This window comes from Desulfobaculum senezii, from assembly GCF_054657395.1.
Genome location: NZ_BAAHYU010000002.1, coordinates 874,773 through 931,247 on the forward strand (window position 1 = coordinate 874,773; position 56,475 = coordinate 931,247).

Below are 56,475 nucleotides of genomic sequence, written 5' to 3' on the forward strand. Positions count from 1 at the left end.
GTGGTGCCAACGCGCGGCGATGTGCTGGCGGACGGCATCACCCTGCGCCAGCTTGCCCCGGCGTGGTGGCGGGCGCAAGTTGTCTACGTGCCGCAGGAGCCAACCTTCGTCAGCGGCACCCTGCGCGAGAATATCACCCTCATGCGCCCGGACATGGACGACGAGGCCGTGGCGGAGGTGGTGCGGCTGTGCGGGCTGACGGCGCTTGTGGCGGACCTGCCGCAGGGGCTCCAGACGCCGCTGACGCAGGCGGGGCGCACGCTGTCCTATGGCATTCGCCGCCGCGTGGCCCTTGCCCGCGCGGTGACCACGCAGGGGCGGCTGGTTGTGATGGACGACCCCTTTGAAGGGCTGGACGAGGACGGCGTGGGCGTGGTGTCGGCAGTGCTGCGCGACTGCGCGAGGCAGGGGCGGACCATCGTTGTCTGCGCGGACGCGCCGGACGTCCTGACGGACGCGCATGTTCGGCTGGACCTTGGGCGCAAGCCGGAACCGGAAATTGTGTGGGCCGCCTCACCCGGGCGGCAACGCAGGAAGGAGCAGAGCGCATGACACAGACGCCAGTACAGCCGGAACACGGCGCCGACAGTGCGGCGCGGCGCAGTGAACGGGCGGCCCGGAGCTTTCTGTGGCTGTGTGTTGTGGGCGCGGCGGTGTTTGTGCTCTGGGCGGCCATCTTTCGGCTGGACATTGTGAGCATGGCGCAGGGCGAGGTTATCCCCAGCACCAAGGTCAAAAGCGTGCAGCACCTGGAAGGCGGCATTATCCGCGAGATTTTGGCGCGCGAGGGCGACGCCGTGGAGCAGGGTCAGCCCCTTGTCATTTTGGAGGAGACGTCCACCGGCGCCAGCGTGGAGGAAATAGCCATCCGGACGACCTCTCTGACGGCGGAGGTCGCGCGCCTTGATGCGCAGGCGCGCATGCTGGACGCCCCGGCCTTTCCTGATGGCTTTGCCACAGCGCATCCCAAGCTCGCGCGGCAGGCGACCACGCTTTTTGAAGCCAGCCGCCGGCGCCTTGAAAGCGAACTGACCGAACAGCGTGAAAACATCATCCAGCGCGAGCAGGACGTGAAGGAAATCCGCGCCCGCCTCAGGAACAACCGCCAGAGCCTCACCCTTGTGCGTGAGCAGGTAGCGCTGTCCGAAGAGCTGCTGCGCGATAATCTGACCACCCGGTATAAACATTTGGCCTACCTGCGCGAGCAGTCGGAGCTTGTCAGCCGCATAGAGCAGGACCGCGCGGCCCTGCCGCGTGCGCAGTCGTCCCTTGCCGAGGCGCGTGAACGGCTGGTGCGCCTTGAGCGCGCCTACCGCGAGGAGGCACAGCAGGACTTGCGTAAGGCCCGGCAGGAGCTGGAGGAGTTCTCCCAGCGGCTCAAGAAATTCCGCGACAGTCTGCGGCGGACGGTTATCCGCTCCCCCGTGGAGGGCGTGGTGAAAACCCTGCACGTGGTGACGCGCGGCGGCGTGGTGCGTCCGGGCATGACCCTTGTGGACATTGTGCCCTCAAGCGACAGGCTGGTGGTGGAGGCGCATTTGCCCATTTCGGACATTGGCTACGTGCAGGAGGGGCAGAGCGCCATTGTACGCCTTGCCTCGGCGGATGCGGCGCGCTTTGGCAAGCTGGATGGGCGCGTGGTGCATGTGAGCCCGGACACCTTTACCACGCCGGAGGGGCAGACTTTCTATTCTGTGCGTATTGAGACCGAGGGCGACGGCTTTTCCCACGGCGACTTTCAGTACCGCCTCATCCCGGGGATGCTGGTCATGGCGTATATCCATACCGGTCAGCGCACTGTGCTGGAATACCTGACGGACCCCTTCCTTGGCGCCATGGGGCAGGCCATGCAGGAGCGATGACTATGCGCGTGCTGCTGGTGCATCCCAATTTCCCTGCGCAGTTTCGGCACGTGGCGCGCGCCCTTGGCGCGGATAGTGCGACGACGGTGGTCTTTGCCACCACCAACCCGCGCCCGGACTGGACCATCCCCGGCGTGAAGAAAGCGGTGTTCTCTCCGCTCAAGGCCGAGGCGGAAGCAAAGGATGGCGACGCCCATCAGCAGGCCCTGCGGCGGCTGGTGACGCCGTTTCGCGACGCCGCCGCGCAGGGCGAGGCCATGTACCGGCTGGCCCACAGGATGAAGCGCTCCGGCTTTACGCCCGACGTCATCTACGCCAGCTCTGGCTGGGGGCCGAGCCTCTACCTCAAGGACGTGTGGCCCGAGACGCCCCTCATGTGCTATTTCGAGTGGTTTTATGATCCCTTTGGCGAGGACGCATGCTTTGGCCGAAAGCCTCCGCCTAAGAAGGGGCTGGCCCCGCCGCAAACGCTGCGCTCGCGCAATGCGGCAATATTTAATGACCTGTGGGCCTGCGAGCAGGGCCTCTCGCCTACGTTGTGGCAGCGTTCCCAGTTTCCCGGCGAATACCATCATAAAATGGCCGTCCTGCACGACGGCGTAAATACCAACCTCTTCCGTCCACGGCCGGGGACGCCCATGCAGTTGAAAAACTGCGACCTGTCCGGCGTGCGGGAGGTCATTACCTTTGCCGGACGCGGCATGGAACCGTACCGGGGCTTTCCGCAGTTTCTCACCGCGCTGGAAATGGTCCTGCGCCGTCGGCCCGGGGCGCACGCCGTCATCGCCGGGTCGGAACGGGTGTGCTACGGCACCCCGCACCCCAGCGGCAAAAGCTATAAGGCCATCATGCTGGAGGAATTGGACCTGCCGCAGGACCGCGTCCACTTTGTGGGGGCACTGCCCTACGGCGAGTACCGGCGGATGCTGGCGGCATCCTCGGTACATGTGTACCTGACGCGGCCCTTTGTGCTGTCGTGGTCGGCTATTGAGGCCATGGCCAGCGGCTGCTGTCTTGTCGTTTCGGATACGTCCCCCGTACGCGAGGCCATGCGTGATGGCGAGAGCGCGCATTTTGTGAATTTGACGGACCCGAAGGATATTGCCGCGGGCATTGAACGGGTGCTGGACGATGCGCCCTATGCGGAGCGCCTCCGGCGCGGCGCGCGCGAGACAGCAGTCAGCCGCTACAGCTTGGAGCATTTGCTCCCCATGCACTTGCGCCTCATCGGCAACACCGCGAACCGCGGCAAGGTGGTACATGGCGCACTGGACAGCCCGGACCGCCCTGAAACTGCGCCCCCGGAGCGGGCAGAGGGGCCGGTGGCGAAGGGCGGCGGATGATGGCCTCCGGCGCCTAATCGAGAATAACGGTGCTGACGTCCACAGCGTATTTTCGGATGCGGTTGTGCACCGTGCCCCGGCTGACGCCCAAGAGGCGCGCGGCGGCGGCCTTGTTGCCGCCTGTGGCGCGCAGGGCGGACACCAATTGCGCGCGTGGGCCTGCGGGGTGGTGCGGGGCCCCCTCGTGTGGTGCGGCGGGGCGAAGCGGCGGGGCGCTTTGGGCGTGCTCTGCGTCGTTATGAGGCTGGGGCGTGGTGGCATCCGCTGGCGGCGGGCATGCCGCGTCTGCGCCCATGAGGGAGGGCGGCAGGTGTTCCGGCAGGATGGGGCCGGCGTCTGCGATGACGCAGGCGTATTCGAGGGCGCTTTTTAGCTCGCGCACGTTGCCCGGCCAGCGGTGGGCCATGAGGCGGCGCATGGTCTCGGGCGCAATGCCCGCAATGTCCGCGCCGGAGCGCTGGCTGATGTCGTGCAGGAAAAAGTCCGCCAGCAGGGGGATGTCCTCGGCGCGTTCGCGCAGGGGCGGAATATGGATGGGGATGACGTTGATGCGGTAGTAGAAGTCGCGCCGGAAGCGGCCCTCCTGCGTCAGGCGCTCCAGATTGCGGTTGGTGGCGGTGATAATGCGGGCGTCTACGGTGATGGGGCGGTTGTCGCCAACGCGCTCGATGCGTTTGCTTTCCAGAACGCGCAGCAGCTTGACCTGTATGGACAGCGGCACGTCGCCGATTTCGTCCAAGAAGATATCCCCGCCGCGTGCGGCCTCAAAGCGCCCTTCGCGGTGGCGGATGGCTCCGGTGAACGCGCCCTTCACATGCCCAAAGAGTTCGCTTTCAAGGATGCTCTCGTTAAGGGCGGCGCAGTTGCACTGGATGAACGGCCCGTTACTGCGCGGGCCAAGGGCGTGGATGGCGTAGGCGGCCAGCTCTTTGCCGGTGCCGGATTCGCCGGAGATGATGACCGGCGCGTCCGAGGCTGCGGCCCGCTCAAGGATGCCGTAGAGCCGCTGCATGGCCGGAGCATGCCCCACCATGCCGTGAAAGCCTGTGTCGAACAGGCGGGTGAGCTCGTCGATGCGGCGCTTTTGGGCGTCCAGTTCGGAGATGTCCGTCAGGGTTTCCACCGCGGCAATGACGTTGTCGCCGTCCATGAGCAGGCGGGCGTTTTTAATGACGGGGACGGAGGCGCCGTCCTTGCGGATAATGCGGCAGCGCTTGCGCGGTTCGCGCCGGGTGTCGAAGAGCGCGCACCAGTGCTCGCGCCCCTTCTGGCGGGAAATGGCGCAGACGTCGCACTGGAGCATGGTGCAGGGCTGGCCTGTGAGTTCCTCGCGGCTGTAGCCCGTCATGGCGGCCATGGCGTCGTTGACCATGCGGATGCGCCCGTTGGGACCGATAATCATCAGCCCCTCGGCCATGGTCTCAAGAATATCTTCCAGCGAGTTCTTGATGGGGTCGATGTGCATTTCTTGGACACCTTTTGAACGCATGTTTGAACAGGTGTAAAAAATGTGTACCACGGTCTGGACGCTGTCACAAGGGAGCCATGCGGCGGGAGTCCGCACGGGGCGGGGATTCATCATCAGTGGTCCCCGGGGCTTGCGTTTCGGCACATACCCTGCAAAAATCAGGACAATAAGAAAAGTCTCAAGATTACAGATGAGGTTGAACACAACGTGAACAGGCGTACCTTTTTCAAGACCTTGGCCGCAGGTGGCGCAGGGCTGATGGCGGCGGAAGCCGCCGCTCCCCGCCCCGCCGCAGCCGCAGAGCGTCGACCGGAACTCGCCACCGTGCTGGACCTGACGCAGTGCATCGGGTGCGGCGCATGTGTGGAGGCCTGCCGCGACGCCAATGCCGCCAAGAAGCCCGAGCCGCAAAAGCCCTTTCCCACGATGTACCCCGCCCGCGTCAAGGCCGAGGACTGGTCGGACAGGCGCGACGTGGACGACAGGCTGACCCCATACAACTGGCTGTACATCCAGACGGCGCAGGTGGAGGTGGACGGCGAGGAGCAGGAAATCTTCATCCCGCGTCGCTGTCTGCACTGCGTGAATCCGCCCTGTGCCAATCTGTGCCCGTGGGGCGCGGCCCTGAAGCAGGAAAACGGCATTGTCCGCATCAACGACGACATCTGCCTTGGCGGTTCCAAGTGCAAGGCCGTGTGTCCGTGGCATATCCCCCAGCGCCAGACCGGCGTTGGACTGTATCTGGACCTGATGCCTGCCTTTGCGGGCAACGGCGTCATGTACAAGTGCGACAGGTGCTACGACCGTGTGGCGGACGGCGGCGTGCCCGCGTGTATTGAGGTATGTCCCATGCAGGTGCAGACCATTGGGCCGCGCGATGATATGCTGGCCCTTGCCCACGCCCGCGCCGAGGAAATCGGCGGGTATATTTATGGCGAGCATGAAAACGGCGGGACCAATACCTTTTATGTGTCGCCCGTCCCCTTTGAGGCGCTGGCCGAAGCGGTGGAGACCGGGCCGGGCCGCCCGCACCTTGGCCCCGCGCAGGATGTGATGGCCAAGGATGAGGCCCTTGCCCGCGCCGTTGTGGTGTCGCCGCTGGTGGGCATTGCCGCTGGCGTGCTGACCTTTGCCGCTGCCATGAAGAAGGGGGATTTGTAATGCTCAGGACTCCACGCTGGACAGTGCGGCTCTACATCCTGTGTTGCGCGGCCCTTGCCGTGACCGGGCTGGCGCAGATGCCCATCTTTAAGCGCTATTACATTGCGGACATCCCCGGCCTTGGCTGGACGGCGGACTTCGCCCTGACCCACGCCATGCATTATGCCTTTGCCGCCGTGCTGTTGGTGCTCATTTTTATGCACCTGACGCGCTACGCCCTTGCCCGGCGCTGGCGGCTGACGTGGACCGGCGTGGTGCGCGCCGCGTTTTTGCTGACCCTCGTGGGCACGGGGTTTGTGCGGGTTTTTAAGAATATGCCGGATGTGTTCTTTTCGCCCACCACGGTGATGCTGGTGGACTGGACGCACCTTGGCGCGGCCATGGGGCTGGGCCTTGGGGCATTGGCCGCGCGCCTTGCCGGGCGGCAGCCCTATGTCCGCCCGCGCAGCAGCGCGCTTTAGGGAGCGAAGTTTCCGACGAAATCCAACAAACCCGGCATGTTAAAATCCCTACTGTCTGTAGGGAAAAAGGTTGGAAAAATCTATCGAAAGGGGTATGTTCCCGGCAAACGGAAAGGCTGTTTTCATACGGATGACAGCCGAGTCCACAGAACAGATTTGGCCGGGAGCATAGAGGATGAAACTCTCCACACGGAGTCGTTACGGAACCAGAATGTTGATCGATATTGCCCAGAACAGCAACGGCAAGCCCGTGTCCGTGAGTGACATGTCCAAACGGCTTGGAGTGTCTGTGAAGTATCTGGAGCAGCTTATCCGTCCGCTGAAGAGCGCCGGATATTTGGACAGCGTGCGCGGCCCCAAGGGCGGGCACAGGCTGACCAAGTCGCCGGACGAGATTACCGTCGGCGAGGTGGTGCGCCTTTTGGAAGGCGGCATCAATCTGACCGACTGCGTGGGGGACGCAGCCAAGTGCGAACGTGCAGGAACCTGCAACGTCCGCGCAGTGTGGGTGGAGGCGACCAGCGCCATGAATTCCATCCTCGACTCCATTAAGCTGTCCCAGATAAGCCACGCCGAAGGCATCAACTGTTGTTCCTGACGGGGGTGTGACGCGCGCCCCCATATGCAGACGAGGTGATCCGGACGGACCGGGAGATGGTTCCGGTCCGCCGGGATGACGAGAGATGCAACCTATGGGGGTGACGCATGAGGCATTCTGCTCTTGCACGCGGCGGCGTGCTCATCCTGTTGGCGCTGATGGTGGCGGGGCTTTCTGCCCCGGCGCAGGCGGCAGTGTCGCCGGCGCCAGCGCCGGGCCGGACCATGGCCCGCAAGGCCACACAAACGCCGGAGCTGTGGATTACCGCGGACCACTCCAAGCATGAGGTCCTGAAGCAGGACTTTCAAAAGCCGGAGGAAGTGACCGCGGCGTGTCTGACCTGCCATACCGAAGCGGCGGTGCAATTCCACAAGACCATCCACTGGACGTGGCTGGACCCGCTGGAAGACCCCGCGCTGAAGGTTGGCAAGGGCGGACTTGTCATCAACAACTTTTGAATGAACATCCAAAGCAACGAGGCTCGTTGCACTTCCTGTCATGCCGGTTACGGGTGGAAGGACAAGTCCTTTGACTTTTCCGACCCCGTTAAGGTCGATTGCCTCGTCTGCCACGAGCAGACAGGCACCTACAAAAAATTCCCCACCATGGCGGGCTATCCTGTGGAGAAGCCCAAAAAGTTCGCGGGCAAGAAGCAGTTCTATCCGCCGGACTACAAGGCCGTTTCGCAAAGCGTTGGCCGTCCGGGCCGCAAAAACTGTGGCACCTGCCACTTTTACGGTGGCGGCGGCGATGGGGTGAAGCACGGCGATTTGGATTCCTCCCTCTTTACACCCACCAAGAATCTGGACGTGCACATGGGTGTGGACGGCCAGAACTTCACCTGTGTGCGCTGTCACACTACCACGCTTCACGACATTGCCGGGCGCATCTATTCCAACCCGGCGGCCACCGAGCGCAAAAGCCTGCTGGAAGACGACCTGCTGCCCAAGATTATGTGCGAGTCGTGCCATAGCGCCACGCCGCACAAGGCCGGGCACAAGGCCAACGATCATACGGACAAGGTGGCGTGTCAGTCCTGCCATATCCCGGCCTTTGCGCGGGAGAATCCCACCAAGATGTCGTGGGATTGGTCCACGGCGGGCAAGATGAAGGACGGCAAGCCCTATACGGAAAAAGGGCCGCTCGGAAAGGCCTCGTACGTCACCAAGAAGGGTAGCTTTGTGTGGGGCACCAATGTGGTGCCGGAATACTACTGGTACAACGGCGTTATTGAATCCCTGCGCGTGACGGATACCATCGACCCCAGCGGCGTGGTGAAGCTGTCATGGCCTGAGGGAGACAAAGACGACCCGCGCTCGCGCATCATGCCCTTTAAGGTCCACCGCGGAAAGACGCCCTATGACAAGGGGCACAACACCATGGTGGTACCGCATCTGTTCGGAAAGGACGACACCGCCTACTGGAAGCACTTTGACTGGGCCAAGGCCATTCAGGCGGGCATGGACTACGTGGGGCTGGACTACTCCGGCGAGTACGGCTTTGTGGACACCGAATGGGTGTTCCCCACCACGCACATGGTGGCGCCCAAAGAGCAGTCGCTGGCCTGTAGCGAGTGCCATTCGCGCCAGGGGCGTCTGGCCAATCTGGTCGGATTCTATATGCCGGGACGCGACCATAATCAGGCCGTGGACTGGATAGGCTGGGCCGCAGCACTTGCAAGCCTTGTGGGTGTCGGCATCCATGGCTTCATCAGGCTTGTCTCCCGCAAGCGGTGGGCAAACGGCGAGCCGAAGGAGTAGCGCCATGAAAGGAATGGACAAGATATACCTCTACACCCGCTTCGAGCGGTTTTGGCACTGGGCGCAGGGCGCGCTCATCATCCTGCTTGGCGTGACGGGCTTTGAACTGCACGGCTCGTACACGCTGTTTGGCTTTGAAAAGGCGCACGACATCCACGTGCTGAGCGCGTGGAGTTGGGTGGTGCTGTGGGCGTTTATTGTGTTTTGGGTCATCACCACGGGTGAGTGGCGGCAGTACGTGCCCACCACGAAAAAGGTGCTGGAAGTGGCGCACTTTTACGCCATAGGCATCTTCCGCGGCGAGGCGCATCCCGTCCCCAAGACCATCCGCGCCAAGCATAACCCCCTGCAGCGCATCACCTACCTGTCCCTGTCCGCGTTGCTCTTGCCGGTGCAGATGGCCTCTGGTCTGCTGTACCTCTTTTACAACGACTGGGCGGCCATTGGCATGCAGGGCGTGCTGACCCTTGAGGCGGTGGCGCTGGTGCACACCGTGCTTGCCTTTGCCTTGCTCGTATTCCTCATCGTGCATGTGTACATGACCACCACGGGACACACCGTATGGGCGCACATCACGGCCATGTTCACGGGCTGGGAGGAGATAGAGGACACCTCCGCCATTCAGGACTGGGAGCGAAAGACCGAACGGTTCTAGGTCCGTACCAGAACACGGGCTTCATAAGAGGGCGGCCCCTGCTTTTGGGGGCCGTCTTTTTTTTATTTTTGCATAAAAAAGACGCATAACCCTGTGGCACGAGTGGCGATTCCCCTGCTTGAGCATGCAATCACAAGCTCTGGGGTGGTGCCAGGGGCGGCAGTTTTGGTGGATATTGCGTATGCAATGTGGTGTGAATTCAGCATGTTGTATGCGCGTGCGCATGCCAAAAAGGCGAAGTCGAAGAATTTTTGCAAATGTCGCGCCGGGGTTGCTGTCTGAAGCTATTTGCGGTAGGAAGGGCCTCCCTCGCCGCAGAACGCCATCGCAAGCTGACCTTTCGGTCATGGCTCAGACAATCATCCCATCCCAATGGACGCGCGTGCTGCATCGAGTCTCGTATTTCCCTAAAAAGGTAAGGTATTATGGAGTGTTTTAAGGCCCTTGGCCTTTCGGATTGTATTTGTGACGCCCTTGCGCGCAAAGGTTTCAGCGAACCGACCCCCATTCAGGAGGCGGTTATCCCCAGATTGCTCAGCGGTGAGCGTGACGTTGTCGGTCAGGCAGCGACCGGCACGGGTAAGACTGCGGCGTTCGGTCTTCCCATTCTTGAGTCCATTGAGGCGGGCGCAGGTCATGTTCAGGCTTTGGTTCTGGCACCGACCCGTGAACTCGCTGTCCAGGTGGCGGATGAAATCGAGTCGTTCAAGGGAAACAAGCGTATCAACGTTTTGCCCATTTACGGCGGACAGGCATTTGGCCCGCAGTTCCAGGGTCTGCGCCGCGGCGCTGACATTGTTGTCGGCACGCCCGGACGCGTTCTGGACCATATCGAGCGCGGCAGCCTCGACCTGTCCAACATCTCTTTCCTCGTCCTTGATGAAGCTGACGAGATGCTCAACATGGGCTTCATCGACGACATCGAAGCCGTCATGGCCGCCGCGTCCGAGGACAGAAGAACTCTGCTGTTCTCCGCGACCATGCCGCAGGACATCCTGCGCATTGCCAAGCGGTACATGAATGACTTCGAGAACGTGGCCGTCAAGCGCGAACAGCGCGACGTGCCGCTGACCGAACAGATCTTCCACGAAGTGGCGGAGTCTGACCGTTTTGAAGCCCTGTGCCGCGTCATCGACGCCAACGACGGCTTCTACGGTTTGGTCTTTTGCCGCACCCGTGCGGACGTGGACAACGTGGCCGCACGTTTGCAGGAGCGCAACTACGCCGCCGAAGGTCTGCATGGCGATGCGTCGCAGGCCCAGCGCGAAAAGGTGCTCAACAAGTTCCGCAAGCAGACCGTGACCGTGCTGGTCGCCACCGACGTGGCCGCCCGCGGTATCGACGTGCAGGAGCTGACTCACGTGGTGAACTACGCCATCCCGCAGGATCCCGAGACCTACGTGCACCGTATTGGTCGTACGGGCCGCGCCGGGCGTACCGGTCACGCTGTGACCATCATCAACCCCAATGAGTTCCGCAAGATGCGCTTTATCACCCGTAACGCCCCGGGCGAGATTAAAAAGCAGAGCCTGCCCCGCGTGGAGGAAGTTATCTCCGCCCGCAAGCTCCGCCTGAAGTCCGGCGTTATGGCTGCCATGCAGCAGGAAGGTCTGGAGCCTTTCGAAGCCTTCGCGCAGGAACTGCTGGAGATCGACGACGATCCCAAGAAGGCTTTGGCCGCTGTTTTGAAGATGGCTTACCGCGACGACCTCGACGCGTCCCGCTATCGTCAAATTGACGATGCACCGCAGCGCTCCATGGCTGGCGGCGGCAACGGCCGCGCCGAAATGTTCTGCGCCAGCGGCCGCGCCGACGGCATGTCCCCGCGTGAGCTGGTGGACGTCGTCTCCCGCGAGGCCGGCATCAGCGGACGCCTTATTCAGGGCGTACGCATCATGGCCCGCCACGCCGTGTTCCAGGTTCCTGAGAAGGAAGCCGAGAACATCGAGCGGACCTTCCGCAAGCTCGCCGCAGGCGCTCCGCCGCTGGTGCGCCGCTCCCGTCAGGGTCGCGGCGGCGGTGGCCGCAGTGGCCCCCGCGGTGGCTTCAAGCCCCGTGGCAACGGCGGCGGTCCCCGCGGTGGCAATGGCGGCAAGCGCCGCTATGACAACCGCGGCAACGGCAATGACCGCGACCGTGGTGGAAGCCGTTCCTACGGCTCCCACAACTAGCCGGCACTGCCAGCGCGCTGAATAACAGCATGTAAAAGGGCGCTCCCCATACGGGGAGCGCCCTTCTTCTTTGTGGAGCAGGGCGCCTGCCTTCCGAGTACGGCCCCCACCTTTTTTCGGGCTGGCATCCAGCCCGAAACCTCGGGATTCTTAAGGGGGCGCACCCCTTAAGTCGCCGAAGGCAACCTCTTGAACCCTGCGTAACGACCACGTCGTCTCGGCCGCACTTTTTATGCTCCGCAGGCTTAAGGATTTCATCCTTAAGAATCCTCTTCATACGCCACATTTGCCCCGACCGACGCGGCTGCAATCATGGCCTTTCGTTAGCCTTGAGCGGGGCGGGACACAGTCCATGGGTGCGGTAGCGCCGAGGCCCTTTTTCCGGGCTGGCTTCCCGCCCGAAACCTCGGGATTCTTAAGGGGCCGCCCCCCTTAAGTCGCCGAAGGCAACGTCTTGAACCCCGCGTAACGACCATGTCGTCTTGGCCGCACTCTTTATGCTCCGCAGGCTTAAGGATTTCATCCTTAAGAATCCTCTTCATACGCCACATTTGCCCCGACCGACGCGGCTGCAATCATGGCCTTACGCCAGCCTTGAGCGGGGCGGTGTACAGTCCATGGGTGCGGTAGCGCCGAGGCCCTTTTTCGGGCTGGCTTCCCGCCCGAAACCTCGGGATTCTTAAGGGGTCGCCCCCCTTAAGTCGCCGAAGGCAACCTCTTGAACCCTGCGTAACGACCACGTCGTCTCGGCCCCCCCTTCCCCGCGTCGGTGGTTTGGGCGCAGTGGCGCGGGTTAGGCGGCTTGTTTGCGGCGTTTCATCCTTTGGGACACATCATCTACCAGGGAGCAGAGCACCGGCACCACCACCAGGGTGAGCATGGTGGCAAACAGCAGGCCGAAGATGACGGCCACGGCCATTGGTCCCCACCACTGGGACGACTCGCTGCCGATTTCCCACGAGAAGTTGAGGAAGTCGAAGCTGACGCCTGTTGCCATGGGAATCAGGCCAAGGATGGTGGTGATGGCCGTCAGCAGCACTGGGCGGAAGCGCGTTTTGCCTGCCTCCAGCAGGGCCTCATGCGCGGAGCGGCCCTCGGCCTTGCACTGCAGGTAGTAGTCGATGAGCACGATGGCGTTGTTCACCACCACGCCCGCCAGCGAAATAACGCCGACGCCCGTCATGATGACGCTGAAGGGCATGCCCGTGACTAAGAGGCCCACAAACACGCCAATGAATGACAACACCACCGACGTCAGGATGATGAGCGGCATGGCGAGCGAGTCAAACTGCGTGACCAGCACAAGGAAGATGAGGAACAGCGCGGCGGTGAATGCCTTGCTGAGGAAGGCCGTCGCCTTGGCCTGTTCTTCCTGCTCGCCCGTAAAGGAGTAGGCGTAGCCGCGTGGCCATGGGAAGTCCGCAAGGCGGGCCTCGATGTCGCGGATGATTTCACCGGCCAGACGTCCGGCCACGTCGGCGGAGACGGTGACCACGCGTTGCTGGTCGATATGCTGAATGCCGCCAAGGCCGCTGGTGAGCGACACAGTCGCCACACTGGTCAGCGGGATGGGCGCGCCATCCGGGCCGGAGACGGTGAGGCGGCGGATGCTTTCGATGCTGGTGCGGTCCCTGTCCGGGAGTTTGGCGACGATGTCGTATTCGTCCTTGCCCTCGCGGTAGGTGCCGACCTTCATGCCGCCGATGGCGGCCTTGACCGTATTGGCAATGGTGGCTGTGGACAGCCCCATAACGGCGGCCTTTTCCTTGTCCACATCCACGCGGATTTCCGGCTTGCCTTCCACAAAGTTGTCCTTGAGGTCCACAAGGCCGGGGATGTCCTCGATGCGCTCTTCAATGGCGGTAACAATGCGTCCAAGCTCGTGGATGTCGTCGCCGCGTATTTCCATATTGATGGGCGAGCCGGTGGGCGGGCCGCTTTCTTCCTTCTCCACGCGGACCTCTGCGCCGGTAATGGCGCGTTGCAGGCGCTCGCGCAGGGCGTTGACGTCTGCGATGGACGAGCGGGAGCGCTCGTGGAAGTCCTTGAACTCCATGGTTACGGTGCTCACATGCGTGCCCGAACCGTCCGAGGACGACGGGTCCGCGCCCGATGTGCCAACCTCCGTGATGGTGTGCGTGACGTTGTCGCACGTGCCTACGATGGCCTCCACCTGCTTCACAATGATGTCCGAGGCGTCAAGGTTCGTCCCAACGGGCGCCTTCACCGTGACATAGGCGCGCTTCGGGTCGGAGTCCGGCATAAATTCAATGCCCTTGCCAAACATGCCAAAGGCTATGGCGGAGGACACAAGCGCCGCAACGGCAATGCTCATAATCACCAGCCGGTGGCTTAGGCTCCACGTCAGCACGCGGGCATAACGCGCCTGAGCGCACCCCAGAAGGCGTTCCACGCGTGTGGGCGGGGCGGTGCTGGGGCGGATGGTCTGAAAGCGCGCAGAGAGCACGGGATTGACCACCAGCGCCACAAACAGCGACCCGGACAGCGCCATGATGACCGTGATGGGCAAAAAGCTCATGAACTCGCCCATAATGCCGGGCCAGAAGATCATGGGCACAAACGCGCCCACCGTGGTCAGGGTGGAGGCGATAACCGGCCACGCCACCTCGTTGGTGGCGGACAGGGCGGCCTGCTGGCGCGTTGAACCGTCCTGCATATGGCGGTAGATGTTCTCCACCACCACGATGCCGTTATCCACCAGCATGCCCAGCGCCAAAATGAGCGAGAAGAGCACCACCATATTCAGCGTGATGCCCGCCGCCTGCAGCAAAATGAACGCAATGAGCATAGACAGCGGAATGGACAGCGCCACAAACAGCGCGGACCGCCCGCCGATGAAGACGAGCACCACGGCCAGCACCAGCACAAGGCCGGAGATGATGTTGTTTTCAAGGTCCGTCACCATCAGCCGGATGTCCTTGGACTGGTCCGAGGTGATATCAATGCGCAGGGACGGCGGCGCTTCGGCGCGCAGTTCGTCCACAATGCGCTTCACTCTGTCCGTGATGTCGATGACGTTTTCGCCGCTGCGTTTTTTGATGGCGATGGTGACGCTTGGTTCCTCGTCAAAGCGGCTGCGGGATGTTTCGTCCTTGGCGGCGTCCTTGATGGCGGCCACGTCGCGCAGGTACACGGGCTTGCCGTTGCGCACAAAGGCGACGATGTTGTTGATTTCCGCAGGGTTGTCGAAGTCCTCGGGCACGCGCACCAGGTACTTGGACGAGCCAATGTCCATGGAGCCGCCGGGCATGTTGACGTTGGCGTTTTCGATGGACCCCACCAGTTCGGAGAAGGGCATGTTGTAGAACGCCACGCGGTCAAGGTCGAACAGCACGTGGATTTCGCGCTCCAGACCGCCGATGAGTTCTGCGTCCAGCACGCCGGGGACGGCTTCAAACTTGTCCTCCATGTCGTCGGCGAAACTCTTGAGGCGCTTGAGGGAGAAGGGACCGGACAGCACCACGTTCATGATGGGGCGGTCCGAGAAGTTCATCTCCATCAACACCGGATCGTCCGGCAGGTCCGACGGCAGGTCGGGCTTGGCTTGGTCCACCTTGTCGCGGACCTTTTGCATGGCGTCGTCGATGTCCACTTCCGGTAGGAATTTGATGGAAATGACCGACTGCCCGTCGATGGATGTGGATTTGATTTCCTCAACGTCCTTGAGGCCCCGCAGCTTGCGTTCCAGCGGGATGGTGACCAACTCCTCCATATCCTCCGGTGCCACGCCCTCATAGGCGGTGGAGACGAAGATGTAGGGAATGGTGATGTCCGGGCTGGATTCCAGCGGCAGGGATACATAGGCCGTAGCCCCCGCCGTGACGATGAACAGCAGCAGGACCAGCACTGCGGATTGGCGTTTGAGCGCCGCGGTATTTATGATCATTGCACGTTGACCCGTGTTCCTTCCTCAACCTGTGCGTGCCCGCTGACAATAAGGCGGTCGCCTTCGCTCAGGCCGTCCAGAATCTGGATGCTGGTTCCGTTGACGACGCCTGTCGTCACCGTGCGGGCGCGGGCCATGCCGCCGTCCTCCACGAACACGACGCGCTCGCCGTTCTTGTCCTGAATAACGGCAAGGGGCACCGTGATGGCGTTCTCGATGATGCGGCGCGTCAGCGTTACGCGGGCCATCATGCCCGGGCGGATTGCGCCGTCGGCGTTATCCACCACCACGCGCACGCGGAAGGTGCGGGTGGCCTCGTCGGCCTTGCTCGCCACAAAGTCCACCGCGCCGTCCCATGTCCGGTCCGGCCATGCATCAATGCGCACAGCGGCCTTATCGCCGGGACGCAGGTAGCGCACGTCCATTTCCGGGGCGTTTACGATAATGCGGATGGTGGAGCTGTCCACAAGGTCCGCCACCGGGTCACCCTCATGAATGTATTCCCCGGGGTCCACGTAGACTTCATCCACCACCCCGGACAGCGGCGCTTCCACGACGCCCTTGGCGTAGTCCGACTCGGCCTCGCGGACATTGGCGCGGGCCAGCGTCAGCTCCGTTGTGGCGCCGTCCAGTTCCTCGCGGGAGAGGACGTTTGCCTCAAACAGTTCGCGGCGGCGCGTTTCCTTGGCCTCGGCAAGGCGCAGGTTCGCCTTGGCGCGCTCCAGCGCGGCGCCAAGCGCCACAGCGTCAATACGCGCAATAGGCTGGCCCGACTGTACCGACTCGCCCCTGCGGACGCCGCGCCACTCCACCATGCCCGCGCGCTCAGCGGCAACGCGGACATCAGCGATGGGCTCGGTTTGTCCCGGCAGGGTAATGGCGTCGCGCAGGGCCGTGGGGGCAACCGTGTGGACCCGGATATTCACGCCCACCTTTTCCGGCGGCGCAGTCTGGTCCTGCGCGGTAGATTCGGCGCTGCCGCACCCGCCAAGGGCAACAAGCCCAAGGCACAAGCACGCAAGGCCGAGTAGTCTCAGCGGCATTGGTTCAACTCCTTAATGGCCCGGATTCCTCCGAGCGAAAATGCAATAATGTGATCCGCCAATTGGGCGAGATTGTCTTCCTCTGCAAGGGCAACCACTTCCTCCGGGATGTGGGCGATGCCCAGAAAATACTGGATACACTGCCCGACAATGCTGTCCGCCGTAAAGTGGACAACACGCTCGGGCGCATCCCCCAAAAGCTCCGCGACAATGGCGCGGAAGTACCGCTCCTCCTCGCACCACTCCTCAACACGAAGCGTTGCGCCGGAGCTTGGTTCCGCCAGCTCCATCAGCACGATGCGCGTGCGCCGGATCCACATTTCGCGGTCCTCCAGCGCGCCGCAAAAGATGCGCCGCAGCATCGCATTGATGAAAAAGCGGAGCCGCGCCTCGGCAGGCTCGCGCTCAACCGCCGGCGTGCGGTACGGGTACGACCTGTTCAGGTTTTCAATCCACCCGCGGAGCACCTGCGTGTAGAGCGAGCGCTTGTCTCTAAAGTGGTAGTTCACCGCCGCAGGATTGGCGCCCGCGCGTGAACAAATATCCCGTATCGTCGCCTTTCGAAATCCCTTTTGCGTAAATACGTCAGAGGCGGCGGCCAAGATTCTTGCCTTGGTCCCGCCGTCCGTCTCCACAACCTGTCCCATGTCCCTCACCCTCTCCTCATCTCTTTGTCTCTCTCAAATGCTGTTTCAAACAGTGTTTGAAATTGGCGTTGGCGTCAAGTGAGAAGTGGGGGATGGGGCGGGTCGTAATGCAGGAGACAAGAAGATGCCTCCGGCGGCTCAAGGGTATGATACCCTTGAGAATCCCCAGAATTTTTCGGATGGAAGCCGCCCGAAAAATAGGGGTGGGTTTTAGCGGAGTGTTGTGGCAGTAGCCCGCGTTGATGGGGCGGCAATGCGGGGGCGTGATAGAGGCCGCGTGGGCAGTGCGGAGCGTGGCGTATGAAGAGGATTCTTAAGGATGAAATCCTTAAAGCCTGCGGAGCATAAAAAGTGCGGCCAAGACGACGTGGTCGTAACGCAGGAGGCAAGAAGATGCCTCCGGCGGCTCAAGGGGATGAGGCAGATTGTAATCCAAAACTGAACACTTGGCAGGAACCCGCCTTCTCAGACTTGAACAAATAAAAAAGCCCATGCTAGCTGCTGGTTACCAGACCAAAACTCCACAAGGGAGCGCAACTGCATGGGCAAAAAGCACCTTACATTAGAGAAGCGCGAAATACTAGCCCGGTTACTTTCTGAGGGCATGAGCATCCGAAACATCGCTCACATTCTTGGCTTTAGCCCCTCAGCGATTAGTCAGGAAGTACGGAGAAACAGCTTGAAGGATGGGCGATATGTTCCAAAGTCGGCACAGGAAAAAGCGCGAATACGTAGGCTTCGAGCCAACAGAGAACGCCAGCCTGTAGATACGGCTTTGTATGCGTATATTAAGGAAAAGCTCAGTTTCTACTGGTCTCCAGAACAGATCGTTGGCCGTTTGAGAAAAGATTTCCCGACTGCTCATCGAATGCGAATCAGCTTCAAAACGATCTACAACAAAATTTGTCCAGCAAAGGGTGCGCCTCGAACAGATTTTGTCCACTACAAGCAATACCTCCGGCGGAAACATGCACGCACAAGAAGCTTTAGACATGGCAAGAGCCGCAGCGCTGCAGAAGTGAATCGCACCTTGCCATCCATTGAACAGCGTCCATCAATAGTCGATGAAAGAGCTCGGTTCGGCGACTGGGAAGGCGATCTTATATCAGGAAAAAGAGGAACAGGGTTCATTGCAACGTTTGTAGAACGTCTAACCGGCCTTACTTTAGCGTATCGATGCAAGGACAAGTCTAAGGCTACAGTATCCCATGCTATGGAATGCTTTATGAAAGATGTTCCATGTGGCTTGAGAAAAACGATGACGCTCGACAGAGGTACGGAGTTCTTTGGCTATGAAGGCCTAGAGTTGAAATACAAGACTAAATTTTATTTCTGTCACCCGCAGTGCCCCCAAGAACGTGGCCTGAATGAGAATACAAACGGGTTACTTCGGCAGTTCTTCCCTCGCAAGATGGATTTCAGAAAAATAAGCGAATTTGAATTAAAACATAAACTCCGGCTGCTTGCAGGTAGGCCGCGCAAGAAGTTTGGGTATAGCTCGACTATTGAAAAACTGCAGCAGCTTGGGCTTGAGGGCTGTGTTCAGTTTTGAATTGCAATTCACCTGATACCCTTGAGAATCCCCAGAATTTTTCGGACGGAAGCCGCCCGAAAAATAGGGGTGAGTTTTAGCGGAGTGTTGTGGCAGTAGCCCGCGTTGGTTGGGCGGCAATGCGGGGGCGTGATAGAGGCCGCGTGGGCAGTGCGGAGCGTGGCGTATGAAGAGGATTCTTAAGGATGAAATCCTTAAGCCTGCGGAGCATAAAAAGGAGGGCGGAACCTCCCCCTTAACTCAGTTCTGGCAAGGCTTCCGGCGTACAGCAGGAGGCGCAGGCGAAGCAGTGGGTGCCGGTGACGATACGGCGGTGCTCCATAGCGTCTGGGTCAAAGAGCTTGATATGGGCGCCTTCGCCGTGGTTGCTGGGCAGGTTGAGGGCTTGGTTGTAGTCGCAGTCGTAGAGGGTGCCGTCCCAGCCGATGTTGATTTGGTGGCGGCACATGAGCGCGGGGATATTGGAGCCGTTGCACGAGGCCTCGCGCAGTTGCATGTATTCCTCTTCCATGTCGTGAACGCGCAGAAGCTCTAAATACCGCGCAAGGGAGACGTTGGTGGAGGTGATAAGGCGGTTGAAGGTGATGCCGTGGCGCTCGCTGAGTTCGTCGCGGTAGGCGTTTTCCATGCGCTGCTGGGCTTCGGTGACGAAGGGGCCGAGGGGCTGGTTAAAGATGAGGTCCAGTTGCAGGTGCTCGTCTGTGCCGTAGCCCAGTTGGTTCAGGCGGCGCAGCACGTCGAGGCTGCTTTTGAACATGCCGTTGCCGTTGGTCTGACAGGCGTTTTCGTCGAGGTAGCAGGGCATGGACGCCACAAGGTGCACCCGGTGCAGCGCAAAGAAGTCCGGCAGTTCGTCCAGTCCTTCCACCGTCATAGCCGTAAGGTTGGTGCGTACCTGCACGGTGTGCGACTGCCGCAAAAGGCGGATAAACCGCTTAAGGTGCGGGTTGAGCTCCGGTGCGCCGCCCGTGATGTCCACCAGCGCGGGGTGCACCTTGTCCGCCGCGTCGAGGATTGCTTCCTGCACACTCCATCCCATGATCTCCCGCCTGTCGGGCGAGCAGTCCAGCTCGCAGTGCCGACAGGCCAGATTACAGCGAAGGCCAACGTTCACTTGAAAGACGGAAATGTCCTCCGCCGTCATGGTCCGGTCCAGATGCCGGGTGAGGGTGTGCATGCGCTCCTCCTGCCTGATGGTTTGGGAAATTCCGCCGCGCTAGAGCTTTCGCGCCAGCTCGATAATGGCCCTCATGAATGCGGGCAAGTCGTCCGGCTTGCGGCTGGAAACTTGGTTGCGGTCCACGACAACGTCCTTGTCGAACCACGAGGCCCCGGCATTGACGAGGTCGTCCTTGATGCCCGGGGTCGACGTGCAGTCAAAGCCATCCATGATGCCCGCCGAGATGGGAATCCACCCACCATGGCAGATGTGCGCCACCAGCTTGCCCGCTTCGTGGATGTCGTGGGTCAGGCGCTTGACGCTGTCCAGCCGCCGCAATTTGTCCGGGGCAAAGCCGCCGGGGATGACCAGCATGTCAAAGTCGTCGGCCTTCAGGTCGTCCACCGCAACGTCCGACATGCACGGATATCCATGCTTGGACATGTACACCGTCTGCCCCTCTGGGCCAGCCAGCGTCACCACCGCCCCCTCTTCCTCAAGGCGGTACTTCGGGTACCACAGCTCTTGGTCCTCGTACGTGTCCGCAACAAACATCAAAACGCGTTTTCCTGCTAATCCGGGCATATGTGACTCCTGCTCCATTTCGTGGCGGTGGCCGCCACAGAGTGCTGTTGCAAGCGTACAGGATACGCCATGCATCACACTGGCGCAAGAGGGGGCCAGCGTTTTGGGCGGGAAGTTGCGCGTTGGGATGGGGTGGGCGTGAGGCTGGGAGAGTGAAGAGGCCTCCGGCGGCTCAAGGGTATGATACCCTTGAGAATCCCCAGGATTTTTCGGGCGGAAGCCGCCCGAAAAATAGGGTGGGGTGGGTTCAGGCAGTACGCGTGGCCTGTGCTCCGCGTTGGTGGGGCGGCAATGCCGGGGCCGGATAGAGGCTGGTCGTGCGGAACGCAGTACTGGCGTATAAATGGGATCGTTAAGGGCCCGCGGCCCTTAACCAGCGCTGCTATCCTAATCTCTAAGGCCCTTCGTCCTTTCAGGCCGAATACCCTAAGAGCTTAACCCGCCGGAGGTTCAAAAAGCCCTGCGCAACCACCACCATTCGGCCATGCTTGCCATAAATGTCACGTGATACGGGCTTTTCAGGGCGGGCGGGGCATGATACAAGGCCGCCGATACAGGAGAAAGTTCTTCCATGCGAATACTGTCTTTGCTCATGTTCCCTGTTTTGTTCTTGGCCTCCGCTGGTGCGGTTGTTGCGCTGGATATTGGCTTGCCGCCGGAGGTTGCGTCCACGGCGCCGTATGTGATGGCGGTACTGGGCGGCCTGCTGAGTTGGCGTTTTAAGCGCAGCCGCTGCGTGTTTGCCATGGCGCTTTTGGCCTTGGGCTTTTGGTTTGTGAACACGTTTTTGCAGGCGGGCGTGGGCACGGATGCGCTGGGGCAGGTGGCCTATGCGGCGTACGCGTGTGCGTTTCCGGTCTTTGGGCTGCTGCTGGCGATTATGGGCGACCGTGGCCTCGTGACGCCATGGGGCATTCTGTACCTTTCAACGGCCGGCTTGCTCACGGCATGCGTTTTTGCCGTGACGGACGGGTTCTTTGGCCTGATGAGCTATGAGGGCGTGGCGGGCATTCAGGTGGCCGTTGCCAAGATGCTGCACGCGCGCGTCCTGCCGCCGTGGACGGATAGTTGGACGTGGCTGCCACAGCCTGCGCTGGTTGGGTTTTTCTTTGCGGGATGTGTCTTTTTGATACTGACCATCGTACGTGAGGAGCCGCTGGACGGCGGCTTTTGGGGGCTGACCCTTGGCGTTGGCGCGGGCCTTCACTATGCGGGCAGCGGGCAGGCTCCGGCGCTGTTCTTCTCGGCGGCTGGGGCGTCGCTCATCGCGCCGCTGTTTCAGGACTCGTACCGCATGGCGTTCTTGGATGAACTGACGGGACTGCCGTCGCGCCGGTCGCTGGTGGCGGACTTTAAAAAGTTAGGCGGCCGGTACGCCGTCGCCATGGGCGACGTGGACCACTTTAAGAAATTTAACGATACGTATGGCCATGACGTGGGCGACGAGGTCCTGCGCATGGTGGCGAGCAAGCTGGACCGCGTGACGGGCGGCGGCTGCTCGTACCGCTATGGCGGTGAAGAGTTTACGATTCTGTTCCCCCGCGCTGATGCGGCGGAGGCGTTGCCACACCTTGAGGCGGTGCGCGCGGCCATCGAGAACGCGCCGTTTACTCTCCGCTCCAAGAACCGTCCGGAAACCAAGCCCAAGAAGCCGAGCAGTAAGAATGCGGGGAACAAGACGGTCTCCGTGACAATTTCCATCGGCGTTGCCCAGCGTACGGACTCGCGCCAGTCGCCCGAGGACGTGCTGAAGGAAGCGGACAAGGCGCTGTACAAGGCCAAGCAGAAGGGCCGCAATCAGGTCTTTGCCGCGTCGTAGGCAAGAGAAGAAGAGAGTCAAAAAGCGGCCCTTGTGGGCTGAAAACGCCAGCGCCCCGGAAGCAGTGAGCTTCCGGGGCGCTGGCGTTTTGTGCGTTTGGCGGTGCGGACGGGGAGAGCGCGTTAGCTGCCAAGGCGCACGCGAATGCCGTGCTCACAGGCGTGAACGTCATAATGCGCAAGCTGGTCGGGCGTGGTGTCGATGACAGTGCGCACGACGCTGCGGCCCGGATGCACGCCGGTGCGGATGCGCGTGGCGTGGGTGGAGGAGACGGGAAGCTCCTTCATGGCCGGGGGAAGCTCGCTTTGGGCGAACAGGTCCACCACGATGCGCGCGGGATTGTCGAGGGCGAAGGCGGAAAAACGTGGGGAAGCGCCGCGCGAGGCGATGTGCACGTCAAGGCGTGAGCCGCTCTCGGTGAAGTTGATGCCGGTGATGATGGACGCATCGGTGATGGCGCCGCCGGGGATGGTTGATGCCGTGGCGGCGTGCTCGGGGGCCGACGCGCCGGGCTGATGGCGCGGAGTGAAGGTTGCGCCGTTTCGCGCAGGCTGCGCCGCGTCGTCCGGAGAGGGGATGGAGAACAGCGAGTCCGGATTGATGACGGTGTGCGAGACGCTTTGCCGCACATACCAGCGCTGCTCAGGCGCGCTGGACGGGTGCAGATACACATTTACCCCGGCGTAGGCCGCGCCGAGAACAAGAGCGATGCAGAGGATGCGAGCGATTTTCCCCATAAGGTCCCGTTGAAAACTCCGGCCCGTCCGCAGTGGACGGGCCGGAGGTGATGGTGGTTGAAGGGTGTGTGTCGCGCGGCGTAGGCCCGGAGCGCGGGCGTTGGCCGCGTGTGGCGTTAGCCGTTGGTGGCGGACTGAGCCGGAGCGGACGGCGCCTGAGGCGCGGCGGCTTCGGATGCCTCGTTGGTGGTGGCCGGTGCGGCCTTGTCTACGACGGAGGCTTCCGGTGCGGCCGGGGCCGTGGGCAGGGCGCTCTGGTCGTCCTGCGCGGGCGTAGCCTCGCCAGCGGGCGCTGCGTTGGACTGTTCGTCCTGCGCTTCGTTTTCAGTGGCGGCGCTGGGGGCCTGTTTCGGAGCGGATTCCGGCGCGATGGTCGCAGGAAGCGTGACGGGGCGGACCGCGTCACCTTCGGGCGCAATGGCGTCGTCGGCAGGAGCCGGGGCGACGCCGGGCAGGGCGCTTGAGTCCGTGGCGTTAGGAATTGTGGCGTTCGGTGCCGTTGCGGGCAGGGTGTCGGCGGGAAGGATGTCTTCCTCGGCCGCGCCGCCCTTGGTGACGTCGGAGAGCCACTTCATGGCGCTTTTGAACATGCCGGTGCCTTCGTTGTCCTTTTTCACTTCACCTTCGGGCGTGTTCCAGGTTTCCCAGAACTCGGAGAAGGTGTCCGTGATGGCCGCCCACGTTTTGGCCAGCGCGCCGGGCGTGGCGTTTGCTTCCGCCGGTGCGGTGGTCAGGCCCGGACCTGTGGTTGCGGGCATGTCCATGGCGCCATCGTTGCCGCCAACGGTCACCGTGGCGCCGGGCGCATTGGATGCGGGGGCGCTGGTGGTGTTTCCTGCCGGGGCCGTCTGCTGCGGGGCAGGCGCTGGCGCGGCCTTGGGGGCCTCGGGCGCCGCTGGAGGCTGAACAGGTGCAGGCTGTACCGCAGGCGCGCTGGGCGCGGGTGCGGCCTTGGGCTGCGGCGTGGGAGCGGGCTGGGTGGCGTTCTGCTCCAGCACAGGAGTGGTTTCCGGAGCCGGGGCTTCGGCGGGTGCGCCGCCTTCGGGAGTGTTCACCAGCAGCACGTAGGGGCGGTCCACCACCCACTGCTCATGCACCACGCGCAGGTTGGCGGGGCGGTTGTCCCACGAGTCCCAGTAGCGCCGCTGCATGCCAAGGACGAATTTGTCCTCGGTGCGGGCCATTTCGGCAAGGCGCGGCAGGTCCTGCGTTTCAAGGATGTTGGTGCCACAGTAGTAGGTGTAGACACCGGAGTAGATTTTGTAGGCCGCGGGGGTGTAGCCGTCGGCGATGTACTCGCCCATCAGCTCGCCCTGTTCCTTGGGGCTCATCACGGCGTCCAGTTCGGGCACGGCAATGAAGGCCAACGGCTGCACCCAGATGGTCATCAGGATGCCAAGGGTCAGCAGGGCAGGGCGGATATCCCAGCGGGACACAAAGCGCCACAGCAGGGCCGCGATGATGATGTTGACCACCGCCAGCACGTAGATGCCCTTGAGGACGATGGGCCACTGGGTGAACAGGTTCGCCAGCGCAACGCCAACGCCCAGCACGGCAAACAGCCCGGCGACAAAAAGCACCAGCTTGCGCGTGCGCGCCGCGTCAAAGCCGAGAACGGTGCGCGCGGTGAGCAGAGCAAGGATGGGGAAGAGCGGCATCAGGTAGACGACAATCTTCGTGCTGAGGCAGGTCAGCAGAACAAAGCCGGAAATCAGCGCGCACCACAGGTAGCTGAGGCCAGAGCCCGTGGAACAGACATCAGCCTTGCGGGCGTACCACAGCTCCTTCCAGAAGGAGAGGGTAAACAGCCGTTTGAAGGGCAGCAGCACCACAACGAAGGTCCACGGCAAAAACGCGGCCGGGAACGTGGCAAAGTAGTGCCAGAAGGGCTGCTCGTGGTGCGAGGCGTCCACAGCGCGGCGGTAAATCTGCTTGTAGAAGATGTTTTCGACAAGGGCGTGTTCGCCGGAGAACCACGCGGCGGCAATCCACCCAATCAGGATGACCACAGCCGCGCCAAAGCCCACCAGCACGTCGCGGCGGACAAGGCGGCTCAGGCGGCCGCTCCATGCCAGATACACCACGGAGGCCAGCACCGGGAACACAAGCCCCAGCGGACCCTTGGTGAGGGTCGCCAAGGCGGCAAGCACAAAGCCCGCCACGGTCCAGCCCATGGCGCGCTCTTGCTGCCACGCGCGGAAGAGACAGATGTGCGAAAAGGTTATAAGTCCTGTAAACAGAAGGTCCATGCGCGAGTAATGCGTCAGGGCTACGAAGTAAAAGCAGGTGAGCAGGATAAGGCCTGCGGCCAGACCATTTTCCCTGCCGCCTTTCAGGACGAGATGGTTCATGCACAGCATGCCCACCAGCACCACCAGCGCGCTGGCGGCGGCGCCGGCAAAGAACAGCGCGGGCTTGGCCCCGCCAAAGATGGGCAAAAACGCCGTGAGGAACCAAAAGTAGACGGGAGGCTTATCCGGGTAGGGCACGCCGTTCAGGTACATGACAAGCCACTTGTGCGCGTCAATGACATGCTCAAAAACGTTGGCGTAGCGGATTTCATCCGAGAACCACAGGGCGCGGGTGTCCAAAGAGGGCAGGGTCTGCGCCGCGAGGATCAGGCCGAGTATCGCCAGTGGGAGCAGTGCGGACACGCTCCACAGTCGCGAGAGGAACTTATTCATGGGCTGTGGTTTCCTTTTTGAGTCCGAAAGCATAGATGGCCCAGGCCGTAAAGGCGCCGTACATCCAGCCGAAGAAGACATCGGACGGGTAGTGCTGCATCAGATAGATGCGTGTCAGGGCCATAAGCGCCAGAGCCATTCCGAGGGCCAGCGTCAGCCACGCCTTGCGCCGCCAAAAGGCCAGCGCCAGCGCCGATGTGGTAAAGTCGGCAGTGTGGCCGGAGGGCAGGGAGTGGTAATGCGGATTCAGCGTCAGCATGTGGAAGACGCTCTCGCCCGTCATGGGGCGCGGACGGCCCAGCACCATTTTGGTGATGTTGAGCAGAGCGAGGTTGATGAGCAGCTGAAAGGCCACATAGGTCAGGGCGAAGCGGGTGAGGTCGGTATTCTTGGTGCGCACCCCGTGAACGAGGATGCCAAGAAATGTGACGTAACACGCGGGGTTGCCCCAGTCGGTAATGACGTTTGCGGTGAGGCGCAGGGCCTCGTGAGTATTTTTGTGTATCCGTACGCTTTGCATCAGGGCATCTTCCCCGCCGAAGGCGTAGGGAAGCGCCGCCGCCAAAGCGAGTACCGGCAGTGAGCCGAGCACAAAATGCCAAAATGGGGTGTGTGTTCGCATGTGGCGCTTATAGGGCATGGAGATAGCCGTGGCAAGCACGGCGAGGCGTGGGCGCGATGTGCCCGCAGGAGGAGACGCCGCCGCCATGGCAGATTCTTGATGCAATGCCTTGAACGTTTTCCTATAGTGTGAACAGCACAGAACCCGGCGTGGTCTTATGGACGGCAACGCTGCGGAATGCTGAAGAGTATTTTGCGTTTGGAGATGAAGATGTACAGGTTTTTTACGACTCTCGCAATCGTCCTGCTGGCTGTAGGTCTGGTCTGGCAGCACCGTAGTGTGACCCGCCTTGCGGCGGAGCTTGCGGACTCGCAGTACAGAATGGAATCCCTGGAGCTTGAAGTCGCCAAGAAGCACGACATGGCCGACCTCTTTTATCGCTTCATTGTGAATAACCACAAGAGCATTCAGGAGCTTCGGCGTTCACGGCTTTTGACGGTGACGGCCTATAGCCCGCGCATTGGCGAAACTGACGACAGCCCCAATTACACCGCCACCAACCGCCGGGTGCGGCACGGCATCGTTGCCGTCTCGCGCGATTTGTTCAAGGCGGGGTGGGTGTTTGGCAAGAAGGTCTACATTAAGAACTATGGCGTGTTCACCATTGACGACTTGATGGCCAAGCACAAGCGCAATCAGATCGATATTTTTATGTTCGACACCGACGCCGCCCTGCAGTTTGGCAAGAAGCGGCTGGAGGTGCACCTTATTGATCTTTAACGCCGAGGGCGCGCTTGAGCCCGTCGAAATACTCATACTGCTTGATGCGCTCGCCAATCCAGATGCCGATGATGACGCCTGCGGTGTTGGCCAGCATGTCGGACCATGAGGTGTAGCGCCCCGGCACAAAGTGTTGGCCCACCTCAAGAGCCGCGCCCAGCAGCACCATGCTCCACGCGGCGGTGATGGCAGGCCCGCGCGTCTTGAACGCGCGCAGGGCCAAAAGCGCCAACCAGCCGTAGGCAAGGGCATGCTCCACAAGGTCGATGTGGTCAAGGTCGATGGGGCGCGGGGGCGTCGGCATAAGGGAGAGCCAGCACACGCCGACGACGGATGCGGCCCACAAACAGAGCATCGGTACCGAATACTTTTGGGACATTGGCTTTTGTGGGGTTGAAGGTGAAGGATGTCGCTTGGGTATACATTGTGCCCCTGTCCCTTGCAAGAGGCGTCCAAAAAAACGCCCGGCACCAGTGGTGCCGGGCGTTTTGTCGTGCTTGAGGGCCGGGGCGGCGCGCCTTGGGGCGCGCTTTGGCTGCGCGGGACGCGTTAGGCCGCGCTGGTTTTGGCCTGCGCGCCAAGGATGGAGTCCATCAGGGCTACCTTGTCCAGCACGCGGCCGGTGATGTCCTTAAACCGCCGCATGTCCGCCGGAACGGGATGCTGGGTAAACCGCGCCATGCCCGCCATGTCCATGACCTCGTTGTAGAGGTAGGGCAGATAGAGCGGGTCTTGGCGCAGGAAGTAGACGAGGCTTTGCAGCTGCTCCAAAATGGCGCTCTTGTTGCGTGTTGGCTTTTTGTAGAGTTTTTCCAGCCGTTTTGTTGCCGCCTTGAGGGAGGTGCGCCACGTTTCGAACCGGCGTTCGAACACCGGACGCGGCAGGCTGCCGCGCGCCGCCGCAATGCAGGCGCTGATGCGCCCGTGGGTGGTGGGTAGGTCCGTCAGCAGGGTTGCGGCTTCGTCAATGGTGACGCGGCGTGTTCCGGCGATGGGCAGGCCGCCGCCGTAGATGTTGGCGACATTCAGCCCGAGGCGGGCGATGTCGCGCTCCATGTCGCGCTTGGACGTCAGGTAGGACATGGTGGAGTAAATGGTGTTGCCGTCCGCGTCCTTTTCCTTGATGTGCCGCTTGGGGTCAAAAACGCGTGTTGGGCGCGCGGCGTGGTGGCCTGCGGCATGGCTGCGCTCGGCGCTCCACGCGTAGTCCTGCCCGGCCAGCACAAAGTCCTTCACCCCGCACCAGGACAAAAAGCGCAGCAGTGCGACGTTGACGTTGCCGCCCGCATCAAAGACGGGTTCGGTCTTGTTGAGCACAAACGTCGCCAGCCCGCCCACGGTCCACAGGGGCAGCGTGGGGCCGGGGTAGCGCTCCACCACATCTGGGCGCACCTTGGTGGAGTAGATGAGCGGAATGTCCGCCGCCCAGTCCATATCCAGCTTGTTGAAGATTTTGAGCATGCCGCCGCTGTAGTCGATGGCCAGGCACAGGTGCGGCGTGATGCCTGCGGCCTGCAGGGCGGGCAGTGTCTGCATGGAGGTGACGATGAGGGCGTCCGTCTCCATGGCCGCAATGCGCGGCCCAACCTCATTAAGCGATGGCCCCGCGCCAACCATCAGCGCGGTTACGCCGTTCCCTTTGCCCTCAAGGGAGCGCAGGGTGCCGTCGTGGAACGAGCGGGCGAAGTTGTGCAGTTCGTTGCCGACCATGTCCTCCTGCCGTCGCCGCAGGGTGTTGAGTTGCACGGTAATGCCTTCCAACATGTGTTTGATGATGTCGGTCCAGCGGGCGTATTCCGGCCCAAGCTGTCTGCTTGGGAAGTCGGAGTGCATTTTCACCGCGCCATGGGTGAATTGCAGGCTGAGTTGCCCAAGGTGATGGGAGATAAGCTTTTCGTCCGGCGGCAGGAAGGTCACTTGTCCGGAGGCAATCACCTGCGAATAGTCCGTCAGCGCAAGGCACGCGCCAAGCACTTCGCGCCGTGGTTCCATCACCAGCACGGGATGCGTTGTGGGGGCGGACTGCAGAATCGTGAGCAGGCCGTAGCCGATATTGGTGCCGACGAGGATGGAGGCGTTTTTGTGCGGCGCGTCGCCAAGGTCCAACGCGCCGTAACAGGCGGAAGGCGACAGGGCGTCGAACAGCGTGCCCCCGTCGCCGTTTGGCAGGTCCACAACGCCATGGCGGTTTGGCCCCACCTTGCCCGCAAGGGCGAGGTAGGCGTCGCCTTCCTCCAAAAGCCACGGCAATACGGGCGAATTCGCCTGCTTCAGCGCGGCGATATTGGTGTCGAGATACCGGTAGAGTTCCATGCACCCTCCTCGTCCGGTGTGGTTTGTGTGTTTGGTGGCGCAATATACCGGCAGAACCATTGCAAAGACTCTGCCACCACCAGCAGGGGCGGCGGCGGAGCGGCGGGCAGATTAAGGACGGACCGCAAAAAGCACCGGATGGCTGGGGCTTTTGACGGGGATGGGCGAAGGGCAGGGGCGCAGAGGCAGTGGGCGCGGGGATGAGGGCAGCGCGGGCGCGTCAAACTCTTGGCGTATGCCGGGCGTCCAAAAAGCCCCTGCCCGCGGAGTGCAGGCAGGGGCGTGGAATCGTAAGGCGGAGAAAGGGGCTAGCGCTTGCGCGATTTGCCCACGGCGAACTTTTTGGGGTCCAGCCGGTATTTCTTCACCTTGTAGTTGATGATGCGGTAGCTGGCCTTCAGGTCGCGGGCGGCCTGAAGCATGTTGCCGCGCGCCTTTTTGAGGGCGTCCACCAAGAGTTCCTGCTCGAAGCGCGAAACCGCCTCGCCAAAGGACAGGCTGGTGTCCGTGGCCGAGGACTCGGCGGTCTGCAGGCTGGGCGGCAGGTGGTAGGTGCGGATGACCTCTTCATCGCAGATGAGGACTGCGCGCTCCATGCAGTTGGCCAGTTCGCGCACGTTTCCGGGCCAGTGGTACTGCTGCAGCAGGTCGATGGCCGGGGTGGAAATGCGTTTGACGTCCTTGCTGTACTCCTCGGAGTAGTGCTGCATGAAGTGCTCGGACAGGGGCAGAATGTCCATGCGGCGCTCGCGCAGGGGCGGAATGAAGATGGGGAAGACGTTGATGCGGTAGAACAGGTCTTCGCGCAGGGTGCCTTCCTCCAGCATCTTTTCCAGCGGACGGTTGGTGGCGGTGATGAGCCGCGCATCCACACGGATGGTCTGCTCACTGCCTATGCGCTGGATTTCGCGCTCCTGAATGGCGCGCAGCACTTTGGCCTGCGCCTCAAGCGACAGCTCGCCAATCTCGTCAAGGAACAGGGTGCCGCCGTCGGCAAGCTCGAACAGGCCCTTCTTGTTGCTCACCGCGCCGGTGAACGCGCCCTTCATGTGGCCGAACAGTTCGGACTCCACAAGTTCGGCGGGCAGGGCCGCGCAGTTGAGCTTGATAAGGGGCTTGGTCTTGCGCGGGCTGACGCCGTGGATGGCCTCGGCCAGCAGTTCCTTGCCGGTGCCGGATTCGCCGCGCAGCAGCACTGTGGCGCGGCTGGGGCCAACCTGCGAAACCTGCTGGAGCACCATACGCATGGGCTTGGATGCCGCCACGATGTTGGGGTGGCCAATGGCATCGTCGCCGCCTTGCTGCGCCGGGGGCATACCCTGCGACATCAGGTGGCGCTGCATGGCCATTTCTTCCTGAATGTTGGCGACTTCCTTGGCAACAAGGGAGGCGACCACCTGCAGGAACTTCGTGTCGGTTTGCAGGTCTTCGGGGTCCCCGGCGGGGACGTCCACAGACAGGGTGCCCAGAATCTCGGTGTGCTCGTCCGCATCCAGATGCCGCACGGGAACGCTGATGAAGCCAAGGTGCTCCATCTCTTCCTTGGTGCGGCCAAAGGCGAGGTTCAGAAAGGACGGATGGTCCTTCTGAATGGGAACGATGACCGGCTCGCCGGTGTTCATGACCTGTCCTGTCACGCCCTGTCCGGGCTGGTAGGACACCTCGGAATACCTCTGGGAACCGACGGTGATGCTCAGCTTAAGAGAGTTCGTCTCCGGGTCGAAGATGGTAAGAAGGGCGCGCTTGTAGCCGTGGTTCTCGCACAGGGTGCGCAGCAGCGCCTTGAGTCCGGATTGGACTACACCCTGTGGACCAAGACCCTCCACGATATTGATCAGCGTGTCGAAATACGCGGCCTGCCGCTCCGGCGTGATAGCTTGACGTGTCATCGTTTCGTTGTGTTGTGCGGGGAGCTAGTGCGGCTCCCCGCATTTAATGGTTATGAGACGGCCTGAACCCCAAGGTCGATGGCTTTAAGGTTCATGTCGACGATTTTTGCTTTCAGCCGTGCTTTCACGGCGTTTGCCAGGTCTTCGGGCGTCAGGGGCAGTGCGCCGCTGGCGCAAGCCGCGCCAAGCAGGGCAAGGTTGCCGCACTGGAGTGCGCCCGCTTTCAGCCCAAGGGTGCGGCAGGGCAGAAAATGCGCCTGCGCCGCACAGCTTGTGGCCCGCTCCCGGATGGAACCGAGGTCGGGGTAGCTTTCGCGGCCCATGGTCACGCCAATGGGCATGATGGGCTCTTCATTGGAGATGATGGTGCCACCCTCGGGGACGAGGTAGGGCAGGGCGCGCAGGGTCTCCAGCGGCTCAAAGCCGAGGAGGACGTGCGCCTCGCCGTGGCTGATGCGCGGGCTGCGGTAGCCGCCCAGCAGCAGGGTGGATTCCACCACGCCGCCGCGCTGCGCCATGCCGTGCACTTCGCCCGCCGTAACGGGGATGTTCTTGTCCATGGCGGCCTGTGCCAAAATGATGGTCGCGGTGAGGGTGCCCTGACCGCCGACTCCGGTGAGGAAGACTCGTGTCTTGGTCATGGCTAGCTCCTTTTCCGTGCCTTGATGTCGGAACAGACCTGCAGGCAGAACATGCATCCCGCACACTGCTGTTCGTCAATGGAAACCCCGCTCTCATCCTGACGGAAGGCGGGACAGGCAAGGTCGGTCAGGCACTTGGCCACGGCCTCGGTCTGCTTGGTCACATAGGCCGCGTTGGGACGCGACTTGCGCAGGGTGCGCTTGGCAAACAGCACGCAAGGCTCTTCGGCGATGAGGACGCGCACGCCCTTCATGCCTTTCAGTTCCTCAATGGTGCTGCTGGTCTTTTTGAAATTGTAGGGAGACACGCGGCGGATGTGCTGGACGCCGCATCCGCGCACGATGGCCTCGATGTCCACCTGCGAGGGGTTTTCGCCGTGTACGGTAACCTCCACGCCGGGGTTGGGCTGGTGCCCGGTCATGGCGGTGGTGCGGTTGTCCAGGATGACGATGAGCACGTCGCGCTGGTTGTACACCGCGTTCACCAGCCCGGTAATGCCGGAGTGGAAGAACGTGGAGTCGCCGATAAAGGCCACAACCGGCTTGTCCTGCGCCGCGGCAAAGCCGCTGCCCGCGCTGACGGACGAGCCCATACAGAGCAGGAAGTCCGCGGCGGAAAGGGGCGGCAAAATGCCAAGGGTGTAGCAGCCGATGTCCGAGGAGTACACCGCGTCATCGCCAAAGGCCTGACGCACGGTGTAGTACAGCGCGCGGTGCGAGCAGCCCGCGCACAGGTTCGGCGGGCGCATGGGCAGCTGTTCGGGCGCGGGGGACTCGGTGTTGGTGTCCGTGTCGCCAAGGAAGGCCGCAACGGCGGAGCGCACGATACGGGTGCAGTATTCGCCCTGACGGGACAGGTGCGTGCCCTTGCCGGAAATCTCCACGCTGATGCCGTGTTTCTGGGCGAGGGTGCGCAGGGCGTCTTCCACCAGCGGCTCGCCTTCCTCCACCACGAGGACGCGGTCCACGGAGCGCAGGAAGTCGGTAAGCATGGTTTCGGGCAGGGGATAGGTGAGGCCAAGGCGCAGCACCTTGCACGCGCCGTCGAACTGGTCTTCGGCCAGTACGTCGTCCACGTAGGCGCGCGCCATGCCGGAGGCCACAACGCCAACGGAGGCATCGCCGGAAACGCTGTTCCATGGCGAGGCTTCCACGTCTTTGCGGATGGCGTCCAGATTCTCCAGCAAAACGCCGTGACGCACACGCGACACGGCGGGAACGGGAACGAAGCGTCCCGGATTCTTTGTGAACTCGGGGCCGTGGATGGCGCCCGGACGCGGGCCAAAGTCCACAGGGCCGCGAACATGCGCCACACGGGTGGTGGTGCGCAGCATCACGGGTTGTTCGTGCTTGCGGGACAGTTCAAAGGCGTCGCGCGTCATGTCTTTGGCTTCCTGCGCAGAGCAGGGCTCGAAGACGGGCATCCCGGCAAGGCGGGCGTAGTAGCGGTTGTCCTGCTCGTTCTGGCTGGAGTGACAGCCTGGATCGTCCGCCGACAGCAGAACAAGGCCGCCGGGAGTGCCGATGTAGGCCAGCGTCATCAGCGGGTCCGCCGCGACGTTGACGCCCACGTGCTTCATGGTCACAAGGGTCGGCGCGCCGGCAAGGGCTGCGCCGCCGCCGACTTCCAGAGCCACTTTTTCGTTAACGGAGTACTCGAAGGTGAAATCCCCGTCCGGGGCCAGCCGGTAGAAGGTATCCGGCACCTCGGAGGACGGCGTGCCCGGGTAGCAGCTGACGAAAGCGACACCTGCTTCAAGGGCGCCGCGCACGATGGCTTCGTTGCCCAAGAGCAGATGCCGCTGTCCGCCGTCCGAATTCAGAAGCGGATGAGACATGTTACAGATTCTCCCTATGCATAGTGTATCGAAAAAACCTTCGGGGTGTTGCGGACCCTTAGGAGTTTGTGGACAGTGCGGCCTTCAGCTCGGCAACTTTGCCTTCGATGAAGCCCTTGTTGCGGGGGGACGCCTCGGCGAGTAGTTCCTCGTAAGCGGCAAGGGCGGACTTGAGGTCGCCGATGCTTTCGGAGAGGCTGGCCTTCTCGCGCAGGATGATGGAGACAAAGGACTCGGGAGCCGTCGCCTTTGCGCCGTCCAAAATGGCGATGGCGTCTTCGGTGCGGTCCAGCTTGGTCAGCTCGTTGGCCTGCGCGATGGCGGCGACGGTGGACAGGCCATTGCCTGCCTTGGCAATCTTGCCAAGCTCTTCGGCGGCGCGCTCATGCTGGCCGGATTCGGACAGTGCGCCAGCCAGTTCCAGGCGGATGCCGGTGTGCATGCCCTCGGGGGCGGTGCTTTCAAAGTTCACCAGCGCTTCAACGCGCTCGGCAGCGGGCTGGGCGATGATGGATGCCAGCTGTGCTTCGGCCTCGGCGCGCTTTCCTTCCTGCACGTGCTTGTAGATGGCGGTGCCACCCACGGCGAGGATGAGGACCGCGATGCCGGCAAGGATGAACCGGATGTTATCGACGATGGCTTGAAGTACGGGATGCAGCGCCTCAGGGGCATTTTCAAGAAGTTCTTCGGCAGTTGCGCCCTGCGGTGTGCTTGGTGCGTTGTCCGTCATTGTGGTCTATCCTCCATTACGTACGTATTGACTTGCTTGCTGGATTTCGCAAAAAAACAAAGCGACCCCGATTAAAGGGACTGTATTTTTACTGATGGTTTACAGAAATGTCAAAAGAAGTCTACTGGGTTTTGCGTCATTTTTGTTGTACCCCTTTTTGATTGGATTTCAAGGAGTTTTCACGACTTACGCTCGGCAGCGCCACGAGGGTGCGTTTTTTGACCCGAAGCCTGACCGTGTTGCCGCTGCCTGCGGCTCAAGGAGATGCATATGGGAACCAGTGAACTGATGGAAGGCCTCGGACGCAGCGCCAAGCAGGCCGCCCGCCGTATGGCTGTGGCGTCCGCCGCAGACAAGGTGGCCGTGCTTGAGCGCCTTGCCGCCCTGCTTGAACAGGAAGGCGACGCCATTGCCGCCGCCAACGGCAAGGACCTTGCCGCCGCCGAGGCCGCGGGCATGGATGCCCCGCGTATGGACCGCCTGCGTCTGACGCCGCAGGTCATCGCCACCATGGCCGAGGCCTGCCGCATTGTTGCCGCGCAAAATGACCCGGTGGGCGAAATTGAGCGCATGTGGCAGCGCCCCAACGGCTTGCAGGTGGGCAAGATGCGCATCCCCCTCGGGGTTGTGGCCATGATTTTCGAGTCCCGTCCCAACGTCACTGTGGATTCCGCCATTCTCTGCCTGAAGGCAGGCAACGCCGCCATTCTGCGCGGCGGCAAGGAAGCCTACCACTCCAATCAGTTTCTGGCGTCCCTCATCCACCGGGCGCTGGAGGAGCGCGGCTTGCCCGCCGAAGCCGTGCAGGTTGTCCCCACCACGGACCGTGAGGCCGTCACCGCCCTGTGCAAGCTGGACGAGTATGTGGACGTTATCATCCCGCGCGGCGGCGAGGGCCTTATCCGCGCTGTTGTGGCCGAAGCCACCATGCCCGTGCTGAAGCACTACAAGGGCGTGTGCCACGCCTACGTGGACAGCGGGGCCGATGTGGACCGCGCCGTGAAGGTCATCCACAACGCCAAAGTCTCCCGCCCCGGCGTTTGCAACGCCCTTGAGTGCGTTCTGGTGCATGCTTCCATGGCTGAGGCCGTTTTGCCCCGCATTGGGCAGCGTCTTGCGGCCGATGGTGTGCATTTCCGCGCCTGTCCGCGCGCGTTGCCGCTTCTTGGGTCCATGGCCGTTCCGGCCGCAGACGATGACTGGGGGCAGGAATTCCACGCCCTTGTTCTTGCCGTGAAGGTCGTCGATTCCATGGACGAGGCGCTGGACCACATTGCCGCGCACGGCTCCAACCACACCGAAATCATTCTGACGCAGGATCACGACCGCGCCATGCGCTTTCTGCGCGAGGCCGATGCGTCTATGGTGGCGGTCAACGCCTCCAGCCGCTTTAACGATGGCGGCGAGCTTGGCCTTGGCGCGGAAATCGGCATCAGCACCTCAAAGCTGCATTCCTACGGCCCCATGGGCGTGACGGAGCTTACCAGTTCCAAGTATGTCGTGCTGGGCGCAGGGCAGGTGAGGGAATAGATGGCCTGTGTCGGACTGCTGGGCGGGTGTTTCAACCCCATCCACAACGGGCACGTGCGTCTTGCTCTGGAGATGCTGGAACAGCTGGGGCTGGACCGCGTGGAACTCATGCCCGCCGCCGTGCCGCCCCACAAGCCCGGCGAAGGCATGCTGAGCTTTGCCCGGCGTGTCGAGATGGTGCGCGCCGCCGTAGACGGCATTGATGGGCTGGGCGTCAACTGTATAGAAGCCAAGCGCCCCGGCCCGTCCTACACCGTGGATACGCTGCATCTGTTGCGCGACATGCGCCCTGAGGATGATTTTTGGTTCATTCTCGGCGCCAGCGACTTGCGCGTGCTGCCCAACTGGGAGCGCGGGATGGAGATTCCGGCGCTGGCGCATTTGGCTGTCTCCAACCGTGTGGAGGACGACCTAGAGGACGTCCGCGCCTTTGTGGGCAGCGCGTGGCCGGACGCCATTGAGGACGCCACTGGCGCGTGGCGGTTTGCCGGGGGGCGGACCTTGTCCTTTGCCAACGTGCCACGGTTGGACATCAGTTCGTCGCAGGTTCGCGAAAAGTGGTGCGCCGGCCGCTGCGTGCGCGCTCTTGTGCCGGATGGCGTGGAGCAGCTGATGCGGACGCATGCCGGGGAGTTGAGCGGTGTGTGGGGGTGCGGGTAGGTTGGGCGTGGAGGTGTTGGGGCTGGGCGTGGAGGTGTTGCGCCATGGTTCAATACCTCCGGTGGCTTAAGGATTTCATCCTTAAGAATCCTTTATTGGGGGGATGGGTTTGGGGTGCAATGTTTTGTGCGCCCGGAGTCGTGAGGCTCCGGGCGTTTTTTATTGCGTTTGGGTTAGGTGACGTCGGTGTCCGGGAGGTCGGCGTCGGTGAGAGTGGGGGCCATGTCGTGGTCTGCCGGGTCTGGGAGCAGGGTGGCGTCGTATGATGTAGGTGCGTCGAAGAGAGGGAACGCGTCGGATTCGGTGTCTGTGAGCGCGCTGAGAGGGGAGTCGGCGAGGGATGTGGCGTTGTCGTGGTCGACAATGGGGCTGGGTTCGGTTGGTTCCGCCATGGCATAAGTAAAGGGCTCTGGTGTGGGGATATTGTGATGCGTGTCGCCTGTTTCGGGGCCGAAGGGGGCCTTAGTGTCTGCAGGAGCGAGTGACGAGAGGGGGGTGTCTGTGGGGGCGTGGTCTGGAGTGGTTTCCTCGGGTGCGGCGGCGTCCTCCAGGTCGTTGATGGCATCCAGCAGGTCCTGTGTGGTGAGAGTGTCATCATCGGTGGAGCCTTCAAGGGCAAGGCGGGAAGCGAGGTCGTCCGGCAGGGGCGCTTCGTTGTGGAACAGGGCGCTTTCGTCCGGCGTGTAGGGGCGAAGTGGAGAAATGTCGCCGCCCGGTGTGATGGTGCGCGCCAGTCCCGGGTCCAGCAGGTGCGCCTGCGCAGTGGGCGTGGTGATGGCGGCAGGGATTTCCGCCGGAGCAAAGCAGCCCACAAAGGTGTCCGCGCCACCTGCGGCAATGTCCACACCGCCTTCGTGCAGCGAAATATCGGCCTCCGGGAGCACAATATGAAGGTGCTGAGCCGAAGAATCTTCGGTTTTTTCTACGAGAGCCCTATAGACTCCTGCCGCAATGGCGATAGTGAGAGGGGACGAGGCGACGACATCGCCCTGCGCTGCGGTGAAAATCGACGCGGCACTGTTTTGCGCCTGGAGGAGGGTCGCGGCATTGTCAAATGTGACGCACAGTGTGCTGTCGTCTTCTGTGATAAGCGTTTCCTGTGGGTAAACTGGTGATCCTGTGGAGAGAAAACGGAGACCAGTTTCAGATGTGGCATAGGTGCTGCCCGTGGCGTGGATGACTTCTCCTAGTGCTTCCATAGTCTTGCTCCATGTTCCGCAGTGGCTGTAGATGGCCTAGAGTATGCATAATGTCGCAGCCAAGGGCAATGCATTGTGAAGAAAAACAGACCAAAGTCCCACATTCTGTAATCTCCAAAATGTGGAGAAGAAATTTGGGGCTTGGTGCGTCGGCATTTTTACGGGTGGCACGTTGTGGGCGTGCTGTGCATGGCGCATGGCGCGCTGCGGCGTTGTGCCGGGACGTGGCGCGGCCTGAAAACGGGGCGGAAAAATGCCGCCCCAGCACCCCTTTGCGGCAAAAAGCGTGGCCGAACGGTTGTTTGCCGCAAAAATATTGTATATCAGACGGCTGGGCTCAATATGGGACAAATGCGTCGAAAACCAAGGGAGGCCAGAACCTTCGCGGCGCAAACCCGTGCCTCAGCCTTGAATAGTTTTACCGGATGTGCAATTCATGAATAAGCTGGAAACGCTCTCCGCGCGGGGAATTTCCGGTGGCGGGAGATGCCATGTTTGATACTCCAGACAAAAGGGTGCGTGAGGACTTTGCACGCGCCAAAAGTGCACTGCATAAGGGCAACATCGCGAAGGCGTTGCTCCATGCGGCCTCTGGAGTGCGGCAAATGATGTCCCGTAAAATATTCGGGCGTGCCCGGTTCGAGGTGGAGGTTCACCTGCAGGAATTCCTTAAGGACTTCAACCGGCATCCCGAGGTTAAGGCCTTTATGCGGTCCAAGGGTGTGAAGGCCGGGCCGTATGTTACCTTCCGCCGGGGGACGGAGCGGCAGATTTTCGCCTTTTTCGTCAAGACCCTTGAGGTGCTGGAGGCAAAGGAAAAGGAAGCCGAGGAGGACGCCGAGGTCAAGCGCGCCCAGCGCAAGAAGCTCCTCTTTGCCAAGGCGCAGCAGGCCTTCAACAAAAAGGAATTCCCCAAGGGCAAAAGCCTCCTCCGTCACGCCATTGAGGAGTTTGGCCGTGAGGAAGGCGTCCTGCGTGAAGCCGGGGCGCGGATGCTCAAGGCCGGGCTGTATTTTGAGGCCGGAGAGGTGCTGGAAAAGGCGCTGCTGCTCAATCCGCGTGACAGCAAGGCCCTTGCCTACGCCGTGCAGGCCTACAAGAATGCCCGCGAATATCCCAAGATGGAAAAGATGTACCGCTACGCCCTGCGGACTTTTGGGTCACACCCCAAGACTCTGCTGCACATGGCGGAGATGTACATTGAGTGGCGCAAGTACGACGAAGCCTACGACTACGCCAAACAGGCCTACGACGCCGACAAAAGCCTCGCCAAGGCCAAAAAGATTGTGGAACTGACAGAGAAGCGCATTTTCCGCTAGCGCTGTGCTGGCACCATATGCCGTCACGCGAAGGGCCGCCTCCGGATATACCGGAGGCGGCCCTTCGCGTTGGCAAAAGTGGTGTCGTGTTACGGCTGCGGCGCGGTAACGGCGTGGAACACGGCGTCTGGAGTGATGTCCCTCATGCACTGGACGCCGCGGTCACAGCCGCGTCCGCCGTGCAGGGAGCAGGGGCGGCAGGGCAGGGCGGATTCCAGCACAGTGTCATGCTCCCCGCTGGGGAAGAAGCCCCAGTGCCGCGTGGTGGGGCCAAACAGGCCCACGGTGCGGGTGCGCACAGCAGTGCCGAGGTGCATGGGGCCGGAGTCACCCGTGACCAGCACGTCGCACTGCTCCAGCAGCGCGCAGGTCTGGCGCAGGGTGGTGGCGCTGGTGAGGTCGGTGACGCCGTCCGGCGCGGATGCGCCGTAGAGGGGAGTGGGGTCGTGTCCGACAATGAGGCACCGCCATCCGGCGGCAACCAGCCGCTCCGTGAGCTCGCGCCATGAGGCGTCCGGCCATTTTTTGCCGTCGTGCGTGGCGTAGGGGTGCAGGGCGGCGATGGGCGCCGCGAGGCTGTGGCGGGACAGAATGCCCCGCGCCTCGGCGCGTTCGGCCTCGCTCAGGTGAATGATGGGCCGTACGGCAGAGGCCGGGACGGCGCCGCGCTCCACGGCGCGGGCGTAGCGCTGGGGCACATTGAGCGTTGTCAGGCTGTCCCCTGCCCACTGCCAGCCGAAGCGGCCAAACAGCCGCCGCGCCAGCGAAAATTTTGGATACCGCCGCACCGGACCGCGCCAGAACGTGGCAAGTACCATAGACCGCAGGGTGCCGTGCAGGTCGAGGAGCCCCCAGCCGTCGTAGCGCGCGGCCAGTTCGCGCGCGGCCTGCACCCATTTGAGGCCTTTGAGGGAGGCGTCCTCGGGCATGACGGTGTTTTCTATGGCTGGATGGCCGGTCAGCACCGGGGCGTTGGGCTTTTTGGTCAGCACATGGAAGGTCCAGCCGCGTGTGGCATGCAGGTGGTCCAGAACGCCTGTGGTCAGGACCACGTCGCCAAGGGCGGACATGCGTACAACAAGCCATGAGGTAGGAAGCGCCTTAGCCACGCGTCTGCTCCAGTGTGGTTCGCACAGCGTCCCACGCGGCGTCGGGCGTGATGCCGCGCATGCAGTCGTGGTGGCCCTTGGGGCACTGCCGGGGACCGTGCAGGGAGCAGGGGCGGCAGTCCAGCGGATTTTCCAGCACCGTGGAGTGCTGTCCACGCGGGAAGAATCCAAGCTCGCGCACCGTGGGGCCAAAGATGGCCACCAGCGGCGTGCCCTGTACCCACGCCAGATGCATGGGGCCGGAGTCGCCGGACAGGTAGCAGTCCACGCCAGCGATATACGCCCCAAGCTCAGGCAAGCTTAACTGTCCTGCAAGGTTGGAGAGCTGACCACTGTCCGGCGAGACGCCAGACAGGCGCAGAACCTCTTCCGCAAGGTGGATTTCGTCCGGTCCGGCAAAGAGGATGACGTGGATGCCCGCGTCCGCGGCGCTGCGCATGACGCTGGCAAAGTATTCCAGCGGCCATTGCTTGGTGGGCCATGTTGAGCCGGGGTGGATGCCAAGGGTGGGGGCGTCGATATCCGCGAAAAAGTCTCGCGCGCGCACCCGCGCCTGTGGCGGCAGCACCAGCGTGGGCTTGGTGGTGGACGGAATGCTCAGCGGCTCAAGGAGCTTGCCAAGGCGTTCAATTTCCTCCAGCTGGTCAAAGGCGCGGTCCACGGTGTGGGTGTAGAGCCAATTGTTGAACCATGGAGAATTGTAGCCAATGCGGCGGCTTGCCGACGTCCAGCGCGCAATGAGGCCGCTGCGCAGGCTGGTGTGGGGGCTTATCCACAGGTCAAAGCCTTCCTGCGCCAGCGAGCGCCCAAGGCGGTAGGCGCCGCGAAGGCCCTTTTCCTTGCCGCGCTTGTCAAAACCGCGCACGGATGTCAGTTCCGGCTGGGCCGTGAACAGGCTGTCCACGCCTTTGCGTACAAAAAAGTGAAGCTCCGCCTCGGGGTAAGCCTGCGAGACGGAGTGGAGAAGCGGAAGGGTCAGGATGGCATCGCCAAGAAAGGCGGTGTTCCAGATGCCGATTTTGATCATGTGACTGATTCGCCGATTGTGGCGTTATGATGTAGAATGAAATCGCATGCCGCGCCAAGGTCGCGGGCAACGACGTGGGGCGCGCCCGCAGGGCGCGGCGAAGGCCGGGTCCAGATGGAGAGCGGCGCGCCAAGGGCGTACTTGTCCAGCTCCCCCGCACCTTTACCGGTCAGCACCAGAATACTGGCGGCCAGCCCGGCTTCAAGGCCAAAGCGCACGTCCGCGTCCTTGTCGCCAATCATGACCGTGTTCGCCGGTGACAGCCCATGGTCAGCGGCAAGGCGCGACCACATGCCCGTTGCGGGCTTGCGGCAGTTGCAGGGCGTATCCGGGGCGTGGGGGCAGAAGGCGGTGTCCACAATGCTGACGCCGTAGTCCGCGAGCATATCGCGCAGGCGGGCGTCCACGGCGTGGTAGTCCGCCTCGGGAAAATAGCCCCGGCCAATGCCGGATTGGTTGGTGGCAATGAACAGGCGTATTCCGGCGCGCGCCAAGAGCGCAAGCCCCTCTCCCGCACCGGGAAGAAGTTCAACGCCTGCGGGATCGTGCAGGTAGTGCTTGTCGACGATGACGGTTCCGTCTCGGTCGAGGATGACGTTTTCGATGTTTTCCATAAGAAGAAGATAGGGTATAGGCGGTCTCGCCGTTACGCGTCTCTTTGTGAGCCACAACAGGCGCGGCGTCAAGAGTGGGGCCATGTGCAACTATTATCACTTGCGCGCAGGCGCGTAGCTCTGGTAGACAGCCAAACAGTAAAGAGGAACCTGTGAAACCGCACCAATGCTTGATTAGCGAAAAAAATTCAGAAGCCGGAACCGGTGGAGTCCGCTGTGCTTGAACTCATTCTGGCCATCGTTCTCGCCACCGGGGTCTCCATGTTCTGCTCGGTGAGCGAGGCGGCGCTGTATTCAGTGCCGTGGAGCGTTATAGAGCGGCTGAGAAAGGCGAACTCCAAGTCCGGACACCGCCTCTACGCCCTCAGGATGAACATTGACGAGCCCATCGCGGCTATTTTGACCCTGAACACGGTGGCGCATACAGCAGGCGCGGCCATAGCGGGCGCTGCGGCGGACAAGCTCTTTGGCTCCGAGAATCTGCTGTACTTCACGCTTGTGTTCACCGTCATCATCCTTGTGTTTTCGGAGATTCTGCCGAAGACCATCGGTGTGCAGTATACGCGGACCCTTGCGCCGCTGTTGGCGCGGCCCATGGGTGGGCTGGTCTGGCTCCTCAAACCCGCCATTTGGGTGCTGGGCTGGGTGTCCAGACTGTGCGAGCCCAAGTCCGCCGGCCCCTCGGCCACGGAAGAGGACATCACCGCCCTTGCCGCGCTCTCGCGCCGCTCCGGCGTGCTGAAGCCGTACGAGGAAGAGTCCATCCGCAACATCCTGCAACTGGATGTAAAGGTGGTTCGCGAGATTATGACGCCGCGTACTGTGGTGTCGTCCCTGCCTTCGTCCATGACTGTGGCTGAGGCGCGAGAGGACACCCACTGCTGGGCGCACAGCCGCGTCCCCGTCTACGATGAGGACCCCGAGGACATCGTGGGCATCGTTTTCCGGCGCGACGTGCTGGAAGCCGCCGCCGAGGACCTTGAGGACCGCCGCTTGATGGACCTCATGAAGCCTGTGCTCTTTGTGCTGGATACCTTGACCCTGGACAGGCTGCTCGGTAAATTTTTGGGATCGCGCACGCACCTGTGTGTGGTTCTGGACGAATACGGCGGGCTGTCCGGCGTGGTAACGCTGGAGGACGTCCTTGAGGAAATCCTTGGTAAGGAAATCGTGGACGAGACCGACGAAGTGACAGACATGCGGGAACTTGCCCGTCAACGCCGCGCCGAGCTTGCCCGGGCGGTGAAAAAATCCAGATAGGACCATATATGGCGAAGAAAACGAACAAGACAGTCTACATTGTGGCCCTGCTCCTTCTCGTGGGCGGACTGGGATCGCTCGTGTATTCCGGCCTGTCCCAGAACAGTGTGTATTTTTTGAACGTTTCCGAGGCCCGGGCCATGCCCGTGGGTGAACTCTCCAACGTGCGCCTGTTTGGCACGGTTGCCGATCAGGATCTGGTTGGCGGTCCCGGTCAGAAAGGCGTGCAGTTCCGCCTGCTGGACAAAAGCGGCAACAAGGACTCCATCGCGGTGGAGTACGACGGCGTGGTGCCCGACACCTTCAAGCCCGGTGCCGAAGTCATTGTCGAAGGCGGAGTTGATTCCACTACCGGCGTCTTTGGCGCGCGGACCCTCATGACCAAGTGCCCCTCCAAATACAAGAAGCAGCGCGAGCAGGAAAAAGCTCAGAACGGCTGATGCGCACCTGTTCCCCCTCCTTTGCGCCACTCTCACGCCCGGCCTCGGCCGGGTCTTCTCTGACGAGGTGACGATGCATCTTTTCGCCCATTACTGTCTGTTGGCTGCTCTGCTCTTTTCGCTGGGGCTTGGTGGCCTTTCCCTGTACGCGGCATGGACCGGCAAACGCGGGTTCTCCGTATGGCATGAGCGTGGTCAGCTGGCCATGCTGGCCCTTGTGGTCGCCGCCAGTGCCGTTCTTCTTCGCGCGCTGGTTGGCCGCGATTTCTCCCTGCAATACGTTGCGCAATATACCGATACCTTCCTGCCCATGTTCTATACGGTTACGGCCTTTTGGGCCGGGCAGGCCGGGTCGTTTCTGTTTTGGGCCCTCGTGGTTGTGGCCTGCGGCGCCGTGTACTCCGCCACAGAGCACTACCGCGGCCTGAGCCCGCAGACCAAGACATGGTTCTGGCTGTTTCACCACACGGTGTCGGCCTTCTTCCTGTATATTCTTTCCGGCCCGTCCAATCCGTTTCTGGAGCTGTCGCCCGCGCCCGCACAGGGCAACGGCTTGAATCCGCTGCTGCAGAATCCGGGCATGATTTTCCATCCGCCCCTGCTGTTCCTTGGCTATGGCGGCTTTACGGTGCCGTGTTGTCTGGCGCTGGCGTCGTGGGTGAACCGCGAGCAGCAGCCGTGGCTGGAGCATGGCCGCAAGTGGGTGCTGTTTGCGTGGATGTTCCTTACCGCAGGCATCATTCTTGGCGCGTGGTGGTCCTACATGGAGCTGGGCTGGGGCGGTTACTGGGCATGGGACCCGGTTGAAAACTCCTCCCTCGTGCCGTGGTTGGCCTCGACGGCCTTTGTGCATACGGCCATCATCCAGTCCCGTCGCAACTCCCTGCACCGGACCAACGTCTTTTTCATCGCGTTGACGTTCCTCCTGTGCATCTTTGCCACCTATGTGGTGCGAAGCGGCGTTGTGGACTCCCTGCATGCCTTTGGTACCAGCGAACTTGGCGAGCCGATTTTGCTGTTTATGGTGGGCGGCCTGATTGTGGCGATTATCGCCACCTTCTCCGCCAAGGAGCACAGCGCCCGTCCGCTGGACGATCTGTTCTCGCGTCCGGGGCTTTTGTTCCTTGCCGCGTGGATGTTCCTCGCCATCGGCTTTGTGGTGTTCCTTGGCATTTTGTGGCCTGTTATCTCCACCATTTGGAGCCAGCAGCCCATCGGCCTTGAGGCGGACTTCTACAACAAGGTCTGCCTGCCGCTGTTTGCGCTGATTTCGGTCTTCCTCGTGTTCTGCCCGTGGCTTGGCTGGAAGGGCGGCATCCGCGACAAGAAGATGTTCTACGCCGTATGCGCGGCCACCCTGCCGGCAGCGGGCTTCTTTTGGATGGTTGGCGTACGCCACCCCGTGGCCCTGATGGGCGCGGTGGCCGCGTGTGTGGGCCTTGCAGGCATTGTGGGCCTGTTCATGACCCGCCGCGAGATGCTGCGCAACCCGTCCTCCCTTGGGGCCTACGGCGTGCACGTTGGTCTGCTGTTGATGACGCTGGGCATCGCCTTCTCCGGTCCCTACAAGGTGGAGAACGAGGCGGTTCTGGAGCCCGGCCAGAGCATGCAGGTCGCCGAGTACACCGTGACCTACAAGGACAGCGAGGAAGTCTCCACGCCCGGCATGGCCTACTTTGAGGTGCTGCTGTCCGTGGACAAGGACGGTAAGCATGTGGGCGAGTTGACCCCGCAGCGCCGGGCCTACCGCAACAACAAAAACGTCTTTGCCGAAGTGTCCGTTATTCCGGGCCTTGGCGATGAAATCTATGCCACCCTTATCGGGTCCACCAAGGAAGGGAGCGTCTCCCTGCGCATCAGCGTGAATCCTCTGGTGAACTGGATTTGGATTGGCGGCACCCTGATGTCCATCCTGCCGCTACTGGCTTTCCGCCGCAGAAAAGCGTAGGAAAGTCGGCATGATGCTTCGACTTGAGAATGTTGCTAAGTTCTACGGCTCGAAGCTCGTCTTTAAGAAGATGAGCTTCGAGCTGGAGCGCGGCCGCGTCTTGCTGCTGGTTGGCGAGAATGGCGCGGGCAAATCCACGCTCCTGAAAATATTGTCCGGACTGGCCCGGCCTTCCGCCGGGTCCGTCCACTGCGCCGCCTCGCAGGACCGCGTTGCCTACGTGGGACACCAGACCTTCATCTACCCCAAGCTCAGCGCCGTGGAGAACCTTGCCTTTTGGGCCAAGCTTTATGGCGCGGACACCAGCGAGGCCACGCTTGTGCGCATGCTGGACCGGGTGGGCCTGAAGGCGGCGGCCTTTGAGGAGGCGGGGTCCTTCTCGCGCGGGATGGCCCAGCGTTTGTCGCTGGCCCGCGTGTTTATGCTGGACCCGGAACTGCTCTTCCTCGACGAGCCGGGAACGGGCCTTGATGTGCGCTCGCAGGAGGTGCTGTACGGCGAAATCGCCGCGGCCCGTGAGCGCGGGGCGACCATTGTGTGGGTCAGCCACGATGTGGCGGGCGACCTGCACCGCGCGGACACCGTCCTTGCCATAGCGGGCCGCACCGTGGGCTACTTTGGCCCGGCGGCGGACTATGTGCCGACCGGGGCTGTGGCTGTGGGAGGTGGCGCGTAATGCTCGCTTCCGCCGTTGCCATTGCCCGCAAGGATATGCGCCTTGTGCTGTCCGGGGGCGTTGGTCTTGCGCAGCCCATTTTGCTTGGGCTGTTGCTTATCTTTGTGTTCAGCACGTCGCGTCCCGCCGGGGAGCTTGTTCCCGCGCAGGCCGCGGCGGGTATTTTTTGGCTGGCGTCGTGCTTCTCGCAGGTGCTCATCTTCAACACCCTCTATGGGCTGGAGGAGATGAACGGCGCGCGGACGGCGCTTTTGCTGTCGCCCATTCCTGTGCATGGGGTGTGGCTGGGCAAGGCCCTTGCGGGTTTTGTGCTCCTTTTTGCCTCACAGCTTGTGTTTGTTCCGGCGGCGGTGGTCTTCCTTGGGCAGGACGTGCACGCGGACTGTCTGGTGATGTTGGCCACCCTTGTTGCCGTGGACTGGGGCGTTGTGGTGCTGGGCGCGCTGCTTGGCGCGCTGGCGCAGGGACAGGCCGCTAAGGAATCGCTGCTGACGGTGATTTTATTCCCTTTGCTTATCCCGCTCCTGCTGGCTGGCGTCAGCATTGGCGGCGCGTATTTTGCCGGAGAGAGCACCAGCGGCCTGATGGGCTGGCTGGGATTGGCAGGTGCCTTTGACGCGCTGTTTACGGGCGCGGCCCTGTTTTTGTTCCCGCATGTGTACGGGGCCGAAGGCTAAAGGGCGTCTGGCGACGCATTGAATACAGTTTGGCCGCCCCGCGTGCGCAGCGTGCTGTGGACGGGGGGCGACGACCTACCCAAACGGAGAGAGAACGAGTGAACAGCCGCACGAACTGGCTTCCCTTTGCCGCAGTCGCCTGCGCGCTGGCCATGGCCGTGAGCCAGTGGTTCATCTGGGTGTACGCCCCCGTGGAGGAGACCCTTGGTCCGGTCCAGAAGATTTTTTACTTTCACCTTGGCCTTGCATGGTGGGCGCTGTTTAGCTTCTTCGTCGTGTTTGTGGCCGGGGTGCTGTTTCTGCTGAAACGGACATCGCGCTTTGACCATCTGGGCGGTGCGGCCGCCGAGGTGGGCGTGCTGTTTGCGGGCCTTGCGCTGGTGACGGGCTCCGTATGGGGCCGCGCCTCATGGGGCGTGTGGTGGACGTGGGATCCGCGTCTGACCACCACGCTGATTATGTGGTTCGTCTACTGCGCGTACCTTATCCTGCGCGCCAGCGGCATTGGCGAGGAGCGCCGCGCCACGGTTTGCGCCGTGGTGGGCATTGTCGCCTTTTTGGACGTGCCGTTGGTCTTTTACTCCGCCCGTATGTGGCGGAGCATCCATCCGGCAGTCTTTGCCAAGCAGGGTGGCGGGCTGGAGCCGGAAATGCTGACAACGCTCTTTGTCTCCCTTGCCGCCTATGGCCTTTTGTGGCTGTGCGTGACTACCATCCGCGCGCGGCAGCTTGCAGCCGGAGAGAAACTCGACGCCCTTGCCAAGGGCGGAATGCACTAAACGACAACACACGGCCTCCGACGAAGTGGGGGCGGGGAGTTCGTCATGGATTACACCGGATACCTTTTGACCGCCAATGTGGCTGTTTGGCTTGGAGTGGGCGGCTATTTGCTGCTGCTTGGCGCAAAGCAGCGCCGCTTCGAGACCCGGCTTCGGCAGATGGAGCACATTCACGATGACAGCTAAGAAAACGACGGCCAATGACACCGCCTCCGCCCCGCAGAATGCGCAGGGGCCGGGCGGCCGACAGGTTCTCCTGCTGCTGATGGCAGTAGGGCTGGTGGCACTGTTCGCCGGTTCCCTCGTCTACCGCGCCAAGCATCCGTCCCTGACGCAGCATGTGGAGCACACCGGCTCGCAGCAGGGCGGTGGGCAGGCCATGTCCGGCGCATCCATGGAGATGATTAAGGCCCTGATGGCCAAGCTGGAAGAAAACCCCAAGGACGTGCACGTGCTGCATACCCTGGGCGAGCAGTTTATGCGCATGAAGGCGTGGGACCGCGCCAAGGCCCTGCTGGAGCGCGGCCTGAGTGTGGAACCCGCCAACAAGCAGATTCTGCGTTTGCTTGGGCTGACGGAGTTCAACATGGAGCACTACGCCGAAGCCGCGGAAAAGTTTGAAACCGTGGTGGCGCTGGAGCCCGGCGATTATATTTCGCACTACAACCTCGGCATTGTGTACGCCCACTTCCTCGAAAAGCCCGAGAAAGCGCGGGAGCACTTTGAGGCTGTCGCCAATGGCGAGGGCGTCCCCGACGAGTCGCGCAAGGAAGCGCAGGAGCAGCTGAAGCACCTGCACTAATCCCCCGCGAAGCGCTGAAGAAGAGCAGGGAGGAACCGTTTGACGGTTCCTCCCTTTTTTTTGTTCGCGATGGACGGGAGCGCGCGGCAATGGCCGCAGAGGCGCATATGGGCCTGCGCCTCGGATGCTAAAGAAGGATGGTGAACGTCAACGGGCGTTCGTGCACGCTGTGAGGCGTTGTTTTGGGTGGTTCATGCGCTGTGCTGTCTGCATTAAATGCTGTGTAGGTTTTTTTGTGCGTGGAGTGTGGCGCAAGTGTCCTGTATCTGTGTTGATTTTTGACTACTCCGATTGACATGGTGTGGGCGGTGTGGCACCACTATACATGGTGGAAAAGTGTACCCCGTCTTCAGAGCCTGTCCTGTGTGTTGGGGCGGCGCAATCTTGACTGGTCGCGGACGGAAGCGAAGCCGCGCGGAGGAGAGCGTTATGCGGATGAAAGGTCTGTTGGGAGTGTGTGTTGCGCTGGTGGGACTGCTTGTGCTGGCTGGGGCCGCTCAGGCGAAAACGGTGACCATTGCCTGTGCCTCGCCCTTTACCGGTCCCCTTGCTCCGTATGGCGACAACGTCAAGGCCGGGGTGATGATGAAGGTCGATGAAGTGAACGCCGCAGGCGGCATCAACGGTGCGCAGGTAGAGGTGGTCTACCTTGACGAACTCTGCGACCCCAAGGAAGCCGCCACCGTCGCCGCCAAGATTGCCCGTAACGACGACATCGTCGGCGTGGTGGGGCACCTGTGCTCCTCGGCGCACCTTGCGGCGCTGCCGACCTACGTCCGCCGCGGCATCCCCACCATATCCCCCACGGCGACCAACGTGACCATCAGCTATCAGAACAAGGACAGAAAGGGGCTGGTCTGGTCCTTCCGCGATGTGTACCGCGACGACTTTCAGGGCAAGTTTCTTGCCCGTTACGCCGCTGAAAAGCTGGGCCTCAAGCGTATTGCCATCTTCTATGAGAACAATGACTACGGCATCGGCCTCAAGGACGCCTTTAAACATCAGGCTATGGCGCTGGGGCTGACCATTGTGGGTGAGGAAGCCTACATCAAAGGCACGCCCGACTTTACGCCGCAGCTGACCAAGCTGAAGGCGGCTGGTCCGGACGGGCTGTTTATTTCCGGCTACTACAACGAAGGCGCGCTCATTGCCGGGCAGGCCAAAAAAGTGGGGCTGGACGTCCTGAAGTTTGGCGCGGACGGCTTTGACAACGCGGACTACATCACCCTTGCCAAGGAGGCCGCCGAGGGCACGTACCTGACGGTGCCCTTCCTTGCCTCCGAGGCCGGCCCCGAGGCGCAGGCGTTTATGGACGCCTTCCGCGACCGCTTTGGCCGCGAGGTGGACTACATGAGCGCCAATGCCTACGACGCCGCGGGCATCCTGCTTCAGGCCATCAGCGAAGCCGGAGCGGACCGCCGTAAGGTCCGTGATTATCTGGCCGGGATGAATACGCCGGAGAAGGGCTACAAGGGCGTCTCCGGGCTGACCTACTTTAACGAACATGGCGACGCGCAAAAGCCCGCCTTCGTGAAGATGGTCAAGGACGGCGCGTTCGTTCCCGCCGAGCAAATGCAGTAACGCACGGGGCCGGGGAGCGGCTGCTTTCCGGCCCTTTGGCGCTTTCCGCCCCATGCACGTTCTGAGCACGGTGGTGCGGGGGCTGGCGCTTTGTGTTTTTGTTCCTTTGTCCCTGTGTCCCCCGTCGTGGGTGCGCGGCGGCGTTGGCGGGGTGGACTCGCCCCGCGCCGGACCGGAAAACCGCCGCCTCTGCGTCCTTTCCCTGCGGCTTGACTCTGTGACCGATATGCCAAGGAGGCCCCGTGGAGCAATTCCTCGCCCAACTCGTCAACGGCCTGACCCTTGGCGTCATCTACGCCCTCATCGCCGTGGGCTATACCATGGTCTACGGCGTCATTGAGCTTATCAACTTCGCCCACGGTGAAATCTACATGCTGGGCGCGTTTTTCTGCGTCACCTTCATCACCGCGTTTGGGATGCCGTTTTATTTGGCGTTGGTGCTGGCTATGGGGTGCTGCGCGGTGCTGGGCATTCTGCTGGATATTGTCGCCTACCGCCCCTTGCGCAAGGCCCCGCGTCTGGCGGCGCTTATTACGGCCATTGGCATGTCCATCTTCCTGCAGAATCTGGCCATGGTCATCTGGGGGAGCCGTCCCAAGCCCTTCGCGCAGGAAGCCGTCCCCGCCTACCTCAAGGCCACAGCCCTCGACATGGGCGGCGTGCATCTGACGTGGCTGCAGGTGTTCATCTTCGGCGTGACGCTGACCATGATGGCCGTCCTGTACTTCATCATCGCCCGGACGCGCATCGGCACGGCCATGCGCGCCCTGGCGCAGAACAAGACCGCCGCCGCGCTTATGGGCATCAACGTGAACTTTGTCATCGGCTTCACCTTTGCCCTTGGGTCGGCCATGGGCGCGGTGGCCGGGGTGCTGGTGTCGGTCTATTACAACACGCTGTACCCCACCATGGGCTATGTGGCGGGGGTGAAGGCCTTTGCCGCGGCTGTGCTTGGCGGCATTGGCTCCGTGCCCGGTGCGATGCTGGGCGGGGTTATCCTTGGCGTGGCCGAGGCGCTGGGCGCGGGCTACGTGTCGTCGCTGTACCGCGACGGCGTGGCGTACGCCGTGATGATCGCGGTTATCCTGTTCAGGCCGTCGGGTCTGCTGGGCAAGTCCATTGTGGATAAGGCGTAGGGCGCATGCCACAAGCGCACAAGGAGCAACGCGTATGAACAGTGCTGGCAGAGGGGGAGGGCGGTCATGACCACGGCCAGAACGCGCATCTTGCGCCGCGTGATGGGCGTGGGGCTTGCCCTTGCGCTGGTGTATCCCGCGCTGCCGTGGGCCAGTGAGTATGTGATGCATGTCATGACGCTGGTGCTGGTGTACATGGTGCTGGCCATGGGGCTGAATATCGTTCCCGGTTTCTGCGGGCTGCTGGACCTTGGTTTTGTGGGGTTCTACGGCATTGGCGCGTACACCTCGGGCCTGCTCACCATCCATTATGGCATGCCGTTTTGGTTCATTGTGCCCCTTGCTGCGCTCAATGGCGCGCTGTGGGGCATTTTGCTTGGCGCGCCGACCCTGCGGCTGACCGGGGACTATTTCGCCATTGTCACCTTTGGGTTCAGTGAGCTTGTGGTGCTGTTCCTCACCAACGAAATTTGGCTGACGCGCGGTCCTCTTGGTTTGCCGGGGATTGATCCGGTGTCCTTGGACCTGAGCTTTCTCAATGAGGACTGGTTCTGGGAGTTCTTTGGCGAGCGGCCCTATTTCTACTTGGCGGTGGCGATGGCGGCGCTGGTGTACGTCATTGTGCGGCGGGTTGAGGATTCGCGCCTTGGGCGGGCATGGTTTGCCCTGCGCGAGGACCCGCTGGCCGCGGCCAGCTGCGGCGTGAATATCCTGAACTACAAGGTCCTCGCCTTTGCCATCTCCGCCGGTATTGGGGCCCTTGGCGGTTCGTTCTTTGCGCGGTGGACCATGTTCCTGTCGCCGGACATGTTTAAGTTTTGGGAGTCGTTCCTTGTGCTGTGCATGGTGGTGCTGGGCGGACTTGGCAATGTGAGCGGGGCGCTGGTGGGCGCGGTTATTCTCGTCTGCCTTGGCGAGGTCCTGCGCGAGGTGCTCCCCGCCCTTGGCATGCCGCCGGAGGTGCGGTTTCTTGCCTATGGTCTCATCATGGTGCTGATTATGCGGTTTAAGCCCAGCGGCTTTTTCCCCAACATTGCCGACGGCGGACGGGGCAAGGGGCTGTGGGCTGAGGAGCGGGCCGCCAGCGCGCGGCATAAGGAGGAGAGCGGTGGAACCACTGCTGCGGGTTGATGGCCTGTGCAAGCGATTTGGGGGCCTGATGGCCCTTGCCGAGGTGAGCTTTGACGTGCGCCCCGGGGAGATATTGGGCCTTATCGGGCCGAACGGCGCGGGGAAGACGACGCTGTTCAACTGCATCGCCGGCGTCTATAAACCAACGCGCGGCGATGTGCTTTTTGACGCTGGAAACGGCCCGGTGCGCATGAATGGCATGAAGCCCGAGAAGGTGACCGCCCTTGGCGTGGCGCGGACTTTTCAGAACATTCGTCTGTTCACGGACCTGACGGTGCTCGATAACGTGCGGGTGGGGTGCCATTGCCGCTCGCGCGGGGGCTTTTTGGGCGCGGTGCTGCGCACGGCTTCGCAGCGGGAGGAGGAGCGGCGCATTGTGGCCGAGGCTATGCGGTGGATTGATTTTGTGGGCCTTGGCGACGTGGCGCTGAGCGGCGCGGCGTCCTTGCCGTATGGCGACCAGCGGCGGCTGGAGATTGCCCGCGCGCTGGCGACGCGCCCGCGCCTTATCATGCTGGACGAGCCTGCGGCGGGCATGAACCCGCAGGAGACGCAAATGCTGGTGGACCTTGTGTATCGCATACTGGACGCCGGGGTTACCGTGGTGCTCATAGAGCACGACATGAAGCTGGTTATGCGCATTTGTCAGCGGCTGGTGGTCCTTGATCACGGCATTCTGCTGGCCGAAGGGCCGCCGGATGTGATACGCAGAGCACCGGAAGTGGTGGAAGCCTATCTTGGACGGGGAGCCGCGCATGCTTGAAGTGGATGGCATACACACCTATTACGGCAGCATCCACGCGCTGCGTGGTGTGAGCCTGCGCATAGGCGCCGGGGAGGTTGTGACCCTTATCGGGGCCAATGGCGCGGGCAAGACCACAACGCTTATGAGCATCAGCAGCGTCACCCCGGTCCGCGAGGGGCGCATCACTTTTGAGGGAGACGACATCACCCGGATGTCTTCGGAACGGATTGTGGCGCGCGGCGTAACGCAAGTTCCGGAGGGGCGGATGATTTTTCCTGCACTGACGGTGGAAGAGAATTTGCGTATGGGCGCATATCTGCGTAAAGACAGGGACGGCGTTCGCCGCGATGCGGACATGGTCTACGATTTGTTCCCCGTTTTGCGCGAGCGCCGCCGTCAGCATGGCGGAACTTTATCTGGTGGCGAGCAGCAAATGCTTGCCATAGGGCGTGCGCTTATGGCACAGCCACGTCTCCTGCTTTTGGACGAGCCTTCGTTGGGACTCGCGCCCATCGTTGTGGAAAATATCTTCGAGGTCATCAGACAAATTAACCGCGCCGGAACAACCGTGCTGCTGGTGGAGCAGAATGCGCAGATGGCGCTTTCCGTTGCCCACCGTGGCTACGTGCTTGCTACGGGGCAGGTGATAATGGAAGGGACCTCCGAGGAACTCCTGAACGATCCAAAGGTACGGGCTGCCTACCTTGGCGAGGACTGAAGCGTCGGTCCCGCCCTTTCGGTGCTTGCCCGTGCCCCAGACCCCACCTTTCAAGGACGCATGGAGTAACGTAATCATGGAAAAAGTTGTTTTGAGAGGACTGACCTTCGACGATGTCCTGCTTCTGCCCGCCTACTCCGAGGTGTTGCCGGATTCCGTCGACGTGAGCACCAAGCTGACGAATGACTTGCGGCTCAACATCCCTCTGGTCAGTGCGGCCATGGACACCGTGACCGAGTCCGAGATGGCCATCTCTCTCGCGCGCAATGGTGGTGCTGGTGTTATCCACAAGAACATCACCATCGAGCAGCAGGCGCTTGAGGTCGAAAAGGTCAAGAAGTCCGAGTCCGGAATGATTCTCGACCCCGTCACCATCCCCCCGGAAATTTCCGTCGGTCAGGCTCTGGGCGTGATGTCCGACTACCGCGTTTCCGGTCTGCCGGTGGTGAAGAATAACCAGCTTGTGGGCATCCTCACCAACCGCGACGTACGCTTTGTGACCAAGCTGGACACCCCCGTCAGCGACGTGATGACCAAGGAACGCCTGGTCACCGTGCCTGTCGGCACCACCCTTGAGGAAGCCAAAGAGCACCTGCACGCCAACCGCATCGAAAAGCTCCTCGTCGTGGACGACCAGAACAAGCTGCGCGGCCTCATCACCATTAAGGACATTGAGAAGATCAAAAAGTATCCCATGTCCTGCAAGGATGAGCACGGCCGCCTGTGCGTTGGCGCCGCCATTGGCGTTGGCAAGGACAGGGACCAGCGCGCCGAAGCCCTGCTGAAGGCCGGCGTGGACTTCCTCGTCCTCGACTCCGCCCACGGCCACTCCGCCAACATTCTGCGCTCCGTTGAGGCGCTGCGTGGTCAGTTCCCCAAGGCCCGCATTGTGGCCGGCAACGTGGCCACCTACGACGGCGCCAAGGCCCTGTTCACCGCAGGCGCAGACACCGTCAAGGTTGGCATCGGCCCCGGCTCCATCTGCACCACCCGCGTGGTTGCCGGTGTGGGCGTGCCGCAGATTTCCGCCATTATGGAAGGCGTGCGCGCCGCCAAGGAATTTGACCGCTGCATCATCGCTGACGGCGGCATCAAGTTCTCCGGCGACGTCGTCAAGGCGCTGGCCGCTGGCGCGGACTGCTGCATGATGGGCTCGCTGTTTGCCGGTACCGAAGAAAGCCCGGGTGAGACTATTCTCTATCAGGGCCGGACCTATAAGATTTATCGCGGCATGGGGTCCATCGACGCCATGCGCGAGGGAAGCTCCGACCGCTACTTCCAGGAGAAGCAGGCACAGGCCGAACAGCAGGAAGCCGTTGTCTCCGGTGGTCGACTTTCCGACGATTCCAAGAAGCTGGTGCCCGAAGGCATTGTGGGCCGCGTGCCCTACAAGGGCCCGGTGACCGACAGCATCTATCAGCTGCTCGGCGGCCTGCGCTCCGGCATGGGCTACACCGGTTGCGGCACCATTCAGGAACTCAAGGATAAGGCACAGTTCACGCGCATTTCCCCTGCGGGTCTGCGCGAGTCGCATGTGCATGATGTCATCATTACCAAGGAAGCCCCGAACTACCGGGTGGATTCCTACTAACCCGTCCCTGAAGACAAGGCGGATTACTCAATGCAAAACGTGGATTCAGTCGTCATCCTCGACTACGGGTCCCAGTATACCCAGCTTATTGCGCGCCGCGTGCGCGAGGCTGGCGTGTACTCCGAGATCCTCACCTGCGAGGCGACCCCTGAAGAGATCAAGGCCCGTGACCCTCAGGCCATTATTCTGTCCGGTGGCCCCGCCAGCGTCACCGGCGAGGATTCCCCCGTTCTGAACAAGGAAATCCTCGACTGGAACCTGCCTGTCCTTGGCATCTGCTACGGCATGCAGCTTCTGGCCTATAATCTTGGTGGACGCGTCTCCGCCAGCGAGGACCGCGAATACGGCCGCGCTGACTTGGAGCTGTCCGGTTCCTGCCCCCTGTGGGACGGCCTGCCGGAAAAGGACAACCACGTTGTGTGGATGTCCCACGGCGACCATGTGGACGCTGTGCCCGAGGGCTTTGAGATCATGGCCCGCACGCCCAACGTTCCCGTTGCGGCCATGGCGGACGTTGATCGCAAGATCTACTGCCTGCAGTTCCACCCCGAGGTGGCCCACACCGACGACGGCACGCTCATCCTGACGAACTTCCTGTTCAAGGTCGCTGGCCTCAAGGCCTCCTGGACCATGAGCTCCTTCGTTGATTCCTGCGTGGCCGACATGCGCGCCACCATCGGCGAGGACGAACACGTGGTCTGCGGCCTGTCCGGCGGCATTGACTCCACCGTGGTTGCCCTGCTGCTGCACAAGGCCATCGGCAAGCGCCTGACCTGCATCTTTGTGGATAACGGTCTGCTGCGCATGAACGAGGGCGAGGAAGTCATCGGCTACCTGCGCGAGCACTTCGACCTGAACCTTGTGTGGGTGCAGGCTCAGGACGAGTTCCTGAACAAGCTGAAGGGCGTGGATGATCCCGAAGAAAAGCGCAAGATCATCGGCCACACCTTCATCGAGGTCTTTGACCGCGAAGCCAGCAAGATCCCCAACGTGAAGTACTTGGCGCAGGGCACGCTGTACCCTGACGTCATCGAATCCATCTCCTTCAAGGGTGGCCCCAGCGTGGTCATCAAGAGCCATCACAACGTGGGTGGCCTGCCTGAGAAGATGAAGATGGGCCTCGTTGAGCCGCTGCGTGAACTCTTCAAGGACGAAGTCCGCCGCGTGG

General features: G+C 62.1%; 49 protein-coding genes (2 of these 49 running past the window's edge). 30 read left to right on the top strand and 19 right to left on the bottom strand.

What is annotated here, in order from left to right; translation table 11 throughout:
• The 3 genes in view from ACYQ2T_RS04690 to ACYQ2T_RS04700 are tightly spaced (at most 2 nt apart) and all read left to right on the top strand, a layout consistent with a single transcriptional unit that may run on beyond the window.
• A protein-coding gene (locus ACYQ2T_RS04690) for an ATP-binding cassette domain-containing protein (RefSeq protein WP_459898847.1) crosses the window boundary here: on the top strand, positions 1-552 show its 3' end. The gene continues 1,134 nt to the left of window position 1, outside the view; only the last 552 of its 1,686 coding nucleotides appear in the window; its start codon lies off the left edge, out of view; its stop codon occupies positions 550-552.
• Positions 549-1,862 (top strand): HlyD family type I secretion periplasmic adaptor subunit, encoded by a 1,314-nt coding sequence (locus tag ACYQ2T_RS04695; protein ID WP_459898848.1) that lies wholly within the window; start codon positions 549-551, stop codon positions 1,860-1,862. The genes ACYQ2T_RS04690 and ACYQ2T_RS04695 overlap by 4 nt, the downstream gene beginning before the upstream one ends.
• 2 nt (positions 1,863-1,864) lie before the next feature.
• A complete protein-coding gene (locus tag ACYQ2T_RS04700) occupies positions 1,865-3,205 on the top strand; it encodes a glycosyltransferase (RefSeq protein ID WP_459898850.1) in 1,341 nt (446 codons plus the stop codon).
• Between the two features lie 13 nt (positions 3,206-3,218).
• Here ACYQ2T_RS04700 and ACYQ2T_RS04705 read toward each other — a convergent pair whose 3' ends face one another.
• Entirely contained in the window at positions 3,219-4,670 is a 1,452-nt protein-coding gene (locus ACYQ2T_RS04705) for a sigma-54 interaction domain-containing protein (RefSeq protein WP_459898852.1), read from the bottom strand.
• A 210-nt stretch (positions 4,671-4,880) separates the two neighbouring features.
• On the opposite strand from ACYQ2T_RS04705, the gene ACYQ2T_RS04710 reads away from it, so the two are divergent.
• From ACYQ2T_RS04710 to ACYQ2T_RS04735, 6 genes are all read left to right on the top strand, one after another.
• Entirely contained in the window at positions 4,881-5,834 is a 954-nt protein-coding gene (locus ACYQ2T_RS04710) for a 4Fe-4S dicluster domain-containing protein (protein WP_459898854.1), read from the top strand.
• Entirely contained in the window at positions 5,834-6,295 is a 462-nt protein-coding gene (locus ACYQ2T_RS04715) for a hypothetical protein (RefSeq protein WP_459898856.1), read from the top strand. Before ACYQ2T_RS04710 ends, ACYQ2T_RS04715 begins: the two co-directional genes overlap by 1 nt.
• Before the next feature lie 175 nt (positions 6,296-6,470).
• Entirely contained in the window at positions 6,471-6,893 is a 423-nt protein-coding gene (locus ACYQ2T_RS04720) for an RrF2 family transcriptional regulator (protein WP_404844291.1), read from the top strand.
• Between the two features lie 158 nt (positions 6,894-7,051).
• Positions 7,052-8,653 (top strand): tetrathionate reductase family octaheme c-type cytochrome, encoded by a 1,602-nt coding sequence (locus ACYQ2T_RS04725; protein ID WP_459900085.1) that lies wholly within the window; start codon positions 7,052-7,054, stop codon positions 8,651-8,653.
• Between the two features lie 4 nt (positions 8,654-8,657).
• Positions 8,658-9,308, top strand: coding sequence for a cytochrome b/b6 domain-containing protein (locus tag ACYQ2T_RS04730; RefSeq protein ID WP_459898858.1), 651 nt, complete (start codon positions 8,658-8,660; stop codon positions 9,306-9,308).
• A 425-nt stretch (positions 9,309-9,733) separates the two neighbouring features.
• Complete coding sequence (locus ACYQ2T_RS04735; RefSeq protein WP_459898859.1) at positions 9,734-11,479, top strand: DEAD/DEAH box helicase; 1,746 nt, start codon at positions 9,734-9,736, stop codon at positions 11,477-11,479.
• Positions 11,480-12,272: 793 nt separating this feature from the next.
• Here the strand turns inward: ACYQ2T_RS04735 and ACYQ2T_RS04740 are convergent.
• From ACYQ2T_RS04740 to ACYQ2T_RS04750, 3 genes are read right to left on the bottom strand one after another with little or no spacing between them, the layout of a single operon-like run.
• The gene (locus ACYQ2T_RS04740) at positions 12,273-15,386 is read right to left on the bottom strand and encodes an efflux RND transporter permease subunit (RefSeq protein ID WP_459898861.1); all 3,114 of its coding nucleotides are present in this window, start codon (positions 15,384-15,386) and stop codon (positions 12,273-12,275) included.
• Positions 15,383-16,429, bottom strand: coding sequence for an efflux RND transporter periplasmic adaptor subunit (locus ACYQ2T_RS04745; RefSeq protein ID WP_459898863.1), 1,047 nt, complete (start codon positions 16,427-16,429; stop codon positions 15,383-15,385). The genes ACYQ2T_RS04740 and ACYQ2T_RS04745 overlap by 4 nt, the downstream gene beginning before the upstream one ends.
• Positions 16,420-17,076: a TetR/AcrR family transcriptional regulator gene (locus tag ACYQ2T_RS04750; protein WP_459898865.1), complete on the bottom strand. Its 657-nt coding sequence runs from the start codon at positions 17,074-17,076 to the stop codon at positions 16,420-16,422. Before ACYQ2T_RS04750 ends, ACYQ2T_RS04745 begins: the two co-directional genes overlap by 10 nt.
• A gap of 541 nt (positions 17,077-17,617) precedes the next feature.
• On the opposite strand from ACYQ2T_RS04750, the gene ACYQ2T_RS04755 reads away from it, so the two are divergent.
• The gene (locus ACYQ2T_RS04755) at positions 17,618-18,628 is read left to right on the top strand and encodes an IS30 family transposase (protein ID WP_459898867.1); all 1,011 of its coding nucleotides are present in this window, start codon (positions 17,618-17,620) and stop codon (positions 18,626-18,628) included.
• A 235-nt stretch (positions 18,629-18,863) separates the two neighbouring features.
• Here ACYQ2T_RS04755 and arsS read toward each other — a convergent pair whose 3' ends face one another.
• A complete protein-coding gene (gene arsS, locus ACYQ2T_RS04760) occupies positions 18,864-19,805 on the bottom strand; it encodes an arsenosugar biosynthesis radical SAM (seleno)protein ArsS (protein WP_459898869.1) in 942 nt (313 codons plus the stop codon).
• Positions 19,806-19,844: 39 nt separating this feature from the next.
• The gene (locus tag ACYQ2T_RS04765; protein WP_459898870.1) at positions 19,845-20,372 is read right to left on the bottom strand and encodes a type 1 glutamine amidotransferase domain-containing protein; all 528 of its coding nucleotides are present in this window, start codon (positions 20,370-20,372) and stop codon (positions 19,845-19,847) included.
• 571 nt (positions 20,373-20,943) lie between these two features.
• Here ACYQ2T_RS04765 and ACYQ2T_RS04770 point away from each other — a divergent pair.
• Positions 20,944-22,191 carry a sensor domain-containing diguanylate cyclase gene (locus ACYQ2T_RS04770; protein WP_459898872.1) on the top strand — a complete coding sequence of 416 codons (1,248 nt, stop codon included), beginning with the start codon at positions 20,944-20,946 and terminating at the stop codon, positions 22,189-22,191.
• A 122-nt stretch (positions 22,192-22,313) separates the two neighbouring features.
• On the opposite strand, the gene ACYQ2T_RS04775 is transcribed toward ACYQ2T_RS04770, so the two are convergent.
• The 3 genes from ACYQ2T_RS04775 to ACYQ2T_RS04785 all read right to left on the bottom strand — a co-directional run bounded on the left by ACYQ2T_RS04775 (position 22,314) and on the right by ACYQ2T_RS04785 (position 26,234).
• On the bottom strand, positions 22,314-22,928 hold the full coding sequence (locus ACYQ2T_RS04775; RefSeq protein ID WP_459898874.1) for an AMIN domain-containing protein: 615 nt from the start codon (positions 22,926-22,928) through the stop codon (positions 22,314-22,316).
• A 116-nt stretch (positions 22,929-23,044) separates the two neighbouring features.
• Entirely contained in the window at positions 23,045-25,612 is a 2,568-nt protein-coding gene (locus tag ACYQ2T_RS04780) for an ArnT family glycosyltransferase (RefSeq protein WP_459898876.1), read from the bottom strand.
• Positions 25,605-26,234 (bottom strand): phosphatase PAP2 family protein, encoded by a 630-nt coding sequence (locus tag ACYQ2T_RS04785; protein WP_404844303.1) that lies wholly within the window; start codon positions 26,232-26,234, stop codon positions 25,605-25,607. Before ACYQ2T_RS04785 ends, ACYQ2T_RS04780 begins: the two co-directional genes overlap by 8 nt.
• Positions 26,235-26,444: 210 nt before the next feature.
• On the opposite strand from ACYQ2T_RS04785, the gene ACYQ2T_RS04790 reads away from it, so the two are divergent.
• Complete coding sequence (locus ACYQ2T_RS04790) at positions 26,445-26,954, top strand: 3D domain-containing protein (protein ID WP_404844304.1); 510 nt, start codon at positions 26,445-26,447, stop codon at positions 26,952-26,954.
• Here ACYQ2T_RS04790 and ACYQ2T_RS04795 read toward each other — a convergent pair.
• The 6 genes from ACYQ2T_RS04795 to ACYQ2T_RS04820 all read right to left on the bottom strand — a co-directional run bounded on the left by ACYQ2T_RS04795 (position 26,941) and on the right by ACYQ2T_RS04820 (position 34,365).
• Positions 26,941-27,309, bottom strand: a complete 369-nt coding sequence (locus ACYQ2T_RS04795) for a VanZ family protein (RefSeq protein WP_459898879.1) — start codon at positions 27,307-27,309, stop codon at positions 26,941-26,943. The genes ACYQ2T_RS04790 and ACYQ2T_RS04795 overlap by 14 nt on opposite strands.
• A 194-nt stretch (positions 27,310-27,503) precedes the next feature.
• The gene (locus tag ACYQ2T_RS04800; protein WP_459898881.1) at positions 27,504-29,267 is read right to left on the bottom strand and encodes a motility associated factor glycosyltransferase family protein; all 1,764 of its coding nucleotides are present in this window, start codon (positions 29,265-29,267) and stop codon (positions 27,504-27,506) included.
• Between the two features lie 308 nt (positions 29,268-29,575).
• Positions 29,576-31,156 (bottom strand): sigma-54-dependent Fis family transcriptional regulator, encoded by a 1,581-nt coding sequence (locus ACYQ2T_RS04805; protein WP_404844307.1) that lies wholly within the window; start codon positions 31,154-31,156, stop codon positions 29,576-29,578.
• A gap of 50 nt (positions 31,157-31,206) precedes the next feature.
• Complete coding sequence (locus tag ACYQ2T_RS04810) at positions 31,207-31,797, bottom strand: indolepyruvate oxidoreductase subunit beta (RefSeq protein ID WP_459898883.1); 591 nt, start codon at positions 31,795-31,797, stop codon at positions 31,207-31,209.
• Between the two features lie 2 nt (positions 31,798-31,799).
• A complete protein-coding gene (iorA, locus tag ACYQ2T_RS04815; RefSeq protein WP_459898885.1) occupies positions 31,800-33,635 on the bottom strand; it encodes an indolepyruvate ferredoxin oxidoreductase subunit alpha in 1,836 nt (611 codons plus the stop codon).
• Between the two features lie 58 nt (positions 33,636-33,693).
• Positions 33,694-34,365 (bottom strand): tetratricopeptide repeat protein, encoded by a 672-nt coding sequence (locus ACYQ2T_RS04820; RefSeq protein ID WP_459898887.1) that lies wholly within the window; start codon positions 34,363-34,365, stop codon positions 33,694-33,696.
• Positions 34,366-34,635: 270 nt separating this feature from the next.
• On the opposite strand from ACYQ2T_RS04820, the gene ACYQ2T_RS04825 reads away from it, so the two are divergent.
• Entirely contained in the window at positions 34,636-35,895 is a 1,260-nt protein-coding gene (locus ACYQ2T_RS04825; RefSeq protein ID WP_459898889.1) for a glutamate-5-semialdehyde dehydrogenase, read from the top strand.
• Positions 35,896-36,555: a nicotinate (nicotinamide) nucleotide adenylyltransferase gene (gene nadD, locus ACYQ2T_RS04830; protein WP_459898891.1), complete on the top strand. Its 660-nt coding sequence runs from the start codon at positions 35,896-35,898 to the stop codon at positions 36,553-36,555. It abuts the gene before it with no gap.
• A gap of 173 nt (positions 36,556-36,728) precedes the next feature.
• Here the strand turns inward: nadD and ACYQ2T_RS04835 are convergent, their stop codons facing one another.
• On the bottom strand, positions 36,729-37,754 hold the full coding sequence (locus ACYQ2T_RS04835; RefSeq protein ID WP_459898893.1) for a hypothetical protein: 1,026 nt from the start codon (positions 37,752-37,754) through the stop codon (positions 36,729-36,731).
• A gap of 491 nt (positions 37,755-38,245) precedes the next feature.
• Here ACYQ2T_RS04835 and ACYQ2T_RS04840 point away from each other — a divergent pair, with 491 nt between their 5' ends.
• A complete protein-coding gene (locus ACYQ2T_RS04840; RefSeq protein WP_459898894.1) occupies positions 38,246-39,073 on the top strand; it encodes a tetratricopeptide repeat protein in 828 nt (275 codons plus the stop codon).
• Positions 39,074-39,162: 89 nt separating this feature from the next.
• Here the strand turns inward: ACYQ2T_RS04840 and ACYQ2T_RS04845 are convergent, their stop codons facing one another.
• From ACYQ2T_RS04845 to ACYQ2T_RS04855, 3 genes are read right to left on the bottom strand one after another with little or no spacing between them, the layout of a single operon-like run.
• Positions 39,163-40,182 (bottom strand): glycosyltransferase family 9 protein, encoded by a 1,020-nt coding sequence (locus ACYQ2T_RS04845; protein ID WP_459898896.1) that lies wholly within the window; start codon positions 40,180-40,182, stop codon positions 39,163-39,165.
• Positions 40,175-41,209, bottom strand: coding sequence for a glycosyltransferase family 9 protein (locus ACYQ2T_RS04850; protein WP_459898898.1), 1,035 nt, complete (start codon positions 41,207-41,209; stop codon positions 40,175-40,177). The genes ACYQ2T_RS04845 and ACYQ2T_RS04850 overlap by 8 nt, the downstream gene beginning before the upstream one ends.
• The gene (locus ACYQ2T_RS04855; protein WP_459898900.1) at positions 41,206-41,823 is read right to left on the bottom strand and encodes a D-glycero-alpha-D-manno-heptose-1,7-bisphosphate 7-phosphatase; all 618 of its coding nucleotides are present in this window, start codon (positions 41,821-41,823) and stop codon (positions 41,206-41,208) included. Before ACYQ2T_RS04855 ends, ACYQ2T_RS04850 begins: the two co-directional genes overlap by 4 nt.
• Before the next feature lie 216 nt (positions 41,824-42,039).
• Between ACYQ2T_RS04855 and ACYQ2T_RS04860 the strand changes: the two genes are divergently transcribed.
• The 15 genes from ACYQ2T_RS04860 to guaA all read left to right on the top strand — a co-directional run.
• On the top strand, positions 42,040-43,083 hold the full coding sequence (locus ACYQ2T_RS04860; protein WP_459898902.1) for a hemolysin family protein: 1,044 nt from the start codon (positions 42,040-42,042) through the stop codon (positions 43,081-43,083).
• An 8-nt stretch (positions 43,084-43,091) separates the two neighbouring features.
• Positions 43,092-43,523, top strand: a complete 432-nt coding sequence (locus ACYQ2T_RS04865) for a cytochrome c maturation protein CcmE (RefSeq protein WP_459898904.1) — start codon at positions 43,092-43,094, stop codon at positions 43,521-43,523.
• Between the two features lie 73 nt (positions 43,524-43,596).
• Complete coding sequence (locus ACYQ2T_RS04870) at positions 43,597-45,471, top strand: heme lyase CcmF/NrfE family subunit (RefSeq protein WP_459898905.1); 1,875 nt, start codon at positions 43,597-43,599, stop codon at positions 45,469-45,471.
• A 10-nt stretch (positions 45,472-45,481) separates the two neighbouring features.
• Positions 45,482-46,147: an ABC transporter ATP-binding protein gene (locus ACYQ2T_RS04875; RefSeq protein ID WP_459898907.1), complete on the top strand. Its 666-nt coding sequence runs from the start codon at positions 45,482-45,484 to the stop codon at positions 46,145-46,147.
• Positions 46,147-46,824 carry a heme exporter protein CcmB gene (locus ACYQ2T_RS04880; protein WP_459898909.1) on the top strand — a complete coding sequence of 226 codons (678 nt, stop codon included), beginning with the start codon at positions 46,147-46,149 and terminating at the stop codon, positions 46,822-46,824. The genes ACYQ2T_RS04875 and ACYQ2T_RS04880 overlap by 1 nt, the downstream gene beginning before the upstream one ends.
• Before the next feature lie 152 nt (positions 46,825-46,976).
• Positions 46,977-47,603, top strand: a complete 627-nt coding sequence (gene ccsA, locus ACYQ2T_RS04885; RefSeq protein WP_404845207.1) for a cytochrome c biogenesis protein CcsA — start codon at positions 46,977-46,979, stop codon at positions 47,601-47,603.
• Positions 47,604-47,648: 45 nt separating this feature from the next.
• Entirely contained in the window at positions 47,649-47,789 is a 141-nt protein-coding gene (locus ACYQ2T_RS04890) for a CcmD family protein (RefSeq protein WP_404844323.1), read from the top strand.
• Positions 47,779-48,405, top strand: coding sequence for a tetratricopeptide repeat protein (locus tag ACYQ2T_RS04895; RefSeq protein WP_459898911.1), 627 nt, complete (start codon positions 47,779-47,781; stop codon positions 48,403-48,405). The genes ACYQ2T_RS04890 and ACYQ2T_RS04895 overlap by 11 nt, the downstream gene beginning before the upstream one ends.
• Before the next feature lie 429 nt (positions 48,406-48,834).
• Complete coding sequence (locus tag ACYQ2T_RS04900) at positions 48,835-49,986, top strand: ABC transporter substrate-binding protein (RefSeq protein ID WP_459898913.1); 1,152 nt, start codon at positions 48,835-48,837, stop codon at positions 49,984-49,986.
• 242 nt (positions 49,987-50,228) lie between these two features.
• Positions 50,229-51,122, top strand: a complete 894-nt coding sequence (locus ACYQ2T_RS04905; RefSeq protein ID WP_459898915.1) for a branched-chain amino acid ABC transporter permease — start codon at positions 50,229-50,231, stop codon at positions 51,120-51,122.
• Positions 51,123-51,188: 66 nt separating this feature from the next.
• Complete coding sequence (locus ACYQ2T_RS04910) at positions 51,189-52,253, top strand: branched-chain amino acid ABC transporter permease (RefSeq protein WP_459898917.1); 1,065 nt, start codon at positions 51,189-51,191, stop codon at positions 52,251-52,253.
• On the top strand, positions 52,231-53,016 hold the full coding sequence (locus ACYQ2T_RS04915; RefSeq protein ID WP_459898919.1) for an ABC transporter ATP-binding protein: 786 nt from the start codon (positions 52,231-52,233) through the stop codon (positions 53,014-53,016). Before ACYQ2T_RS04910 ends, ACYQ2T_RS04915 begins: the two co-directional genes overlap by 23 nt.
• Positions 53,009-53,716: an ABC transporter ATP-binding protein gene (locus ACYQ2T_RS04920; RefSeq protein WP_459898921.1), complete on the top strand. Its 708-nt coding sequence runs from the start codon at positions 53,009-53,011 to the stop codon at positions 53,714-53,716. The genes ACYQ2T_RS04915 and ACYQ2T_RS04920 overlap by 8 nt, the downstream gene beginning before the upstream one ends.
• Positions 53,717-53,792: 76 nt before the next feature.
• Entirely contained in the window at positions 53,793-55,307 is a 1,515-nt protein-coding gene (gene guaB, locus ACYQ2T_RS04925) for an IMP dehydrogenase (RefSeq protein ID WP_459898923.1), read from the top strand.
• Between the two features lie 30 nt (positions 55,308-55,337).
• On the top strand, positions 55,338-56,475 hold the 5' portion of the coding sequence (guaA, locus tag ACYQ2T_RS04930) for a glutamine-hydrolyzing GMP synthase (protein WP_404844331.1). It continues 416 nt past the right edge of the window; 1,138 of the gene's 1,554 nt are visible here — the first part of the coding sequence; it begins with the start codon at positions 55,338-55,340; the stop codon falls past the right edge of the window.

Bases quoted from the DNA above. Each gene is read 5' to 3' on its own strand.
- ACYQ2T_RS04695 (WP_459898848.1), top strand. From the start codon at position 549: ATGACACAGACGCCAGTACAGCCGGAACACGGCGCCGACAGTGCGGCG.
- ACYQ2T_RS04700 (WP_459898850.1), top strand. From the start codon at position 1,865: ATGCGCGTGCTGCTGGTGCATCCCAATTTCCCTGCGCAGTTTCGGCAC.
- ACYQ2T_RS04705 (WP_459898852.1), bottom strand. From the start codon at position 4,670: ATGCACATCGACCCCATCAAGAACTCGCTGGAAGATATTCTTGAGACC.
- ACYQ2T_RS04715 (WP_459898856.1), top strand. From the start codon at position 5,834: ATGCTCAGGACTCCACGCTGGACAGTGCGGCTCTACATCCTGTGTTGC.
- ACYQ2T_RS04720 (WP_404844291.1), top strand. From the start codon at position 6,471: ATGAAACTCTCCACACGGAGTCGTTACGGAACCAGAATGTTGATCGAT.
- ACYQ2T_RS04730 (WP_459898858.1), top strand. From the start codon at position 8,658: ATGAAAGGAATGGACAAGATATACCTCTACACCCGCTTCGAGCGGTTT.
- ACYQ2T_RS04735 (WP_459898859.1), top strand. From the start codon at position 9,734: ATGGAGTGTTTTAAGGCCCTTGGCCTTTCGGATTGTATTTGTGACGCC.
- ACYQ2T_RS04740 (WP_459898861.1), bottom strand. From the start codon at position 15,386: ATGATCATAAATACCGCGGCGCTCAAACGCCAATCCGCAGTGCTGGTC.
- ACYQ2T_RS04745 (WP_459898863.1), bottom strand. From the start codon at position 16,429: ATGCCGCTGAGACTACTCGGCCTTGCGTGCTTGTGCCTTGGGCTTGTT.
- ACYQ2T_RS04750 (WP_459898865.1), bottom strand. From the start codon at position 17,076: ATGGGACAGGTTGTGGAGACGGACGGCGGGACCAAGGCAAGAATCTTG.
- ACYQ2T_RS04755 (WP_459898867.1), top strand. From the start codon at position 17,618: ATGGGCAAAAAGCACCTTACATTAGAGAAGCGCGAAATACTAGCCCGG.
- arsS (WP_459898869.1), bottom strand. From the start codon at position 19,805: ATGCACACCCTCACCCGGCATCTGGACCGGACCATGACGGCGGAGGAC.
- ACYQ2T_RS04765 (WP_459898870.1), bottom strand. From the start codon at position 20,372: ATGCCCGGATTAGCAGGAAAACGCGTTTTGATGTTTGTTGCGGACACG.
- ACYQ2T_RS04770 (WP_459898872.1), top strand. From the start codon at position 20,944: ATGCGAATACTGTCTTTGCTCATGTTCCCTGTTTTGTTCTTGGCCTCC.
- ACYQ2T_RS04775 (WP_459898874.1), bottom strand. From the start codon at position 22,928: ATGGGGAAAATCGCTCGCATCCTCTGCATCGCTCTTGTTCTCGGCGCG.
- ACYQ2T_RS04780 (WP_459898876.1), bottom strand. From the start codon at position 25,612: ATGAATAAGTTCCTCTCGCGACTGTGGAGCGTGTCCGCACTGCTCCCA.
- ACYQ2T_RS04785 (WP_404844303.1), bottom strand. From the start codon at position 26,234: ATGCGAACACACACCCCATTTTGGCATTTTGTGCTCGGCTCACTGCCG.
- ACYQ2T_RS04790 (WP_404844304.1), top strand. From the start codon at position 26,445: ATGTACAGGTTTTTTACGACTCTCGCAATCGTCCTGCTGGCTGTAGGT.
- ACYQ2T_RS04795 (WP_459898879.1), bottom strand. From the start codon at position 27,309: ATGCTCTGTTTGTGGGCCGCATCCGTCGTCGGCGTGTGCTGGCTCTCC.
- ACYQ2T_RS04800 (WP_459898881.1), bottom strand. From the start codon at position 29,267: ATGGAACTCTACCGGTATCTCGACACCAATATCGCCGCGCTGAAGCAG.
- ACYQ2T_RS04805 (WP_404844307.1), bottom strand. From the start codon at position 31,156: ATGACACGTCAAGCTATCACGCCGGAGCGGCAGGCCGCGTATTTCGAC.
- ACYQ2T_RS04810 (WP_459898883.1), bottom strand. From the start codon at position 31,797: ATGACCAAGACACGAGTCTTCCTCACCGGAGTCGGCGGTCAGGGCACC.
- iorA (WP_459898885.1), bottom strand. From the start codon at position 33,635: ATGTCTCATCCGCTTCTGAATTCGGACGGCGGACAGCGGCATCTGCTC.
- ACYQ2T_RS04820 (WP_459898887.1), bottom strand. From the start codon at position 34,365: ATGACGGACAACGCACCAAGCACACCGCAGGGCGCAACTGCCGAAGAA.
- ACYQ2T_RS04825 (WP_459898889.1), top strand. From the start codon at position 34,636: ATGGGAACCAGTGAACTGATGGAAGGCCTCGGACGCAGCGCCAAGCAG.
- nadD (WP_459898891.1), top strand. From the start codon at position 35,896: ATGGCCTGTGTCGGACTGCTGGGCGGGTGTTTCAACCCCATCCACAAC.
- ACYQ2T_RS04835 (WP_459898893.1), bottom strand. From the start codon at position 37,754: ATGGAAGCACTAGGAGAAGTCATCCACGCCACGGGCAGCACCTATGCC.
- ACYQ2T_RS04840 (WP_459898894.1), top strand. From the start codon at position 38,246: ATGTTTGATACTCCAGACAAAAGGGTGCGTGAGGACTTTGCACGCGCC.
- ACYQ2T_RS04850 (WP_459898898.1), bottom strand. From the start codon at position 41,209: ATGATCAAAATCGGCATCTGGAACACCGCCTTTCTTGGCGATGCCATC.
- ACYQ2T_RS04855 (WP_459898900.1), bottom strand. From the start codon at position 41,823: ATGGAAAACATCGAAAACGTCATCCTCGACCGAGACGGAACCGTCATC.
- ACYQ2T_RS04865 (WP_459898904.1), top strand. From the start codon at position 43,092: ATGGCGAAGAAAACGAACAAGACAGTCTACATTGTGGCCCTGCTCCTT.
- ACYQ2T_RS04870 (WP_459898905.1), top strand. From the start codon at position 43,597: ATGCATCTTTTCGCCCATTACTGTCTGTTGGCTGCTCTGCTCTTTTCG.
- ACYQ2T_RS04875 (WP_459898907.1), top strand. From the start codon at position 45,482: ATGATGCTTCGACTTGAGAATGTTGCTAAGTTCTACGGCTCGAAGCTC.
- ACYQ2T_RS04880 (WP_459898909.1), top strand. From the start codon at position 46,147: ATGCTCGCTTCCGCCGTTGCCATTGCCCGCAAGGATATGCGCCTTGTG.
- ccsA (WP_404845207.1), top strand. From the start codon at position 46,977: ATGGCCGTGAGCCAGTGGTTCATCTGGGTGTACGCCCCCGTGGAGGAG.
- ACYQ2T_RS04890 (WP_404844323.1), top strand. From the start codon at position 47,649: ATGGATTACACCGGATACCTTTTGACCGCCAATGTGGCTGTTTGGCTT.
- ACYQ2T_RS04895 (WP_459898911.1), top strand. From the start codon at position 47,779: ATGACAGCTAAGAAAACGACGGCCAATGACACCGCCTCCGCCCCGCAG.
- ACYQ2T_RS04900 (WP_459898913.1), top strand. From the start codon at position 48,835: ATGCGGATGAAAGGTCTGTTGGGAGTGTGTGTTGCGCTGGTGGGACTG.
- ACYQ2T_RS04910 (WP_459898917.1), top strand. From the start codon at position 51,189: ATGACCACGGCCAGAACGCGCATCTTGCGCCGCGTGATGGGCGTGGGG.
- ACYQ2T_RS04920 (WP_459898921.1), top strand. From the start codon at position 53,009: ATGCTTGAAGTGGATGGCATACACACCTATTACGGCAGCATCCACGCG.
- guaB (WP_459898923.1), top strand. From the start codon at position 53,793: ATGGAAAAAGTTGTTTTGAGAGGACTGACCTTCGACGATGTCCTGCTT.